At 71.7% G+C, this 55,709-nt stretch carries 54 protein-coding genes (1 of these 54 only partly in view); 28 read left to right on the forward strand and 26 right to left on the reverse strand.

Features of this window, described 5'->3' with window-relative positions; translation table 11 throughout:
* A protein-coding gene (glnA2, locus tag Mam01_RS00930; protein WP_150933360.1) for a gamma-glutamylpolyamine synthetase GlnA2 crosses the window boundary here: on the forward strand, nt 1-908 show its 3' portion. It extends 454 nt beyond the left edge of the window; the window shows 908 of its 1,362 coding nt (coding positions 455-1,362); its start codon lies beyond the left edge, outside the window; the stop codon is at nt 906-908.
* A 157-nt stretch (nt 909-1,065) separates the two neighbouring features.
* Nucleotides 1,066-1,821 carry a hotdog fold domain-containing protein gene (locus Mam01_RS00935; protein ID WP_150932925.1) on the forward strand — a complete coding sequence of 252 codons (756 nt, stop codon included), beginning with the start codon at nt 1,066-1,068 and terminating at the stop codon, nt 1,819-1,821.
* Nucleotides 1,822-1,849: 28 nt separating this feature from the next.
* On the opposite strand, the gene Mam01_RS00940 is transcribed toward Mam01_RS00935, so the two are convergent.
* On the reverse strand, nt 1,850-2,728 hold the full coding sequence (locus Mam01_RS00940; RefSeq protein ID WP_204283398.1) for an alpha/beta hydrolase: 879 nt from the start codon (nt 2,726-2,728) through the stop codon (nt 1,850-1,852).
* A gap of 68 nt (nt 2,729-2,796) precedes the next feature.
* Between Mam01_RS00940 and Mam01_RS00945 the strand changes: the two genes are divergently transcribed.
* The 5 genes from Mam01_RS00945 (at nt 2,797) to Mam01_RS00965 (ending at nt 12,077) form a co-directional block, all read left to right on the forward strand.
* Nucleotides 2,797-3,546 carry a type 1 glutamine amidotransferase gene (locus Mam01_RS00945; RefSeq protein WP_204283400.1) on the forward strand — a complete coding sequence of 250 codons (750 nt, stop codon included), beginning with the start codon at nt 2,797-2,799 and terminating at the stop codon, nt 3,544-3,546.
* 256 nt (nt 3,547-3,802) lie between these two features.
* Complete coding sequence (locus Mam01_RS00950; protein ID WP_204283402.1) at nt 3,803-6,856, forward strand: bifunctional [glutamine synthetase] adenylyltransferase/[glutamine synthetase]-adenylyl-L-tyrosine phosphorylase; 3,054 nt, start codon at nt 3,803-3,805, stop codon at nt 6,854-6,856.
* A 578-nt stretch (nt 6,857-7,434) separates the two neighbouring features.
* On the forward strand, nt 7,435-9,876 hold the full coding sequence (locus Mam01_RS36225) for a cellulose-binding domain-containing protein (RefSeq protein ID WP_239100924.1): 2,442 nt from the start codon (nt 7,435-7,437) through the stop codon (nt 9,874-9,876).
* 330 nt (nt 9,877-10,206) lie between these two features.
* Complete coding sequence (locus Mam01_RS00960) at nt 10,207-11,691, forward strand: hypothetical protein (RefSeq protein ID WP_373868670.1); 1,485 nt, start codon at nt 10,207-10,209, stop codon at nt 11,689-11,691.
* A gap of 32 nt (nt 11,692-11,723) precedes the next feature.
* Entirely contained in the window at nt 11,724-12,077 is a 354-nt protein-coding gene (locus tag Mam01_RS00965; RefSeq protein WP_204283405.1) for an ester cyclase, read from the forward strand.
* A gap of 74 nt (nt 12,078-12,151) precedes the next feature.
* Here Mam01_RS00965 and Mam01_RS00970 read toward each other — a convergent pair whose 3' ends face one another.
* Entirely contained in the window at nt 12,152-12,625 is a 474-nt protein-coding gene (locus Mam01_RS00970; RefSeq protein WP_204283407.1) for a hypothetical protein, read from the reverse strand.
* A 182-nt stretch (nt 12,626-12,807) separates the two neighbouring features.
* Here Mam01_RS00970 and Mam01_RS00975 point away from each other — a divergent pair, with 182 nt between their 5' ends.
* Nucleotides 12,808-13,557 carry a class I SAM-dependent methyltransferase gene (locus Mam01_RS00975; protein ID WP_239100925.1) on the forward strand — a complete coding sequence of 250 codons (750 nt, stop codon included), beginning with the start codon at nt 12,808-12,810 and terminating at the stop codon, nt 13,555-13,557.
* Here Mam01_RS00975 and Mam01_RS00980 read toward each other — a convergent pair.
* The 4 genes from Mam01_RS00980 to Mam01_RS00995 form a co-directional block, all read right to left on the reverse strand.
* Nucleotides 13,496-14,095 carry a VanZ family protein gene (locus Mam01_RS00980; protein ID WP_204283411.1) on the reverse strand — a complete coding sequence of 200 codons (600 nt, stop codon included), beginning with the start codon at nt 14,093-14,095 and terminating at the stop codon, nt 13,496-13,498. The two genes, Mam01_RS00975 and Mam01_RS00980, sit on opposite strands and share 62 nt — an antisense overlap.
* A 128-nt stretch (nt 14,096-14,223) precedes the next feature.
* Nucleotides 14,224-14,544, reverse strand: a complete 321-nt coding sequence (locus Mam01_RS00985; RefSeq protein ID WP_204283412.1) for a hypothetical protein — start codon at nt 14,542-14,544, stop codon at nt 14,224-14,226.
* A 279-nt stretch (nt 14,545-14,823) separates the two neighbouring features.
* Entirely contained in the window at nt 14,824-16,248 is a 1,425-nt protein-coding gene (glnA, locus tag Mam01_RS00990; protein ID WP_150932933.1) for a type I glutamate--ammonia ligase, read from the reverse strand.
* A 172-nt stretch (nt 16,249-16,420) separates the two neighbouring features.
* On the reverse strand, nt 16,421-17,452 hold the full coding sequence (locus tag Mam01_RS00995; RefSeq protein ID WP_204283414.1) for a hypothetical protein: 1,032 nt from the start codon (nt 17,450-17,452) through the stop codon (nt 16,421-16,423).
* A gap of 131 nt (nt 17,453-17,583) precedes the next feature.
* Between Mam01_RS00995 and Mam01_RS01000 the strand changes: the two genes are divergently transcribed.
* The gene (locus tag Mam01_RS01000) at nt 17,584-18,045 is read left to right on the forward strand and encodes an RDD family protein (RefSeq protein WP_150932935.1); all 462 of its coding nucleotides are present in this window, start codon (nt 17,584-17,586) and stop codon (nt 18,043-18,045) included.
* 40 nt (nt 18,046-18,085) lie between these two features.
* Here Mam01_RS01000 and Mam01_RS01005 read toward each other — a convergent pair whose 3' ends face one another.
* Nucleotides 18,086-18,742: a response regulator gene (locus Mam01_RS01005; RefSeq protein ID WP_204283416.1), complete on the reverse strand. Its 657-nt coding sequence runs from the start codon at nt 18,740-18,742 to the stop codon at nt 18,086-18,088.
* Between the two features lie 14 nt (nt 18,743-18,756).
* On the reverse strand, nt 18,757-19,830 hold the full coding sequence (locus Mam01_RS01010) for a HAMP domain-containing sensor histidine kinase (RefSeq protein ID WP_239100928.1): 1,074 nt from the start codon (nt 19,828-19,830) through the stop codon (nt 18,757-18,759).
* A 171-nt stretch (nt 19,831-20,001) separates the two neighbouring features.
* Between Mam01_RS01010 and Mam01_RS01015 the strand changes: the two genes are divergently transcribed.
* The 3 genes from Mam01_RS01015 to Mam01_RS01025 all read left to right on the forward strand — a co-directional run bounded on the left by Mam01_RS01015 (nt 20,002) and on the right by Mam01_RS01025 (nt 22,456).
* Nucleotides 20,002-20,289 carry a cation:proton antiporter regulatory subunit gene (locus Mam01_RS01015; RefSeq protein ID WP_204283420.1) on the forward strand — a complete coding sequence of 96 codons (288 nt, stop codon included), beginning with the start codon at nt 20,002-20,004 and terminating at the stop codon, nt 20,287-20,289.
* A 44-nt stretch (nt 20,290-20,333) separates the two neighbouring features.
* Entirely contained in the window at nt 20,334-20,792 is a 459-nt protein-coding gene (locus tag Mam01_RS01020) for a CBS domain-containing protein (RefSeq protein WP_204283422.1), read from the forward strand.
* A 377-nt stretch (nt 20,793-21,169) separates the two neighbouring features.
* Nucleotides 21,170-22,456, forward strand: a complete 1,287-nt coding sequence (locus Mam01_RS01025; protein ID WP_204283424.1) for an ArsB/NhaD family transporter — start codon at nt 21,170-21,172, stop codon at nt 22,454-22,456.
* A gap of 54 nt (nt 22,457-22,510) precedes the next feature.
* On the opposite strand, the gene Mam01_RS01030 is transcribed toward Mam01_RS01025, so the two are convergent.
* From Mam01_RS01030 to Mam01_RS01070, 9 genes are all read right to left on the reverse strand, one after another.
* Nucleotides 22,511-23,302, reverse strand: coding sequence for a class I SAM-dependent methyltransferase (locus Mam01_RS01030; protein WP_204283426.1), 792 nt, complete (start codon nt 23,300-23,302; stop codon nt 22,511-22,513).
* A 27-nt stretch (nt 23,303-23,329) separates the two neighbouring features.
* Nucleotides 23,330-24,001 (reverse strand): DUF4191 domain-containing protein, encoded by a 672-nt coding sequence (locus Mam01_RS01035; protein ID WP_204283428.1) that lies wholly within the window; start codon nt 23,999-24,001, stop codon nt 23,330-23,332.
* A 45-nt stretch (nt 24,002-24,046) separates the two neighbouring features.
* Nucleotides 24,047-24,970 (reverse strand): lipoyl synthase, encoded by a 924-nt coding sequence (gene lipA / locus Mam01_RS01040; RefSeq protein ID WP_204283430.1) that lies wholly within the window; start codon nt 24,968-24,970, stop codon nt 24,047-24,049.
* On the reverse strand, nt 24,967-25,671 hold the full coding sequence (lipB, locus tag Mam01_RS01045) for a lipoyl(octanoyl) transferase LipB (RefSeq protein WP_204283432.1): 705 nt from the start codon (nt 25,669-25,671) through the stop codon (nt 24,967-24,969). Before lipB ends, lipA begins: the two co-directional genes overlap by 4 nt.
* Nucleotides 25,668-26,417 (reverse strand): Type 1 glutamine amidotransferase-like domain-containing protein, encoded by a 750-nt coding sequence (locus tag Mam01_RS01050; protein ID WP_204283433.1) that lies wholly within the window; start codon nt 26,415-26,417, stop codon nt 25,668-25,670. Before Mam01_RS01050 ends, lipB begins: the two co-directional genes overlap by 4 nt.
* A 35-nt stretch (nt 26,418-26,452) precedes the next feature.
* Nucleotides 26,453-27,346 (reverse strand): TIGR01777 family oxidoreductase, encoded by an 894-nt coding sequence (locus tag Mam01_RS01055; RefSeq protein ID WP_204283435.1) that lies wholly within the window; start codon nt 27,344-27,346, stop codon nt 26,453-26,455.
* 144 nt (nt 27,347-27,490) lie between these two features.
* On the reverse strand, nt 27,491-28,987 hold the full coding sequence (gene sucB, locus Mam01_RS01060) for a 2-oxoglutarate dehydrogenase, E2 component, dihydrolipoamide succinyltransferase (RefSeq protein WP_204283437.1): 1,497 nt from the start codon (nt 28,985-28,987) through the stop codon (nt 27,491-27,493).
* 31 nt (nt 28,988-29,018) lie between these two features.
* A complete protein-coding gene (lpdA, locus tag Mam01_RS01065) occupies nt 29,019-30,398 on the reverse strand; it encodes a dihydrolipoyl dehydrogenase (RefSeq protein ID WP_150932948.1) in 1,380 nt (459 codons plus the stop codon).
* A 142-nt stretch (nt 30,399-30,540) separates the two neighbouring features.
* On the reverse strand, nt 30,541-32,049 hold the full coding sequence (locus tag Mam01_RS01070) for a leucyl aminopeptidase (RefSeq protein WP_204283439.1): 1,509 nt from the start codon (nt 32,047-32,049) through the stop codon (nt 30,541-30,543).
* 114 nt (nt 32,050-32,163) lie between these two features.
* On the opposite strand from Mam01_RS01070, the gene Mam01_RS01075 reads away from it, so the two are divergent.
* The 3 genes from Mam01_RS01075 to Mam01_RS01085 all read left to right on the forward strand — a co-directional run bounded on the left by Mam01_RS01075 (nt 32,164) and on the right by Mam01_RS01085 (nt 34,853).
* Nucleotides 32,164-32,535, forward strand: a complete 372-nt coding sequence (locus Mam01_RS01075) for a GntR family transcriptional regulator (RefSeq protein ID WP_275408874.1) — start codon at nt 32,164-32,166, stop codon at nt 32,533-32,535.
* A complete protein-coding gene (locus Mam01_RS01080) occupies nt 32,532-33,536 on the forward strand; it encodes a DUF1648 domain-containing protein (RefSeq protein WP_204283441.1) in 1,005 nt (334 codons plus the stop codon). The genes Mam01_RS01075 and Mam01_RS01080 overlap by 4 nt, the downstream gene beginning before the upstream one ends.
* Nucleotides 33,537-33,707: 171 nt before the next feature.
* On the forward strand, nt 33,708-34,853 hold the full coding sequence (locus Mam01_RS01085; protein WP_239100930.1) for a CPBP family intramembrane glutamic endopeptidase: 1,146 nt from the start codon (nt 33,708-33,710) through the stop codon (nt 34,851-34,853).
* 107 nt (nt 34,854-34,960) lie between these two features.
* Here the strand turns inward: Mam01_RS01085 and Mam01_RS01090 are convergent, their stop codons facing one another.
* Both Mam01_RS01090 and Mam01_RS01095 read right to left on the reverse strand, forming a co-directional pair.
* Nucleotides 34,961-35,902 carry an adenosylcobinamide-GDP ribazoletransferase gene (locus Mam01_RS01090; protein WP_204283443.1) on the reverse strand — a complete coding sequence of 314 codons (942 nt, stop codon included), beginning with the start codon at nt 35,900-35,902 and terminating at the stop codon, nt 34,961-34,963.
* Nucleotides 35,903-36,351: 449 nt separating this feature from the next.
* Nucleotides 36,352-37,554 carry a bifunctional adenosylcobinamide kinase/adenosylcobinamide-phosphate guanylyltransferase gene (locus tag Mam01_RS01095; protein ID WP_204283444.1) on the reverse strand — a complete coding sequence of 401 codons (1,203 nt, stop codon included), beginning with the start codon at nt 37,552-37,554 and terminating at the stop codon, nt 36,352-36,354.
* A gap of 166 nt (nt 37,555-37,720) precedes the next feature.
* On the opposite strand from Mam01_RS01095, the gene Mam01_RS01100 reads away from it, so the two are divergent.
* Complete coding sequence (locus tag Mam01_RS01100; RefSeq protein ID WP_117409166.1) at nt 37,721-37,927, forward strand: hypothetical protein; 207 nt, start codon at nt 37,721-37,723, stop codon at nt 37,925-37,927.
* 74 nt (nt 37,928-38,001) lie between these two features.
* Here the strand turns inward: Mam01_RS01100 and Mam01_RS01105 are convergent, their stop codons facing one another.
* Nucleotides 38,002-39,000 carry an aldo/keto reductase family protein gene (locus tag Mam01_RS01105; protein WP_204283446.1) on the reverse strand — a complete coding sequence of 333 codons (999 nt, stop codon included), beginning with the start codon at nt 38,998-39,000 and terminating at the stop codon, nt 38,002-38,004.
* 63 nt (nt 39,001-39,063) lie between these two features.
* Between Mam01_RS01105 and Mam01_RS01110 the strand changes: the two genes are divergently transcribed.
* A complete protein-coding gene (locus Mam01_RS01110) occupies nt 39,064-40,254 on the forward strand; it encodes an SMI1/KNR4 family protein (protein ID WP_204283448.1) in 1,191 nt (396 codons plus the stop codon).
* Nucleotides 40,255-40,394: 140 nt separating this feature from the next.
* Here Mam01_RS01110 and Mam01_RS01115 read toward each other — a convergent pair whose 3' ends face one another.
* Nucleotides 40,395-41,012: a DUF3043 domain-containing protein gene (locus Mam01_RS01115; protein ID WP_204283450.1), complete on the reverse strand. Its 618-nt coding sequence runs from the start codon at nt 41,010-41,012 to the stop codon at nt 40,395-40,397.
* Between the two features lie 148 nt (nt 41,013-41,160).
* Here Mam01_RS01115 and Mam01_RS01120 point away from each other — a divergent pair, with 148 nt between their 5' ends.
* The 5 genes from Mam01_RS01120 to Mam01_RS01140 are packed head-to-tail and all read left to right on the forward strand — an operon-like array spanning nt 41,161 to nt 44,468.
* Nucleotides 41,161-41,961: a PspA/IM30 family protein gene (locus Mam01_RS01120; protein ID WP_150932957.1), complete on the forward strand. Its 801-nt coding sequence runs from the start codon at nt 41,161-41,163 to the stop codon at nt 41,959-41,961.
* Nucleotides 41,958-42,236: a PspA-associated protein PspAA gene (pspAA, locus tag Mam01_RS01125; RefSeq protein ID WP_117409171.1), complete on the forward strand. Its 279-nt coding sequence runs from the start codon at nt 41,958-41,960 to the stop codon at nt 42,234-42,236. Before Mam01_RS01120 ends, pspAA begins: the two co-directional genes overlap by 4 nt.
* Complete coding sequence (gene htpX, locus Mam01_RS01130; protein WP_204283452.1) at nt 42,236-43,126, forward strand: zinc metalloprotease HtpX; 891 nt, start codon at nt 42,236-42,238, stop codon at nt 43,124-43,126. The genes pspAA and htpX overlap by 1 nt, the downstream gene beginning before the upstream one ends.
* Before the next feature lie 31 nt (nt 43,127-43,157).
* The gene (gene pspAB / locus Mam01_RS01135) at nt 43,158-43,706 is read left to right on the forward strand and encodes a PspA-associated protein PspAB (RefSeq protein WP_204283454.1); all 549 of its coding nucleotides are present in this window, start codon (nt 43,158-43,160) and stop codon (nt 43,704-43,706) included.
* A 15-nt stretch (nt 43,707-43,721) separates the two neighbouring features.
* The gene (locus tag Mam01_RS01140; RefSeq protein WP_204283456.1) at nt 43,722-44,468 is read left to right on the forward strand and encodes a maleylpyruvate isomerase family mycothiol-dependent enzyme; all 747 of its coding nucleotides are present in this window, start codon (nt 43,722-43,724) and stop codon (nt 44,466-44,468) included.
* 137 nt (nt 44,469-44,605) lie between these two features.
* Here Mam01_RS01140 and nadA read toward each other — a convergent pair whose 3' ends face one another.
* The gene (nadA, locus tag Mam01_RS01145) at nt 44,606-45,760 is read right to left on the reverse strand and encodes a quinolinate synthase NadA (protein ID WP_150932961.1); all 1,155 of its coding nucleotides are present in this window, start codon (nt 45,758-45,760) and stop codon (nt 44,606-44,608) included.
* Nucleotides 45,761-45,956: 196 nt separating this feature from the next.
* Here nadA and Mam01_RS01150 point away from each other — a divergent pair, with 196 nt between their 5' ends.
* The gene (locus tag Mam01_RS01150) at nt 45,957-46,310 is read left to right on the forward strand and encodes a HesB/IscA family protein (protein WP_150932962.1); all 354 of its coding nucleotides are present in this window, start codon (nt 45,957-45,959) and stop codon (nt 46,308-46,310) included.
* 177 nt (nt 46,311-46,487) lie between these two features.
* Nucleotides 46,488-47,474: a carbohydrate kinase family protein gene (locus Mam01_RS01155; RefSeq protein WP_204283458.1), complete on the forward strand. Its 987-nt coding sequence runs from the start codon at nt 46,488-46,490 to the stop codon at nt 47,472-47,474.
* Between the two features lie 85 nt (nt 47,475-47,559).
* On the opposite strand, the gene Mam01_RS01160 is transcribed toward Mam01_RS01155, so the two are convergent.
* Together Mam01_RS01160 and Mam01_RS01165 are read right to left on the reverse strand one after the other, a co-directional pair.
* Nucleotides 47,560-47,880 carry a sulfurtransferase TusA family protein gene (locus Mam01_RS01160; protein WP_150932964.1) on the reverse strand — a complete coding sequence of 107 codons (321 nt, stop codon included), beginning with the start codon at nt 47,878-47,880 and terminating at the stop codon, nt 47,560-47,562.
* Nucleotides 47,880-49,013 (reverse strand): cysteine desulfurase family protein, encoded by a 1,134-nt coding sequence (locus tag Mam01_RS01165; protein ID WP_204283460.1) that lies wholly within the window; start codon nt 49,011-49,013, stop codon nt 47,880-47,882. Before Mam01_RS01165 ends, Mam01_RS01160 begins: the two co-directional genes overlap by 1 nt.
* 188 nt (nt 49,014-49,201) lie before the next feature.
* On the opposite strand from Mam01_RS01165, the gene ctaC reads away from it, so the two are divergent.
* The 4 genes from ctaC to Mam01_RS01185 all read left to right on the forward strand — a co-directional run bounded on the left by ctaC (nt 49,202) and on the right by Mam01_RS01185 (nt 53,417).
* Entirely contained in the window at nt 49,202-50,032 is an 831-nt protein-coding gene (gene ctaC, locus Mam01_RS01170) for an aa3-type cytochrome oxidase subunit II (RefSeq protein WP_204283462.1), read from the forward strand.
* Nucleotides 50,029-51,693, forward strand: coding sequence for an aa3-type cytochrome oxidase subunit I (ctaD, locus tag Mam01_RS01175; RefSeq protein ID WP_239100936.1), 1,665 nt, complete (start codon nt 50,029-50,031; stop codon nt 51,691-51,693). Before ctaC ends, ctaD begins: the two co-directional genes overlap by 4 nt.
* Nucleotides 51,690-52,085 carry a cytochrome c oxidase subunit 4 gene (locus Mam01_RS01180; protein ID WP_182875790.1) on the forward strand — a complete coding sequence of 132 codons (396 nt, stop codon included), beginning with the start codon at nt 51,690-51,692 and terminating at the stop codon, nt 52,083-52,085. Before ctaD ends, Mam01_RS01180 begins: the two co-directional genes overlap by 4 nt.
* Before the next feature lie 162 nt (nt 52,086-52,247).
* Nucleotides 52,248-53,417 carry a L,D-transpeptidase gene (locus Mam01_RS01185; protein ID WP_239100937.1) on the forward strand — a complete coding sequence of 390 codons (1,170 nt, stop codon included), beginning with the start codon at nt 52,248-52,250 and terminating at the stop codon, nt 53,415-53,417.
* Between the two features lie 10 nt (nt 53,418-53,427).
* Here the strand turns inward: Mam01_RS01185 and Mam01_RS01190 are convergent, their stop codons facing one another.
* Together Mam01_RS01190 and Mam01_RS01195 are read right to left on the reverse strand one after the other, a co-directional pair.
* A complete protein-coding gene (locus Mam01_RS01190) occupies nt 53,428-54,645 on the reverse strand; it encodes an acyltransferase family protein (protein WP_239100938.1) in 1,218 nt (405 codons plus the stop codon).
* The coding region (locus tag Mam01_RS01195) for an alpha/beta hydrolase (RefSeq protein WP_307819752.1) at nt 54,642-55,709 on the reverse strand (1,068 nt) is incomplete at its 5' end. The genes Mam01_RS01190 and Mam01_RS01195, both read right to left, overlap by 4 nt.

Here is a 55,709-nt window from a genome sequence, read left to right on the forward strand (position 1 = left end):
GCGGCTACTTCGACCACACCCCGCACAGCGCGGGCCACGACTTCCGCCGCAACGCGATCATGATGCTCGAGTCGATGGGCATCTCGGTGGAGTTCAGCCACCACGAGGGCGCCCCGGGCCAGCAGGAGATCGACCTGCGGTACGCCGACGCGCTCACCACCGCCGACAACATCATGACGTTCCGGCTGGTCATGAAGGAGGTGGCGCTGGAGCAGGGGGTGTGGGCCTCGTTCATGCCCAAGCCGTTCACCGACTATCCCGGCTCCGGCATGCACACGCACATGTCGCTGTTCGAGGGCGACCGCAACGCCTTCTACGAGCCCGGCTCCGACTATCAGCTCTCCAAGATCGGCCGGTCGTTCATCGGCGGCCTGCTGAAGCACGCCGCGGAGATCACCGCCGTGTGCAACCAGTGGGTGAACTCCTACAAGCGGCTGTGGGGCGGCGCCGAGGCGATCGCCGGAGCCGGCGGCGAGGCCCCCGCGTACATCTGCTGGGGCCACAACAACCGCTCCGCGCTCGTGCGGGTGCCGATGTACAAGCCGCACAAGGGCGGCTCCACCCGCATCGAGTTCCGGTCGCTCGACTCCTCCTGCAACCCCTACCTCGCCTTCGCCGTCATCCTGGCGGCCGGGCTCAAGGGCATCGAGGAGGGGTACGAGATGCCGCCGGGGGCCGAGGACGACGTGTGGGCGCTGACCAGCGCGGAGCGGCGGGCGCTCGGCATCCAGCCGCTGCCCCAGTCGCTCGACGAGGCCATCGCGGCGATGGAGCACAGCGAGCTCGTCGCCGAGACGCTCGGGGAGCACGTCTTCGACTACTTCCTGCGCAACAAGCGCTCGGAGTGGCAGGAGTACCGCCGCCAGGTGACCGAGTACGAGCTCGGCCGCTACCTGCCGGTGCTCTGATCCGCCGCCCGGCGTCACGGCGACGTTACAGGTTGCAAATCTTCCTGACACTCCCGTCTGTTTAACTGTTTCCTATGCCGGAACAGTAAAATCGGCACACTTGTTGCGACCCTTACGGGTGAGCCGTATCGACGTGACTCAGGGAGGGCGTGGCCATATGACGGCGGCTGCGGGGCTGCAGACCGTTCTGACCGTACCGAAGCGCTTCCGGGGACCCGAGGGCACCGCCAACGGCGGATGGATCGCGGGCACCCTCGCCGGCACGCTGACGGGGGCCGGTCATGAATCTCCGGTGGAGGTCACCCTCCGCAGACCGGTCCCGCTCGAAACCGGGCTGACACTCGAACAGGTCGGCAACGCCGTCGTCCTGAGCGGTGGCGAGAGCGGCGGCGAGAGCCATCTCGCCGAGGCCATCCCCGTCGCGGAGCCGCTGACGCCGCCGCCGTTCGTGTCGTTCACCGACGCGGCGCGGGCGGAGGCGGGCTTCCCCGGGCGGGACGGCCACGCCATCGCGGGCTGCTTCGCCTGCGGACTGCGCGAGCCGGGCGACGGCCTGCGGATCTTCCCGGGCCCGGTGGACGGCACCGACCTGGTGGCCGCCGGGTGGCGGGTGCCGTTCAACGTCACCGACGAGCAGGGCGTGGTCCCCGGCTCGATCGTCTGGGCGGCGCTCGACTGCGCCACCGGGTGGGCGCACCACCGCGCGTTCACCGGCGCGGAACCCGCCCGGCCGCCGCTCCTCGGGCGGCTGACCGGGCAGGTGTTCCGCCGGGTCTACCCGATGGGCAGGTATTCCGTCGTCGCCCGCGCGACCGGCCGCGAGGGCCGCAAGATCTTCGGCACGAGCGCGGTCTACGAGGTGGACGGCACGCTGGTGGCCGCCGCCCAGGCGACCTGGATCACCCCCAAGTGACCAAGTGACCCAAGTGATCAGTCGGTGATCAGTCGGCGGTGAGGCGGGCGGCCACGAGCGCGGCGCAGCGGGGATCGAACAGGATCGTGTAGTGGTTGCAGTCCGGCACGACCTCGTCGCGCAGCCCCGGCAGTTCCGCCTTCCACCGCGCGGTGAGGTCGTCGGGCAGCAGCCCGACGTCCTGGTTCAGCAACCCCCTCGGCGCGCGGAGCAGGAGCGGCGCGGGCTCGATCGCCTTCAGCGCCGCGCCGATCTCCGCGTGTCTCGTCAGCGGCCAGCGGCCGTCCTGCCGTACGGCCTCCTCACGGACGCGTGACCGCACGGCGCCGTCCGGCCCGGTGGCGTCGTAGCGGACGTACTCCTCGACGACCGGGGACCAGTTCTCCGCCAGCGCGGGATGGGCGCGGAACAGGTCGAGATACGCCTCCACGTCCGGGAAGGTCTGGGAGAGCCGGGCGATGGCGGGGCCGAGCGTCGCCGCCATCACCGCGTCGGGGTCCGCGCCCGGCGGCAGCGGCAGCGGGAGGCCGCCGTCCACCAGCACGACCCGGGCGTAGCGCCACCCCCCGGCCCCTGTTCGAGCGGCGGCGTGCAGGGCGGCCACATAGGCGCCCATCGAGTGCCCGGTGAGCACGCTGGTGCCGTCCGCGCCCACGTGCTCGGCCACCAGTTCCAGGTCGCCGGCGTGCCGGTCCAGGCCGTACGGGCCGGGCAGGCCGGCGCTGTGGCCGCGGCCGCGCAGGTCGGCGGCGACCAGCGACCAGCCGGGCGGCAGCGCGTCGCCCACCGCGCGCCAGGACATGAGGGAGGCGCTGATGCCGTGCGCCGCGATGATCAGGCGTGGGCCGTCGCCGAACCGGGCGATCCGCAGCCGCCCGCCGGGGACGGCGACTTCGTCGAACTTCATGTGCGGACTGTACGGTACGACCCGCTCAGGTATCGCCTGTCCTGTTGTGTGTCTTTAAGCTGCGCGCTATGGGTGAACGTCTGCTCGTCATCGAGCACGAGGCCGAGGCGGGCCTGGGCTACTTCGCCGGCTGGCTGGAGGCCGCCGGCGTCGGCGTCGAGGTCGTCCGGCCGTACAAGGGAGAGGCGGTGCCCGCGACCGCCGGTGGCGGGCTGCTCGTCCTCGGCGGCGCCGCGGCGGCGTGGGACGACGAGGGATATCCGTGGCTGCCCGCGACCAGGGACCTGCTCGCCCGCGCGGTGGACGGCGTCGTGCCGGTTCTCGGCATCTGCCTCGGCGCCCAGCTCATGACCATGGCCTGCGGCGGGACCGTCGAGCGCGGCGACGCGGGCCCGGAGATCGGCCTGTGCGAGATCGAGCGCCTGCCCGAGGCGGCGGACGACCCGCTCCTGTCCGCACCGCCCGGCCTGACGGTGCTTCCTGAGCCGGCGCCTTCCCGGACGGCGCCGCTGCGGGCGGTGCAGTACCACTACGACGCGATGACCACGCTGCCGTCCGGCGCGGTGCGGCTCGCGACCGGCGCGCGGTACGCCAACCAGGCCTACCGGCTCGGCGACCGCGCCTGGGCGGTGCAGTTCCACCCCGAGGCCACGCCCGCGATCTTCACCTCCTGGGCCGAGAGCGGCGATCTTCCGCCCGGGACGGCGGCGGAGCTGAACGCGCGGGTCACGGCGGCCGGGCTGGAGCTCGAACAGGCCTGGAGGCCGCTGGCCGAGGCGTTCGCGGCCCAGGTGACGACCCAGATGACGCGGCCGTGACGCGGCTCTGACCTGCCGTCCCGCCGCGCCGGAGAGGCGGGGAAGGGGCGCGGCCAAACCGCGTGATGCGCCGATTACGCAGAGAAACCGCTAAGGACGCCGCACAACCCACCGGGTTACCGTGTGCGCGAGCCCGGCACGTGCCGAGCTGCGACATCCATGGACGCCGGGAGGCGTCCGGTCGAGAATCGGGTCCCGAGGGGGGACCGATCTCTGCGAGGAGGCGTCCATCCCTGTGTACGGTTACTGGGAAGGCATGTCTCGGGGGACCGACGTGATCGACGTCGGGGTGGAGGAAGGAACGGTGAACGCGGCGCCGCGGATACAGACGACGGCCGGGCGCCTGGCCGCACTGGGATTCGCCGACGGCGCGCGGGCCGAACGGTTGCTCGACGACCTCGGCCCCGAGGCGGTCGGCGATTTCGCGCTGCTCGACGACCTGGTCAGGGCGGCCGACCCCGATCTCGCGCTCACCACGCTGAGCCGCCTGGTCGAGCGGGACCCGAGCGTGCTCGGAACGTTCCGCGACGATCCCGCCCTGCGCCACAGGCTGCTCGGCGTGTTCGGGATCAGCGCGGCGCTCGGCGAGCACGTCGTACGGCACCCGGAGTGCCTGGCGGTGGCCGGGTCGCCGCAGTGGCCGGTCGCCCGTGAGCTGTGCGAGGAGATGCTGCTGGCGGTCGGCGCGGACCCGGACGACGCCGAGCCGGTGGCCGGCGGGGCCACAGTGGGCGCGGCCGAGCCGGGGGCGACGGCCCAGGCGATGGACGCGCTGCGCGTCGCCCACCGGACCAGGCTGCTGGACCTGGCCGCCCGGGACGTGACCGGCGAGTGCACGCTCGCGGAGACCGCGGCCGCGCTGGCCGACCTGGCCGCCGCGTCGCTCGACGCCGCCCTCGCCATCGCCAGGGCGGAGGTGGCCGACGCCGGTGACGTGCGGCTGGCCGTCATCGGCATGGGCAAGTGCGGGGCGCGCGAGCTGAACTACATCTCCGACGTCGACGTCGTCTTCGTGGCCGAGCCCAGGGAGGGCGTCGACGAGACGAAGGCGCTGCAGATCGCGACGCGGCTCGCGCAGGGCATGATGCGGGCCTGCTCGTCGAGCACCCGTGAGGGCGCGCTGTGGGAGGTGGACGCCAACCTGCGTCCCGAGGGCAAGATGGGCCCGCTCGTCCGCAGCATGGAGAGCCACCTGGCCTACTATCGCCGCTGGGCCAAGACCTGGGAGTTCCAGGCTCTGCTGAAGGCCCGGCCCGTCGCCGGCGACCTGGAGCTCGGCCAGCAGTACGTCGCCGCGGTCAACGACCTGGTGTGGCAGGCCGCGGCGCGGCCCAACTTCGTCGAGGACGTGCAGTCCATGCGCCGCCGGGTGGAGGCGCACGTGCCGGTGGACGAGGCCGACCGGCAGATCAAGCTGGGCCCCGGCGGCCTGCGGGACATCGAGTTCGCCGTCCAGCTCCTGCAACTCGTGCACGGCCGCTCCGACCCGCTGCTGCGCCGCAGGGCGACGCTGTCGGCCCTCGCCGCCCTGTCGCGGGGCGGTTACGTCGGGCGCGACGACGCCAAGGCCCTCGCCGAGGCGTACACCTTCCTGCGGCAGGTCGAGCACATGCTCCAGTTGCACCGGCTGCGCCGCACGCATGTGGTGCCGTCCGACACCGCCGACCTGCGGCGCATCGGCCGCGGGCTCGGCATGACGACCGACCCGGTCGGCGAGTTCACCACCACCTGGAAGCGGCACGCGCTGGAGGTGCGGCGGCTGCACGAGAAGCTGTTCTACCGGCCGCTGCTGCAGGCCGTCGCCCGCCTGCCGGAGTCCGAGGCCCGCCTGTCCACGGCCGCCGCCACCGCGCGCCTCCAGGCGCTCGGGTACGCCGACCCCGAGGGCGCTTTACGGCACATCGCCGCGCTCACCAGCGGCGTCTCCCGCCGCGCGGCCATCCAGCGCACGCTGCTGCCGGTCATGCTCGGCTGGTTCGCCGACGCCCCCGACCCGGACGCCGGGCTGCTCGGGTTCCGCCAGGTGAGCGACAAGCTCGGCAGCACGCCGTGGTACCTGCGCCTGCTGCGGGACGAGACCGCCGTGGCCGAGCGCCTCGCCCACCTGCTCGGCACCAGCAAGTACGTCACCGGCCTGCTGCTGCACGCCCCGGACGCGGTCGGCATGCTGGGCTCGCCCGCCGAGCTCGCCGTACGGCCGGCCGCGACGCTGGCCGGCGAGGCCGCCGCCGCGGTGAGCCGCTACGCGGAGGACGCCGAGACCGCCGTCGCCGCCGCCCGCGCGCTGCGCCGCCGGGAACTGCTCCGTACGGCCTGCGCCGACCTGTCCGGCCTGATCGACATCGAGGAGGTCGGCCAGGCGCTCTCGTCGCTCAACGACGTGACGATCCAGGCGGCGCTGGGCGCGGCGATCAACAAGGTCACGCTGGAGCGGCGGGAGCCGTTCCCGACCCGCATCGCCGTGATCGCCATGGGCCGCCTCGGCGGCCTGGAGAGCTCCTACGCCAGCGACGCCGACGTGATGTTCGTGCACGCGCCGCTGCCCGGCGTCGCCGAGCGGGACGCGACCGACGCGGCCCACGCGGTGGCCGAGGAGACGCGCAGGCTGCTCGCGCGGCCCGCCCCCGACCCGCCGCTGCAGATCGACGCCGGGCTGCGGCCGGAGGGACGGCAGGGGCCGCTCGTCCGCACGATCGCCTCCTACAAGGCCTACTACGACCGCTGGGCCTCGCACTGGGAGGCGCAGGCGCTGTTGCGCGCCCGGTTCTGCGCGGGTGACGCCGACCTCGGCCGGGAGTTCACGGCCCTCGTCGATCCGCTGCGCTACCCGGAGGGCGGCATATCGGTCGACGCCGTACGGGAGATCCGCAAGCTCAAGGCCAGGATGGAGGCCGAACGGCTGCCGCGTGGCGCCGATCCGGCCCTGCACACCAAGCTCGGCAGGGGCGGGCTCACCGACGTGGAGTGGGTGGCCCAGCTCATCCAGCTGCGGCACGCGGGAGCCGTACCGGCGCTGCGCACCACGCGCACGCTGGACGCGCTGCGCGCGGCGGCGGCGGAGGACCTGCTCGACCCGGCCGACGAGGCGGTGCTCGCGGAGGCGTGGCTGTTCGCCTCACGCATCCGCGACGCCCTGATGCTGGTGCGCGGCCGGGCCGCCGACAGCATCCCCACGCTGGTCAAGGAGCGGATGCTGCTCGCCCGGGCCCTCGGCTACCCCCCGGAGGGCACCGAGGACTTCGTGGAGGACTACCGGCGCGCCACGCGGCGGGCCAGGACCGTCGTGGAGCGCGTCTTCTACGAGGGCTGACCCCCACCGCCCGGCGGGTCCCCGTCTCCCGGGACCCGCCGGGCGTGGCCGCCGTCTCCCTTGTCCAGATCCCTCGCGACTCTCCGGGTCCTTCTCGGCCCGCTGTCTCCCGACGGGCCGGCACGCGGCCTGGCTTCGGCGGTCCGGCATGCCGTGGCGCCGCACGACCGCGGCTTTGTTTCAGGTTCCATTCATCCTGGAACTCCCGGCTGGGGTCCTCATTGAGTACGACTCATCGCCTGCCAGTGGCGGATCGAGGGAGACGAACACTGAGGTAGATCGTGATATCGGGCGAGGTAGTGCGCTTCCGCAGCACGCTCCCCGACGCGCGTGGCCGGAAATAGGCATGCACAAGCGCCTTGACTGACTTCGCTGATCACCTCGTAATTAGTACTCAAGCCACTGGGCCCTCGGTGGCCCGGCCAGGACGGCGACCGCGGGCGGTAGCTCCGCGGGCACTCGCCTGGCCGGCCTGTCCGGCGTCCTCGGCCCACCACGAGACGCGTCGCGCACTCCCTGGAGAACACGTGAACCATCGTGACAAGCCGCGCCGGCACGGCCTTTTCCCTCGGGCGGCGGTGCTGAGACCGCTTGTGACCGGGATCGCCGCGGCCGTGGCGGCGGCGACGGCGGTCGCCGCCGCCCCGGCGATTCCGGCTCTCGCCGCCACGACGACCCTGTACGTGTCGCCCTCCGGAACCGGCAGCGCCTGCTCCTCCGCGGAGCCGTGCTCCCTGGACGCGGCGCAGACGGCGGTCCGGTCGCAGAACGGCTCCATGTCCGGCGACATCGTCGTGCAGCTCGCCGACGGCGTGTACCGGCGCACCTCGCCGCTCAGGTTCACCGCCGCCGACTCCGGAAGCAACGGCTACCGGGTCGTCTGGCAGGCGGCGCCGGGGTCGCGCCCGGTCATCAGCGGCGCCAGGCAGGTCACCGGATGGACCGTCGCCGACTCCGGGAAGAACATCTGGAAGGCGAGTGTCGGCACCGGGATCGACACCCGGCAGCTGTACGTCGACGGCCGCATGGCCACCCGGGCCCGTACCACGGTGAACCGGGCCGACTTCACCGCCACCGGCACCGGCCTGCGGTTCGGCAACAGCGCGCTGAGCTACCTGAACAACCTGGCCGGCCAGAGCCGGATCGAGCTGGAGGGCATCGGCTCGTTCACCGACCGGTACGTGCCCGTGCAGAGCATCTCCGGCAACTTCATCACGATGAAGCAGCCGGCCTGGAACAACAACACCTTCGGGTACGACACCATCGTCAACCCCTACCGTAAGGGACCGATGTACCTGGAGAACGCGTACGAGTTCCTGGACTCGCCCGGCGAGTGGTACCTCAACACCGGCACGGGGGTGCTGTACTACATCCCGCCGTCCGGGAAGAACATGAGCACCGCGGACGTGGAGCTTCCCCTCCTGCAGTCGCTGGTGCAGCTCGGTGGCACCTACGCCGCGCCCGCGCACCACATCACCTTCTCCGGCATCACGTTCGCCGGGACGAGCTGGCTGGGGCCCAGCAGCAACCAGGGGTACGCCGACCAGCAGACGGGGGCGTACATCTCGGGCGACTGGAACTGGCCGAGCAACGCGCTGTCGTCCTGCCAGTACGGGTGCACCCAGTTCGAGTCGGTGCGTCCGCACTGGAACCAGATGCCCGCGGCCGTCCAGGTGTCGGCGGCCAACACGATCAGCTTCGTCCGCGACCGGTTCCTGAACCTGGGCCAGACGGCGCTGGGCATCGGCAACGACGCCAACGCCCACGCGTCCGGCGTGGGGCTGGGGGCGAGCTCGATCACGGTGACGGGCAACGTGTTCGCGTACAGCGCGGCGGGCGCGGTGGTCGCGGGCGGCGTGCAGGCCGACGCGCACCATCCGAGCGACTCCCGGATGGTCAACCGCGACCTCACCTTCACCGACAACCTGGTGCACGACATCGGCGTGGACTACCGGGGCATCACCTCGTTCCTGCCCACCTATGTCACCAACGCCACGATCTCGCACAACGAGATCTACAACATGCCGTACCTGGGGGTCGCCTTCGGGTACGGATGGGGCTCCAACGATGCGGGCGGCAGCCCCGACTACACCAACCGGGGCCTGTACAACTACCAGCCGCGGTACTCGACGGCGACCACCGCGTCGAACAACAAGATCACGCAGAACTACGTGCACGACGTCATGCAGCAGATGAACGATGGGGCGTGCGTCTACACACTGTCGGCCAACCCCGGCGGGCAGATCAGCGGCAACTACTGCCTGAGGGCGGGCACGGGCCAGTTCGGCCTGTACTTCGACGAGGGATCCCGCTCCATCACGGCGACGAACAACGTCTTCGACGGCAGCTGGTGGATGTTCGCCCACGGCAACTACCAGGGCGGCAACAACACCGGAGCCCTGACGGTCACCAACAACTGGGCGTCCAGCAGCTCCACCGACGTGACGAACGGCGACCGCGGCAACACCGTCTACGGCAACACCACGGTCACCAACGGCAACTGGCCGACCGGCGCGCGGTCCGTCATGTCCGCCGCCGGGCTTGAGGCGGCCTACCAGGACATCAAGAACGAGACCGTTCCGTCGCCGTCGCCGTCGCCGTCGCCGTCGCCGTCGGCCTCTCCCTCGTCCTCGCCGAGCCCGTCTCCGAGTCAGTCTCCGAGCCCGTCTCCAAGCCCGTCTCCGAGTCAGTCTCCGAGCCAGTCGCCTGGCGGCGGGGGGTGCGCCGCCACCTACCGGGTCGTCAACGAGTGGCCCGGCGGGTTCCAGGGCGAGGTGACGGTGCGGAACGCCGGTGTCACCGCCACCACCTCATGGTCGGTGAGCTGGATGTTCCCCAGCGGCCAGACCGTCACCCAGGTCTGGAACGGCACCCTGTCCCAGAGCGGGTCCGCGGTCTCGGTGAGCAACGTCTCCTACAACGGCGCCCTCGGGGCCGGAGCCTCGACCACGTTCGGCTTCACCGGCTCCTCCAGCGGAAGCAACGGCGCTCCGGCATCCCTGACCTGCACCGCCTCCTGATCTCATGATCCGCGCCGGCGCCTGGGCGATCCGCCCCGGCGCCGGCACGGCCCGTTTTGGGGCGCGCATCTGGGCGTACGGCCGCAGGCGTGTGTCCTGACGACGGATCATGGCGGGTGTGTGCGGTCCGACCTGGATGGCGGCGGGCATGTGCGGTCCGCGGGGGTCACAGGGCGCGCGGGTACCGCCACGACTACGGGGCACCTCGACGGCTACGAGCCTGCGGTAGGGGATTACCGCCCTCCGGCGATGCTTGCGGCGATATGACCCATATGTGTGCGGATCGGAGCGTTGCCATCGCAGCCCGTGACGGTGTATCAACGGGGACGGGTGATCTCTTTGATCTCGTATTACGCCGATCTCGCCATCGGGCTGATCCTGGCCTTCCTGCTGCTGTCGCTTCTCGTCAGCGGCATCAACGAGGGCATCGTCAGGCTGCTCGGCATCCGCAGCAAGTTCCTGTGGGCCTATCTCCGCGACACGCTCGACGGCGCGGAGACGGCCGACGGCACCTCGCGGCTCGACCGGATCGTGGACGTGCTGAAGAGGCTCGTACGCCGGATCAGCACGCCGCTCACGGCGGCGCCGTCGCCGGGGGAGGGGCGCTCGCGCCTGCCGGCGACCGTGCTGGGGGTGTTCGCGCGGCTGCCGTTCGGCCGGGACCCGCGGCCCGCCTTCAGCCAGGAGCCGCCGCCCGCGCAGAGCCCGCCGCTCGCGCCCGCCACCGGGACGGTCGCGGCCGAGCAGATGATGGCCGCCGAACAGGCGACCGCCGACCAGGCGGTCGTACGGCAGGACACCACCGCGTCGCCGGACGGCGGCCCGGCGGCCGGCACGGTGGGCGGCACTGTAAGCGGCTCTGTAGGCGGCTCGGTGGGTGCGTCGGTGGACCCCGCGCACTCCGCCGATCAGGCCGACCCCCTGGAGCAGACCGTACTCACCCTGGACGCGAGCACCCGTGACGCGGGCGGGAAGGAAGAGACCGCCGTCGGCGGGGTGGCGAATGCGGTAACAATCGATGCTGCGGCGGACGGCGCGGCGGTGGGCGGGGTGGCGTTGCCCGGCGAGGGCAAGTCGATGGCCGAACTGCTCCACGAGCGCCTGCAGGAGATCGACCACTCCAAGCGCGGCCGGACGAGCATCGCCGACATCCCTCCGGCGCGCTTCGCCGTCGCCGTCCTGGAGATCGCCACCGAGCACGGCGGCGTCGAGGCCCTGATGCGCGACCTCGACGCGCTCAACAGCCCGCTCTCCCGGCCGCTCAAGGCCGTGTGGAACAGGGCCAGCCACGACCTGGAGGCGTTCCGGCGCGGAGTGGAGGACTGGTTCGACGGGGAGATGGAGCGGCTCACCCTGCTCTACCGCCGTTACGTGCGCTGGGTCATCGCCGCGCTCGGCCTCGTCGTCACACTCGTGTTCGGCCTGGACTCCCTGGAGTACGGCAAGACGTTGCTGCAGGACAACGCCTACCGCAGCGAGGTGACCGCCTTCGCCCAGTCGGGCCCCCAGGCGCTGGAGCCGCTGCGCGAGCGGTGCGCGCCCGCCCAGGACACCTACGCGTGCGTAACCGACGTGCTGAGCACCCCGGCGTTCGTCAAGATCTTCACCCACGCCCCCGTCAGCGTCAGCATGGACGCCGGCGGCCCGGTCTGGGAGTGGCACGCCGAGGACTGGTGGCGGCGTCTCACGACCCCGGGCCACTGGCCGGGGCTGCTGCTCACCCTGGTCGCCGTGCTGTTCGGCGCGCCGTTCTGGTGGGACATCCTGCGCCGCGTCAGCGGCATGCGCAGCCGATCCCAGGGCTCGTCCGGCTGACCTTCCCCGACTCGAAGGAGGACGAAGCGCCGATGGACGCCGACGTCACCCGCACTGCCCGATGGCTCGTGACGCGTTACTTCGAGATGTGGAACACGGGGGACGCGTCGGCGGCCGAGGAGATCCTGAGCCCCGCCTGGGTCGATCACGCCCATCCCGAAGTGGCCGGGCCCGACGGCGTCCGGCAGGCCGTCGGGCGAATCCGCCAGGCGCGGCCCGATCTCCGGTTCACGATCGACGCCGTTCTCGGAGACGGCGATCTGGTGGCCGTTGCCGGAACCGCCGGCCAGGGGACGGCGAGCACCCGGCTCGTCTGGCTCGTCCGCGTCGAGGACGGCCTGCTCGCTGAGATGTGGACCTACCGCGACATGAGCGTCGCTTCATGAGGAGTTGACCTGGAGCGGGCTCTGATGAAGGAATCCCATCGGCCAGCCCGTCCGACTCCCATCGCGGCGCCGGGTCAGTCGTAGTCGATGCACACGGCGTACCACCTGTCGGTCAGGCGGTCGACGCTGGAGAAGTCGAGAAGCCCGGCGCCTCCGTGCGGGCTGTAGGCGAATCCGCAGTCCTCTAGAAAGCCGCCGGAATCGGCCATCACCAGCTCGGTCACGCCGTCCCGTCGGAGAACCTGGCCCACCGTGAACAGCCCGACGTGATCGCGCGTGTTGCTCTCCCCCCAGCGCTTCTCGCCGGGCACGGACTCGACGTATCTCGTGAGAGCGGGTTCGGAGACCAGGAAAGCCGCCTTCATCGGCACGTCCAGGGCCGCCAGCGCGAAGGTCACAAGCGCGGCGAGGGGCGGCGCCAGGACCCAGAGGCTCCGCCGGTAGCCGCGGAGCAGGAGAGCCCCGAGCCATACCAGCCCGGACACCAGCCAGGCGGGTACTGCGGCGAGGACCAGCGGAAAGTGGCCGCCGGGGGGCATCACGGCCATCAAGGTCACAATCGCGGTCGTGATCACCGGAATGGTGAGCGCCGCGTGCCGCCAACGGCTCCAGCGCGTACGGTCGCCGTCCGTTTTTGTCTCCTGCCGCGCCGTCGCCCGCACATCGTTCCTTTTTCGAGGACCGGAAAACCATTGGACGGTACGAATATCTCAGGGCAATGGTGGTGTGCATGCGCCAAGAGGAGATCTGGGATACCGAGGCCGCCGGACGCTATGACACGCCGGGCCGGGGGATGTTCGCGCCCGAGGTCCTGGGGCCGATGGTGGACCGTCTCGCGGAGCTCGCGGGGGACGGGCGGGCCCTTGAGTTCGCGATCGGGACCGGACGCGTGGCCGTCCCGCTCGCCGAGCGAGGAGTGCCCGTCACCGGCATAGAACTGTCCCCTCCGATGATCGAGCAACTGCGGACGAAGGTGGACGAGGCGGCCATCCCGGTGATCGTCGGTGACATGGCGACGGCCGTCGCGCCGGGGGAGTACACGCTCGTCTACCTCGTCTACAACACCATCTCGAACCTGCTCACCCAGGCCGAGCAGGTCGCCTGCTTCCGCAACGCCGCGCGTCACCTCGTGCCCGGCGGCCGGTTCGTGATCGAGCTCTGGGTGCCTGAGCTGCGGGCGCTCCCACCGGGACGGGAGGCCGTGGTGTGGCACTCGGAGCCCGGTTACATCGGGCTGGACACCTACGACCCGCTGCGCCAGCACCTCGTGTCGCACCATTTCACGTTCGACGAGAGCAGGCAGGCCACCCTGTTCCGCAGCCCCCACCGCTACATCTGGCCGTCCGAGCTCGACCTCATGGGCCAATTGGCCGGCTTCGAGCTGGAGTCGAGGCACGCGGACTGGGCCGGCGCCGAGTTCACCGCGGAGTCGCCCTCGCACGTCTCCGTCTACCGCCTCCCGCCGGACCGGACGGCGTAACCGCTCTTTCATCCGCTTTGTGCTTCGGCATCCACCATCGGCGGGTGGCGAGTGCCGCGAGCACCGCCCCGGCCGTGTTCAGGATGACGTCGTCCACGGAGCTCACCCGCCCGAGCCGCAGGACGTACTGAAGGATCTCGACGGTGAGCGAGGAGGTGGCCGCCACGGCGGCGACAGCCCTGAGCGACGCGAAGCGCGCCGAGCGAACCGGGAGCATCGCACCGAGTGCCGCGAACACCAGGAGATTGCCCCCGATCTGTACGAACGCCGCCCCCGGCGGCATCCGCGTGATCTGGTTCGCCAGATCGAGCAGGGGGATGAGCTGCACGCCCTGCCCCGTCCCGGGCGTGAGGATCATCCAGATCCACGGAGCGGTTCCGGCGACCATGGCGACATCGGCGACGGCCGTGCGGCGGGGGAATGGATGCCCCCTTCGCCCCCGATGGCGCGCGAGCACGAACACGAGCACAGCCGCGACAGGCAGGGCCGCGACAGCCCCCACGACGACATGCCCCCACGCGTCCCATGCCTCATGCACCCGATCATGATGACACCGACAGGCATGCGAAAGGCCATCGGCCAGCGCCCCAATAAGGCGCCGGCCGATGCGCCCCGACTCCTTCATTCGTGGGCGATCGCCTGAGGAATCATCACTGACGGAACGACTCACCGCCGGCTTGCCGGACCGAGATCACGTCCGTCGAGAACCTCGATGGCCGTGATCGTCGTCCCGGTGGGGGCCAAGCTCAGCCAGATGACGTCCTCACCGTCGCGTTCCAATCGCACAATCCAGGAACCCGAGGAACCCGGCGGAGCCGTCAACAAATTGGTGCACGTGAGGCTACAGGTACACACGCCGTAGAACGGCAGATCCTCAATTACGTCTACAAGAGAGTCGTTCTCGTTCTGCTCCCGCAGTAGAGCGATGACTTCAGCGGTCAGCCCGGAAAACACATCCGCCATGCGGGGATACTGCCCGGCAGTCATGGACGGCACCTCACACAAGGTTCACCAGGGCCACCTGCTCGGCGCAGGAGGCTCGGACGACCGCCCGCGAGACAGTACCGCGCGATATCGGTACAGACAATAGACAGCGCGCCGGGCTTGGACAGCATCGCAGCTCCCTTGCTTTTGCGCATGCGAAAGGCCATCGGCCGGCGCCGTGGTGGGGCGCCGGCCGATGGCCTTTCTGCGGACGCGAAGTGCGCCGGTCGTGACCCTGGTGGAGGCAGGAGACCTGCCCGCCCGGGTCGGCGGCTCAGCGGATCACACGTCGTAGTAGAGCTCGAACTCGTGCGGGTGCGGACGGAGGCGGATCGGGTCGACCTCGTTCTCGCGCTTGTAGGAGATCCAGGTCTCGATGAGGTCCGGCGTGAACACGCCGCCCTCAAGCAGATAGTCGTGGTCGGCCTCGAGGGCGTCGAGCACCTTCTCCAGCGAGCCCGGCACCTGCGGGATGTTGCGGGCCTCCTCGGGCGGAAGCTCGTACAGGTCCTTGTCGACCGGCTCCGGCGGCTCGATCTTGTTGCGGATGCCGTCGATGCCGGCCATCAGCATGGCGGCGAAGGCGAAGTACGGGTTGCAGGACGGGTCCGGCACGCGGAACTCGATGCGCTTGGCCTTCGGGTTCGACCCGGTGATCGGGATGCGGACGCAGGCCGAGCGGTTGCGCTGGGAGTAGACCAGGTTGACCGGGGCCTCGTAGCCGGGCACCAGGCGGTGGTAGGAGTTCACCGTCGGGTTGGTGAAGGCCAGCAGCGACGGGGCGTGCTTGAGCAGGCCGCCGATGTAGTAGCGCGCGGTGTCCGACAGACCGGCGTAGCCGACCTCGTCGTAGAACAGCGGCTCGCCGTCCTTCCACAGCGACTGGTGGCAGTGCATGCCGGAGCCGTTGTCACCGAAGATCGGCTTGGGCATGAACGTGACCGTGCGGCCCGCCTGGATGGCCGTGCTCTTGATGATGTACTTGTACAGCATCAGCTTGTCGGCCGTCTGGAGCAGCGTGCCGAACCGGAAGTCGATCTCGGCCTGGCCGGCGGTGCCCACCTCGTGGTGCTGCATCTCGGTCTCGATGCCGGCCTCGATGAGGTTGCGGACCATCTCCGAGCGCAGGTCGGTGAAGTGGTCCATCGGCGGGACCGGGAAGTAGCCGCCCTTGTAGCGGGGCTTGTAACCCAGGTTGCCGCCCTCGGAGGCCTTGCCGGTGTTCCAGGCGCCCTCGATGGAGTCGATGTAGTAGTAACCGGCGTTCTGGCGTGTCTCGAAGCGGACGTCGTCGAAGATGTAGAACTCGGCCTCGGGGCCGAAGTAGACGGTGTCCGCGATGCCCGTGCCCTTGAGGTACTCCTCGGCCTTGCGCGCGACGTTGCGCGGGTCACGGCTGTAGGCCTCGCCGGTCAGCGGGTCGTGCACGAAGAAGTTGATGTTCAGCGTCTTGTGCTGACGGAACGGGTCGATCACGGCCGTCGTGGGGTCGGGCAGCAGCAGCATGTCCGACTCGTGGATGGCCTGGAAACCACGGATCGACGATCCGTCGAACATCAGGCCGTCGGTGAAGACATTGGAACCGAAGTTCTCGGACGGGAAGGTGAAGTGGTGCGTCGTCCCCGGCAGGTCCGTGAACCTGACGTCAACGAACTGCACACCCTCGTCCCGAATGTAATTGAGGACGTCATCGGCGGAGTTGAACACTCTCGAACCTCCCAGGGGCATGGGCTAGCGCAACCCGAAAATAGGCCGATGCCGTTTCCGCCCCATGTCTCGATTGTTTCGCGCGTGTTAAGGGAAAGCGCTACCCGGGCGGCCGCCGCGTTAACACCGGCCTCGCTCGTCCCCGGCCTCCATCGTACGGCCTTCTCGCAGGTCAGGTGGCATACGCGGCCGGACATGCCGGTCGCCGCGCGACCGCGGAGGCGCGGTCGTACGGGTTGACGGGCTCGCCGGAGGGCCGCGCCTCGCGCGGGTCGCCGGGGAAGTACGGATGGACGAACCCGTCGCCCGTGTCGCAGCTCGCGCCGAACAGCGCCGACCGGTCGCCGTCCAGCCAGACGACCAGCTTCCCGCCCTCCCGGTAGGCGGCGAACTCGCTCCTGTGGTGCTCGACCACCCTCGTCACGGTCAGGGAGTCACCGGGCCGGGTGACCGGATGGACGAACAGGTAGTCGGCCTCGATCCTGACGCCTCCGCCGGTCCGCGCGCCGACCGTCGTCGCCCCGGAGACCTTCACGACGTTCCCGGCCGGCTCGGCGGCGCCGGGCGCGAGGCTGAACACCCACGAGCGGGTGCCGGACGGGCCGCTCTCGTCCAGGCCGCTCAGGAACGTCTCGCGCTGCCGGGGGTGCAGCAGGCCGGCGAACCGGTCCGGCCGTCCGCCGCGGACCGTCGCGGGGTCGAGGTGCGCGGCCGACAGCAGCCGCCGCACCCGCAGCAGCGCGCGGCCGACCTCGTCCTCCGTGAGCCCGCCCAGCTTCCGCGCCGGCGGCATGACCAGCCCCTCCTCGCCGTCGGCGAACCCGGCGGCCGGGGTGCCCGTGAACGGACCGGCGGGCGCCGGGTCGAGGTCGGCGAGGCCCTCCTCGCCGTCGGGGATCGGCGTCAGCACCGGGCCGGGCCGGGCGACCACCGCGCCGGTGACGAACCGGTCGTCGTCGCCGGGCGCCGTGCCGCCGACGCCCAGCCGCTCCAGGGCGTCGGGCCGTACGGTGACGACGAGCCCCACGACCAGGACGGCGGCGGCGATCGCCACCAGCACGGCCGGCAGGCGGCGCCGCCGCACCCGGCGGGTGAGCGGGTCCCGCTCCGCCGCCGTGATCATGCTACGGATCTCGTCCTCGTCGAACTGCGCGACCAGCGCCTCGAAACGCGCGTCGATGTCATCGGGGTCCGCCGGCCGCACGGTTCCCTCCAAACGCCTAAGTCGTAAACGGCCCACCATACAGGGCATTTGATGGGACCGACCTGCCCCATCATGGACGGCTTCGCGGCCGCACGCCAGGGCGGTGACCCTCCCCGATACGCTGGTGAACCATGAGTGACCGGCAGCCGCGTTGGACGCAGACCTGGCTCGGCGGCACCCGCGCCGCCGGCATCGACCTCGGCTACCCCGGTGAGCGGCTCGGCCTGCCCGAGCACGGCCCCGGCGCGGTCGCGGGCTGGGGGCGCAGGCTCGGCGCGGTCGTCGTCGACTGGCTCCTGTGCACCTGGGCCATCGCCGGTGGTCTGCTGCGCGCCCGCGGCGCCGACGTCGGCGCGGTCGGCCTCGGCGTGTTCGCCGCGGAGTACGTCCTGCTGGTCGGCACGATCGGGATGACCCTGGGAATGCGGCTGTTCGGCATCCGCGTGGCCGGGCTCGACGGCGGGCGGCCGCGCTTCCTCGGCGTGCTGATCCGCACGTTCCTGCTGTGCCTCGCCGTACCTGCCCTGATCTGGGACCGCGACCGGCGCGGCCTGCACGACCGCGCGTCCGGCACGGTGGTCGTCAACCTCTGACGGTCTGTACGGGAACAACGCGGCCTGTGGTCACGGTTGGTCACGGTTCGACGAGGCCGGCCCGGATGGCGTAGCGGGTCAGGTCGAGCCGGTCGCGCATGCCGAGCTTCTGCAGGATGTTCGCGCGGTGCCGGTCGACGGTCTTCGCGCTGATGTAGAGCGTCTCCGCGATCTCCTTGGCGGAGTTGCCCTCGGCGATGAGCTTGACGATCTCCTCCTCGCGGGGCGTCAGGATGCTGTCCGGCACCCGCTCGCCCTGCCGGGCGCGCTGGAGGTAGTCGCGGATGAGGGCGGTGACCGCGCCGGGGTAGAGGAAGGGCTCTCCGCGCATCGCCGCCCGGCAGGCCTCCAGCAGGTCCTGGTCGGCGACCGACTTGAGCACGTAGCCCGACGCACCGGCCTTGAGCGCCTCGAAGAGGTACTGCTCGTTGTCGTACATCGACAGGATCAGGATGCGGATGCCGGGGGTGCGCCGGGAGATCTCGCGTGCGGCCTGGATCCCGGTCATGCGGGGCATCGCGATGTCCAGGATGGCGAGGTCGACCGCCTCCGAGCGGGCGGCCTCGACCGCCTCGGCGCCGTCGGAGGCCTCCGCGACCACCGTGAGGTCGGGCTCGGCGTCGAGGATCAGCCGCAGTCCGCGCCGGACCAGCGCGTGGTCGTCCGCCAGCAGGATGCGGGTCCTGGTGCTCTCCACCGCTCAGCTCTCCTTCACCACGTGTGGGGGGACGACGACACCGGACGGGACGACGAGACGGGAGGGGACGTCGAGCCCGGGGGGACGACGAGACGCACGTCCGTGCCGCCGCCGGGCGGGGAGTCGACGGTCAGCCGGGCGCCGATGAGCAGGGCGCGCTCGCGCATCCCGCGGATGCCGGCGCCCTCGGTCTGGGCGCCCCCGCACCCGTCGTCGGCGATGCGCAGGATGAGCCGCCCGTCCTCCTCGGTCAGCGACAGCTCGACCTGCCGGGCGCGGGAGTGCCTGGCCACGTTCGTCAGCCCTTCCTGCGCGATCCGGTAGAGGACGAGCTCGACCTCCTCGCTGAGCGCGGGCAGCCGCGGGTCGACGTCGCGGGTGATCCGGATCCCGCTCGCCTGGGAGAAGTCGCTGCCGAGCGCGCTCAGCGCGCTGTGCAGGCCGAGGTCGTCGAGGACACCCGGCCGCAGCCGCCTGGCGACCTGCCGCACCTCGTCCAGGCTGGCCCGCACCGTCTCCTGCGCGGAGCACAGCTCCCCCCGGAGCTCCTCGGGCGCGCGGTCCACGACGCGCTTGAGCTCCAGAAGCGCCACGGTGAGGCTCTGGCCGATCTCGTCGTGCAGTTCCCGCGCGATCCGCCGCCGTTCGCCCTCCTGCGCGGCCAGCGCGTGCGCGCTGCTCGCGCTGCGCTCGGCTTCGAGCCGTTCGAGCATCTCGTTGAACGTGCCGATGAGCTGGGCGAGGTCGCCGTTTCCGCTGTCGGTCAGCCGGTCGCCCGCCCGCAGCAGGTCGACCCGCCGCATGAGGGTGGTGAGCGCGTCGAGCGGGGCGAGGCTCCTGCGGATCAGCAACGCGTTGGCCGTGATGATCAGGGCCAGCCCCACGGTCAGGACCGGTAGCTCGGTGAGCAGGACCGGTGAGGACACCGTGGCGGGGGAGAGCGCGAGCACCAGCGTCCCGGCGGTGAAGACCAGTCCGTTGATCACGAACAGCCGCCAGAACAGGGCCCGGGCCGGGTGCCGCGGCCGCGGCGCCGCCGGCGGACGGCCGGTGCGCCGGTCGTCGTGCCGGTCTGTGCGCTCGTTCACGTCTCCCAGCCTGCTCGTCGTCGTACGCGGGTGTCCATGCGGGGTGCGCCCCATCTCGTGGGGGTCCCTACATGTCATACCTCTCCTGATATGGGTGCCGGACCCGATGGTCCTCGGCGGTGCCGTTCCGAAGACTGGAACAGCAGGAACGACGGACGGGAGGTATCCGAGATGGACGTGACCAGCGCCACCCTGCCCGGCGTCGCCACCGTGCACCAGTGCGTCACCCGCGACGGCCGGCGCTTCGGGGTGCTCGTCGAGAAGTCCGGCCGCCGGCGACTCCTCTTCTACGACCCCGCGGAGCCCGACACGGTGCTGCAGGCGATCAGCCTGGAGCAGTGCGAGGCCGACCAGCTCGCGGACATCCTGCACAGCAGGCCCGTCCTCGACCGGCTCGCCCATCTCGAACGCCGATTCACCGAGTTCACCAAGGCGGCGTGCACCAAGGCGGCCCGATGACCATGGCAAGGAACCTCCGTCTCCCCGATCGATGTGATGACCTGATGCAAGCGCGCGAAGTCGTCGTGAACCTGCCGACGGTGACCGTCCACGACCCCGTCTCCCGGGCCGTACGGATCATGGTGCTGAACCGGATGCCGGGCCTGATCGTGGTGGACGACCGGAGACGGCCGAGCTGGGTGCTGCCCGGCACGCAGGTGCTGCGTCTCACGGTGCCCGGGGCCTACCAGGAGGACGCGGTGCTCGCCCGGGCGATCGACGAGGCCCACGCCGACCGCTTCTGGCACGAACTGGCCGGCATCACGGTGGGAGACTGCCTGCCGCCCCAGCCGCCCAGGCCGGTGACGGTGCCCCTCGACGCGACCCTGCTCGAAGTGGCCGCCCTCATGACCCGGCTGCGCAGCCCCATCGTCGCGGTCGTCGAGCGCGACGGCGCACTGGCCGGGGCGATCACGCTGGAGCGGCTGCTCACCAGCCTGGCCCTCGTCCCGCCGGGCGACTGACCGCCACGAGCGGGCCGCCGCGACCGCCGGAGCCCCGGTCCGCCGGAGTCCCGGTCCGCCGGCGCCCCCAGGCCCCCGCGGCCGCCGGTGCCCCCGGGCCGCGGGGGCCGCCCCCGCCTTTCCCGGCTGTCACGTCGCCCAGCCGCGTCGCCATCCCGCCTTCCGCGCGCTTTCCCGTCACCTTGCTTCCTGCCGTCACGTCCCTTCCCGCTTTCGTGGTCGTGCCGTGCGGCACGTCCCTGTTCCGGAGGTTCCGTCATCCACCGCTTCGCCCTGCCGTCGCCGTCCTCGTCGCGCCCTCCCGCCGGGACACCGTGCCGGACCTCCGCCGACCACGCACGCCGCGCCCGCCTCGCCGGACCCCCGGGGCGCCGTACGTGAGCGCCGTCGCCTCTTTCTCGATCTTCCTGGCGGCGTTCGCCCTCATCGCGTCGGAGAAGGTGCACAAGGTCAAGGTGGTCCTCGTCGCCGCCGGCGCGATGGCCGTCCTGGGGCTGATCCCCGGCGACGACGTGTTCTTCTCCGAGACCGCCGGCATCGACTGGAACGTCATCTTCCTGCTGCTCGGCATGATGATCATCGTTGGCGTCGTCAAGCAGACGGGCGTCTTCGACTACCTCGCCATCTGGGCGGCGAAGAGATCCCAGGGCAGGCCCTACCGGCTGATGGTCATGCTGATGATCATCACTGCCGTCGCCTCGCCGTTCCTGGACAACGTCACCACGATCATGCTCGTCGCGCCGGTCACCGTGGTCGTCTGCGACCGGCTCCGCATCCCGGCCCAGCCGTACCTGATCGCCGAGGTCCTGGCGTCCAACATCGGCGGCGCGGCGACGCTCATCGGCGATCCCCCCAACATCATCATCGGCAGCCGCGCCGGGCTGACCTTCAACGACTTCCTCGCCCACATGGCGCCGATCGTGGTCGTCGTCTTCGTGGTGTTCGTGCTGCTCACCCGCGTGCTCTTCCGCAGGTCGTTCCACTACGACCCCGAGCGGGTGGCCGCGGTGATGGCGCTGCAGGAACGGCGGGCCATCACCGACCCCCGCCTGCTCGTACGGTGCCTGATCGTGCTCGCCGGGGTCGTCGCCGGGTTCTGCCTGCACGCCGTGGTGCACGTGGAACCGTCGATCGTCGCCCTGGTGGGCGCCGGGGTGATGCTGCTGGTGTCCCGCGCCGACGTGCCGGAGGTCCTGCGCGAGGTCGAGTGGACCACGCTGGTCTTCTTCATGGGCCTGTTCGTCATGGTCGCCGGGCTCGTGCACACCGGCGTCATCGCGACGATCGGCGGCTGGGCGGTCGGCGCGCTCGGCGACGACTACTTCCTCGCGGCCACGGCGCTGCTGTTCGGCTCCGGGGTGCTGGGCGCGTTCTTCGACAACATCCCCTACGTCGCCACGATGGTGCCGGTCGTGGAGGAGATGGTCGCCCAGGCGCCGGACGCGCAGACGGGCCAGGCGCTGTGGTGGTCCTTCGCTCTGGGGGCCGACTTCAGCGGCAACGGCACCGCGGTGGCGGCGAGCGCCAACGTCGTGGCCGTCGGCATCGCCGCCCGGACCGGCCACCGCATCGGCTTCTGGCAGTTCACCAGGTACGGCATCCTGGTCACCCTGCTGAGCATCACGATGGCCTGGGGCTACGTCTGGCTGCGGTACTTCCTCTGACCAGCCGCGCTCACGGCGCGGGGCTCTAGAGGGGCCCGGTGCTCTACCCGGTGCTTAGAAGGGGGCGGTGCAGTGGAAGATCGCCGTGCCGGGCAGCAGGCGTCCGCGCAGCGGGCTCCAGCCGCCCCAGGCGCGGTCGTGGCCGGGCGGCCACTCCGGCTCGGTCAGGCCGGTCAGGGTCAGGCCGGCGCCGGTGATCAGGCCGACCCAGTCGCCCAGCGTCCGGTGGTGCTCCACGTACGACGGCTCGCCCTCGTCGGAGTACTCGACGTACGGCGACCGGTCGAAGTAGGGGCGGTCGGCGGTCAGGCCGCGCGGCCCGGGATCGTCGGGAAACGCCCACCGGACGGGGTGGCTGACGGAGAACACGAACCGGCCGCCGGGACGCAGCACCCGGCGCACCTCGGCCAGCACCGCCGCGGCGTCCGCGACGAACGGCAGCGCGCCGTAGGCGGAGCACGCGAGGTCGAACGAGCGGTCCGCGAACGGCAGTGTCTCGGCGTCGGCCTGCACGACGGGCAGCCGCACCCCGGCCGCCATGTCGATGCGCCGGGAGTGCTGCAACTGCCGGTGGGACAGGTCGGCGCCGACGACCGTCGCGCCCTGCCCGAGCAGCCACCGGCCGCACTGCCCGGCCCCGCACCCGATCTCCAGGATCCGGCGGCCGGTGACCTCGCCCAGCAGGCGCGCGCCGGCCTCGTCGAGCCCCTCGGGGCACCAGACGAAGCCGTCGTCGCGCAGGAACCCGCCGTGCTCGGCCTGGTAGTCGTCGGCCGCGCCGTCCCACCAGCCCCGGTTGGCCCGGGAGGTCTGCGACCGGGAGACCGGCCGCCGTCCGACGTCCACGTGTCGTCGTCTTCCGGACGGTTCTCGTCAGCGCATCTTCGGGCCGCGCGGCATGCGCATGCCCTTGGGAATCGGCCCCTTGGGCATCGGCACGGCGGGGGTGAGCGCGCGCATCCGGTTGTTGACCTCAGACACCGCGCCCTTCTTCAGGTTGCGGGGCAGCTTCATCATGTGCCGCTGGAGCTTGGCCAGGGGGACCTGGCCGTCGGCGTCACCGCACTGGATGTCGTAGACCGGCACGTCGATCGCGACCCGCTGCACGCGCTTCTTCTCCGCGACGAGCATCCGCTGGACCCGGTTCGGCGGGCCCTCGGAGACCAGGATGACCCCCGGGAAGCCGACCACCCGGAAGACCATGTCCTGGTCGCGGTTGACCGCGACCGGCTTCTCCTCGACGTACCACGTGCCGCGCAGGCTCTGCAGGATCGCGTACGACGCGCCCGGCTGGCCGTGCAGCATGGAGTACTGCGACTTCTGCGCGTAGCGGCTGAAGACGAACATGCCCACGAGGATGGCGGCGAAGACGCCGAAGACGATCCACGTCCAGCCGAAGATCACGCCGATGACGACGAACAGGGCGAGTGTCCCGGCTGCCGACGCGTAGACGATCGGCATGCCCTTCGGATTCGCCTGTTGAATGATCTGTGCGACCATCCGGATCTGCTTGAGGCGTCCCGGAGCCGCTGCGTCTTTGGCCATGTCCTGAAGGATACAAACGCCGAGCTGACTTAATGAAAACGAGACTCACGCACGGGCGGCGATCGCCTGCTGGTAGAGCCGCCCGGCCCGGTAGGACGAGCGGACCAGCGGGCCGGACATGACGCCGGCGAAGCCGATCTCCTCGGCCACGTGCTGCAGCTCGACGAACTCCTCGGGCTTGACCCAGCGGTCCACGGGGTGGTGGCGCGGGGTGGGCCGCAGGTACTGCGTGATCGTCACCAGGTCGCATCCGGCCTCGTGGAGGTCGCGCAGCGCCTGGACGATCTCCTCGCGCTCCTCTCCCATGCCGAGGATGAGGTTCGACTTGGTGACCAGCCCCGCCTCGCGGGCCATGGTGATCACCGCGAGCGACCGCTCGTAGCGGAACGCCGGGCGGATCCGCTTGAAGATCCGCGGCACGGTCTCGATGTTGTGCGCGAAGACCTCGGGCCGGGCGGAGAAGACCTCCTCCAGCTGGTCGCGGTCGCCGTTGAAGTCGGGCGCCAGCAGTTCGACGCCGCAGCCCGGGACCATCTCGTGGATCTGCCGGGCGGTCTCGGCGTACAGCCAGGAGCCGCCGTCGGGCAGGTCGTCGCGGGCGACGCCGGTCACCGTGGCGTAGCGCAGGCCCATCTGGAGGACCGACTCGGCGACGCGGCGCGGCTCGTCCCTGTCGTACTCCGCGGGCTTGCCGGTGTCGATCTGGCAGAAGTCGCAGCGCCGGGTGCACTGGTCACCCCCGATGAGGAAGGTGGCCTCGCGGTCCTCCCAGCACTCGGAGATGTTGGGGCAGCCCGCCTCCTGGCACACGGTGTGCAGCCCCGCGCCCTTCACCAGCGATTTGATCTCGGTGAAGTTCGGGCCGTTGCGCAGCCGCGTCTTGATCCACGGCGGCTTCTTCTCGATGGGGACCTGACTGTTGCGCACCTCCAGGCGGAGGAGCTTTCGACCTTCCGGAGCGACCGTCACCAGTCCAGCTTATTACCCGGCCCGACCTCGCCCGCCTCGCCCAGGTCCTCCTCGTACAGGTCGTACGGCTCCTCGCCGAGCGCCTCGGCGAGGCGCTTGCCGGCGAAGGGGATGACCTCGTCGACCGTGATGCGCCTGCCGGTCTCCGCCGACAGCGAGGTGACCCCCGCGTCGTCGCCGGTGAGGTCACCGGTGATGCGGTTGTACCAGCTCAGGTCGTTGACGCAGTTGAGCGCGAAGCCGTGCATGGTCACCCCGCCGGCGACCCGGATCCCGATCGTGCCGAGCCTGCGGTCGGGCAGCCCGTGGGACGGGTCGCCGGGCACCCACAACCCGCCGCGCCCCTCGACCCGCCGCGCGGCCAGCCCGAAGTCGGCGCAGACCTGCATCAGGACCTCCTCCAGCAGCCGCAGGTAGGAGACGACGTCGGTGATCCGGATGATCGGATAGCAGACGAGCTGGCCCGGGCCGTGCCAGGCGAGCTTCCCGCCCCGGTCCACGTCGATGACGGGGGTGCCGTCGGCCGGCCGCTCGTGCGGCAGGGTCCGCTTGCCCGCGGTGTAGACGGGGGCGTGCTCCAGCATCAGGCACAGGTCGGAGATCTCGCCGGCCGCGCGACGGGCGTGCAACCGCCGCTGCAGGGCCCAGACCTGCTCGTACGGAACGTCCACTCCAAGGCGGACGATGGCCAAGCCCTTCACGAGGACAGGGTAGTGGAGGTCAGCAGCCGGGGCTCGACCCGCAGCTCCTTGACGGCGGGCCCGTCGCGCTCGATCCGGTAGGCGTACCCCCGGGGATCGATGGTCACGGCCTGGATGAACTCGGTGCCGACGTAGTGCAGCGCCACGCCCTCGTCGGCGGCGTACCCCTCCGGCAGCTCGCCGGAGGCGACCGACTCGTGCAGCAGCGCCCGGCGCTGCGGGTCGGAGTTGTAGTGGACGCCGCAGGAGTACGGCAGCAGGGCCAGGCCCTCGGACCAGGGCCGCAGCCTCGGCCCGAACGAGTCGGTGTTGCCCCCGACGTGCCAGCACAGCGCCCCGGCGCTCTGCCCGGACAGCACCACGCCCGCGCGCCAGGCCTCGGCGAACGCCTCGTCGAGGCCGTGCAACCGCCACAGCGCGGCGAGGTTGGCGACGCTGCCGCCGCTCACGTAGATCGCGTCCTGCTCCAGGATCCACTCGCGGGGGTCGGCGACGTTGGGCATCGGGAACACCGTCAGGTGGCTGACCTCGACGTCCCAGCGGGCGAACGCGCCGTACATCTTCAGCAGCCAGTCGGCGTCGTCGCCCGTGGCGGTGGCGAGCAGCCCGAGCTTGGGCCGGTCCTGCCCGGTCAGGTCGAGGACGTAACGCAGCAGCGCGGTCGGCTCGATGAACCCGTACCGCTCCGACTGCCGGAACGAGCCGCCCCCGATGGCGACGATGTGCGACTGCCCGATGCGGCTCATGCCCCACCACTTCCGTGTCCGGATCGACTGACTCTTCAGAGTACGGCGGCCAGGGCGTCGCCGATGGCGGGATGGGCGAACCGGTGACCTGCGTCGAGGAGCCGCCGGGGGAGCACCCGCTGGCCCGCGAGCAGGGCCTCGTCGGCGAACTCGCCGAGCGCCAGGCGCAGCGCGAGGCGCGGGGCCGGGACCGGCATCACCGGGCGCTTCAGCGCCTTCGCGAGGGCGGCGGTGTAGTCGGCGTTCGTCACCGGTTCGGGCGCGGTCAGGTTGACCGGCCCGGACAGGTCCTCGCGGGAGAGCAGGAAGCGGACCGCGTCCACCCAGTCGGGCAGCGAGATCCACGACACGTACTGCCTGCCGCTGCCGAGGACGGCCCCCGCGCCCATCTTGAAGATCGGCAGCATCCGGGCGAGCGCGCCGCCCCGGCCGCTGAGCACCACGCCGGTGCGCATCCGCGCCACCCGGAGGCCCGCCTCCGCGGCGGGGACCGTGGCGTCCTCCCAGGCACGCACAAGGTCGGCCAGGAAGCCCTTCCCCGGCGGGGCGGACTCGTCCACCGCCCGGTCACCCGTGTCGCCGTAGAAGCCGATCGCCGAGGAGGACAGCAGGACACGCGGCCCGCCGTCCGCGCGGGCCAGCGCCTCGGAGAGCGTCCGCGTGCCGGAGACCCGGCTCTCCACCAGCTCCCGCTTGTACGCGTCCGACCACCGGCGGTCGCCGATCCCCGCCCCGGCGAGGTGGACGACGGTGTCGGCGCCCTCCAGGGCCGCCGGGTCGAGCACCCCGCCCGCAGGGTCCCAGAAGCGCTCGTCGGGCGCAGCGGGCTCGCGCCGTACCAGGCGGCGCACCTCGTGCCCGTCGTCCCGCAGCGAGCTCACCAGGGCCGAGCCGAGCAGACCGGACGCACCGGTCACCACAGTCGTCATCGTCTCCACAGCCCCTTATACGCCGGAAGCCGCCCCGCGGGATGCGGAGCGGCTTCACGGTCACGCCAGGATCGGTACGGCCCGGCGCGGTGCGGCTACGCGCCGGCTCCGCGCCCGGCGACAGTCCCGGGCCTGGCTTCCCGACTAGGCCAGGCCGAGCTGGGCCTCGAAGCGGCCCTCCTCCAGACGACGCTTGATCGTCGTGAGGAAGCGGGCGGCGTCGGCGCCGTCGACCAGGCGGTGGTCGTAGCTCAGCGCGAGGTACACCATCGAGCGGACCGCGATGACCTCGCCCTCCGGGGTGTCCACGACGACCGGGCGCTTGACGACCGCGCCGGTGCCCAGCATGCCGACCTGCGGCTGGTTGAGAATCGGCGTGTCGAACAGCGCGCCCCGGCTGCCGGTGTTGGTCAGCGTGAACGTGCCGCCGGTGATCTCGTCCGGGCTCACCTTGTTGGTGCGGGTGCGCTCGGCGAGGTCGGCGATCTTACGGGCGAGCCCGGCGATGTTGAGGTCGCCGGCGTTCTTGATCACCGGGACGAGCAGGCCGCGCTCGGTGTCGGTCGCGAAGCCGAGGTGCTCGACGTCGAAGTAGGTGACCTCGTTGGTCTCGCTGTTGATCGTGGCGTTCAGCTTCGGGTGCTGCTTGAGCGCCTCGATCGCGGCGATCGCGAAGAACGGCATGAACGACAGCTTGACGCCCTCGCGCCGCAGGAACTCGCCCTTGGCCTGGTCGCGCAGGCGGGCGATGCGGGTGACGTCGACCTCGACCACGGTGGTGAGCTGGGCCGAGACCTGCAGCGACTCCACCATGCGCTTGGCGATGGTCTGCCGCAGGCGCGACATCTTCTCGGTGCGGCCGCGCAGGGTGGTGTCCACCCGCACCTCCGACGCGGCGGGCGCGGCGGCCGGAGCGGCGGGGGCCTCGGCGGGCGCCGCCTGCGGGGCGGCGGGGGCTGCCGGGGCGGCGGCGGCCTGCTCGCGCTGGACGCGGGCGGCCTCGATCACGTCCTGCTTGCGGATCCGGCCGCCGACGCCGGTGCCGGTCAGCGCGTCGAGGTCGACGCCGTGCTCGGCGGCGAGCTTGCGGACCAGCGGCGTGACGTACGGGCTCTCACCGGACGACGGCAGCGGGGTCGGCTCGGCCGCCGGAGCGGGCTGCTCCGGCTGGGCCTGCGGCTGCGGAGCCGGCTGGGCCTGCTGCTGCGGGGCGGGCTGGGCCTGCGGGGCCGGCTGCGGCGTGACCACGGCGGGCGCGGGCTGCGGGATCGAGGAGATCGGCGCGGGAGCGGGCTCGGGCGCGGCGGCCTGCGGCGCGGGCTGCGGCTCAGGCTCGGGTTCGGGCTGCGGGGCCGGCTCGGGCGCGGCCGGCGCGGCCTCGGCGGCGGCCGGAGCGGCGCCCGCCTCCGAGTCGATCAGCGCGAGCTCGGCGCCGACCTCGACGGTCTCGTCCTCGGCCACGATGATCTTGGTCAGGTAACCGGCGGACGGCGAAGGGATCTCGGTGTCGACCTTGTCCGTCGACACCTCGAGCAGCGGCTCGTCGGCCTCGACGCGCTCGCCTTCCTTCTTCAGCCAGCGGGTGACGGTGCCCTCGGTAACGCTCTCGCCGAGCTGGGGCATGGTTACGGAGACCGGCATGGTTTCTTCTCTCGCGTTCGCTAGGAGGGCTTCAGTTGTGGACGTGCAGCGGCTTGCCGGCCAGGGCCAGCATCGCCTCGCCGAGGGCCTCGGACTGGGTCGGGTGCGGGTGGATCAGCTGGGCGACGTCGGTGGCCGTGGCCTCCCAGTTGAAGATCAGCTGGGCTTCCGCGATCAGCTCGCCCACCCGGCTGCCGACCATGTGGACACCGAGCACCCGGCCGTCGCGCTCGGCGACGACCTTGACCTCGCCCTGGGTCTGCAGGATCTTGCTCCGGCCGTTCCCCGCGAGGTTGTAGCTCAGCTCGACGACGTCGTGGCCGCGCTCACGGGCGACCGACGTGCCGATGCCGACCGACGCGACCTCGGGCTCGGAGTAGGTGATGCGCGGGACGCCGTCGTAGTCGATCGGGACCGGGCCCAGCCCGGCGATGTGCTCGGCGACCAGGATGCCCTCGGCGAAGCCGACGTGGGCGAGTTGCAGCGTGGGGATCAGGTCGCCCACGGCGTACACGCCCGGCACGCTGGTCTGGCAGAACTCGTTGACGAGCACATAGCCGCGCTCCATCGAGACGCCGTTCTCCTCGTAGCCGAGGCCGGCCGAGACCGGGCCGCGGCCGACCGCGACGAGCATGATCTCGGCGTCGAGGGTCTTGCCGTTCTCCAGGGAGACGACGACCCCGGTGCCGGTGGTCTTGACGCTCTCGAACCGGGCGCCCAGCTCGTACTTGATGCCCCGGCGGCGGAAGGCGCGCTCCAGCAGCTTGGAGCTCGACTCGTCCTCCAGCGGCAGCAGGTGCGGCAGCGCCTCGACGATCGTGACCTCGGCCCCGAACGAACGCCACACGCTGGCGAACTCGACGCCGATGACGCCGCCGCCCAGGATGACCACCGAGGACGGCACCCGGTCCAGGACCAGCGCGTGGTCGCTGCTGATCACCTTCTCGCCGTCGATGTCGAGGCCGGGCAGCGACTTCGGCACCGAGCCGGTCGCCAGCACGACGTTGCGGCCCTCGTACACCTGGTCGCCGACCGCCACGCGGCCCGGACCGGCCAGGCGGCCCTCGCCCTCGACCACGGTGATCTTCTTGCTCTTGATGAGCCCGGCGAGGCCCTTGTAGAGGCCCCCGATCACCTTGTCCTTGTACGCGTGGACGCCGGGGACGTCGATGCCCTCCAGCCGGGTGCGCACGCCGAACGACTCGCCCTCGCGGGCCTGGTCGGCCAGCTCGGCCGCGTGCAGCAGCGCCTTCGTGGGAATGCAGCCGCGGTGCAGGCAGGTGCCCCCGACCTTGTCCTTCTCGATGAGGACGACGTTCATGCCGAGCTCGGCCGCCCGCAGGGCACAGGCGTATCCACCGCTACCGCCACCTAGGACGACGATGTCGTAGGGGCCGCTGCCATCAGCCACTGAATGCTCCTTGATCGTATTGACTCCGCCGGATAAGGCGGCATCTTCTCACTTGTCCCGGACGATCATGGCCCCGGCCCGCGGGCACGCCGCCACACGCCGTCTTCCTGTCGATCCGGCCTGGTGTCAAGCCGTCTTCCTGTTAAACAGCCCGCGCGGACGTGCCGTTCCCGGCGTACCGCTCCGCGATCGCGACGAGCGTGCGGGTCAGCGCGCCGGTGCCGCCCTTGGGCGTGTAGCCGTGCGGCTCGCCCTTGTTGAACGCGGGCCCGGCCATGTCCACGTGCGCCCACCGGACGCCCTGCGGCACGAACTCCCGCAGGAAGATGCCCGCGGCGAGCATGCTGCCCCAGCGCTCGGGCTGGAGGTTCGCGATGTCGGCGACCGCGGAGTCGAGCCCCTTGCGCAGCTCGGCGGGCAACGGCATGCCCCAGGCGCCCTCGCCCTGCTCGCCGGCGATGCGGACGACCTCCTCGCGCAGCGCGTCGTCGTTGGCCATCACCCCGGCCGTACGCCAGCCCAGCGCGACGATCTGGGCGCCGGTGAGGGTGGCGACGTCGATGATCACGTCGGGCGCGTCCTCGGTGGCGCGGGCGATGCCGTCGATCAGCACCAGGCGGCCCTCGGCGTCGGTGTCGAGCACCTCGACGGTCTTGCCGCTGTAGGTGTGCAGCACGTCGGAGGGGCGCTGGGCGCTGCCGGAGGGCATGTTCTCGGCCAGGCAGAGGTAGCCGACCGCGTTGACGGGCAGGCCCAGCCGGGCGATCGCGAGAAGCGCGCCGAACACGGCGCCCGCGCCGCCCATGTCGGACTTCATCCAGTCCATCGCGGCGCTGGGCTTGAGGGACAGGCCGCCGGAGTCGAACGTGATGCCCTTGCCGACGAAGGCCACCTTGCGGGTGGCCTCGGGGTGGCTGTAGGCGAGACGGACCAGGCGGGGCGGGTTGACCGACCCCTGGCCGACGCCGACGATGCCGCCGAACCCCTCTTCCTTGAGCCGCACCTCGTCCCAGACCTCCACCGAGAGGCCGGCCTCGCCGCCCTTCTCCTGCGCGATCTCGGCGAAGCGCGCGGGCCACAGGTCGGACGGCGGCGTGTTCACCAGATCGCGGACGAGGGTGACCGACTCGGCGACCGTCGCCGAGCGCGCGGCGGCCTCCTCGGCCCCATATGCGCCCGACAGGACGACGATCTCGCCGACGGGCGGCCTGCGGTCGCCGCCGGTGCGGTATCGCGTGAAGTCGTAGGCCCCCAGCAGGCCGCCCAGCGCCACGGCCGCCGCCTCCGCGGCCGTACGGGCGGGCAGGGCCAGCGCCGCGGACGGCGTGCCGGCGAGCGACCGTACGGCCGCTCCGGCCGCCCGGCGCAGGGTTTCCTGGTCGTAGTCGCCCTCGGGCGCCTCACCCAGACCGACGGCGACGGCGACGGGAGCGGGCAGCGCGCCGAAGGTCGGAATCTTCACGACCTCCTCGGCCTTGCCCGTGAACCCCATCGTCGTGAGGATCTCGGCCAGCCGGCCGTCCAGGGCCTGGTCGAGGCCTTCGCCGCCCGGGGCCGTGCGTGGGCCGTCCGGGGTCGTGTGGATGCCGACTATGAGGGCGCCGGTCTCGATGGAGACCGCGTCAGACGCGTTGATACGCACTGTGGTCACGTGAGCCGATGCTAGCTGGGCTTACTCGGCTACGCATAAACGAGGGGTCATCCCATCTATTGGTCCGATAGATGGTGCTGATGGAAATAGCACCAACCGGCAGATAATGCTAATGTGGCTAGTACCATGTTGCTCACGCTCGATCTCAACGACCCACGTCCCCTGCACGAGCAGGTGAGCGCGGCCATCAAGCGCGCGATCACCACCGGGGACGTCACGCCCGGTGACCGGCTGCCGCCGGCCCGGGATCTGGCCGCAGCACTGGGGGTCAACGCCAACACGGTCCTGCGGTCGCTGCGCGAACTGCGGGACGAGGGCCTGCTGGAGTTCCGCCGGGGGCGCGGCGTGTCCGTGCTCCGGCGGCCCGACGGGCGTGCGGCGCTCCGGACCCGTGTGCGCGACCTGCTCGACGAGGCCGCCCAATACGGGGTCGGTCCCGAAGACGTCCTCGCCATCGTGAAGGAACTCATGGAGGAATCGCCATGACCCACCCGCACCGGACCATCTCCGACCGGGGCGTCCGCGCCCGCTTCCTCCTGGCCGCCGCGGTCTGGACCGTCCTGGTCGCCGCCGTGCTCGTGGCGGTGCCGCTGGCGTTCGCCGGCCGGCTCCCCGATCCCCTCGCCGGACATTGGGGGCCGTCCGGGCGGCCAGACAGGTCGATGCCGTCGTCCGCGCTGGCACTTGCCGCCCTGGTGTGGGTCGTGGTCGTGGGGGTCTGCCTCGTCGGGATGGCGCGGGTGCGGGGGGAGATCCGCAGGGCGGCGCGCACCTGGTACGCCGCCGGGCTGGGCTGGCTCGGCGGCTTCCTGATCGGCACCCAGGCGGTCACGGTCGCCGCCAACCTCGACCGGGACGACTGGACCCGGGCGGCCTCGCTGAACTGGCAGTTCGCGGCGGTGGTCGCGGGTGCGTTCGCGCTCGGGGCGCTGGGCTGGCTCGCCGGGCGGCTCGGCCCGGACGACGCGCCGCGGGAGGAGGGACCGCCCGGTCCGCTGATCGACCTCGACCCGCGGAAGCGGCCGGTCTGGGTGTCCACCGCCACGGCGCCCTGGGCGGTGGCGCTGGGGGTCGTGGCGTTCGCGGTGGCGCTGTCGTTCGCGGTCGCCGCGTTGTGGGGCCTCGTCCCCGCGGGCTGGGCCACCGCCCTTCCGCTCGCTCTGGCGGGCGTGATCGGCCTGGCGGTGTCGTCGGTCTCCGTGCGGATCGCATCCGAGGGGCTGACCATGGCGTTCGGCCCGCTGCGGTGGCCCTCCCGCACCGTGGGGCTGGACCGGATCGAGCGGGCCTGGATGGAGCGGAGGTCTCCTCTGCAGGTGGGCGGATGGGGCATCCGCGGCCTGCCGGGCATGGCCACGATCATGATCCGTGGAGGCGAGTGCCTGGTCGTGCGCTACACCTCCGGCGGGCAGCTCGCCATCAGCGTGGACGACGCCGAGACCGGCGCCGCCCTGCTCAACGCCCTCGCCGCCCGCAAGGCCGCCTGACCCGTCGGCCCGGCGCCGCGACACCACCCTCCGTGCCGCTCCGCCCGGCGACCGGCGGCGCCCATCGCCTGATCGCCGCCGCCCGATGTACCGCTTTGCGCCTTCGTGCGCTCCGCGGGGATCGGCGTCCGCCAGCCCACCCGCCCGTCTTCGTTCTGAAAGGCGATGACCGTGATCCGCCGTAACGCCGATGTCTGGCTCTTCCTCCTCGTCGCGTTCGGGGCCTCGTGGCTGATCGCGCTACCCGTCTGGCTGGGTGCCGTACGGCTCGGCACGCCGGCCTTCGCGCTGGTCGGGGGGTTGATGATGCTGACGCCCTCCCTCGGCGTGCTGGCCGTGTGGGTCCTCCGGCGCGACATGCCGCTGAAGCAGTGGGCGCGGGTGACCGGGCTCACGCTCGGACCGGACCGGGGAAGGACCGCCGCGCTCCTGGTGACGGCCCTGCTCGGCGTGCCGCTTCTCGTGGCCGTCGCCCTCCTGATCAGCGCTGCAGCCGGCATGGCGAGCCTCGATTTCGCGGGGCTGAGCCTCTTCCGCGCGCAACTCGGGGCGGCCCTGGGGCAGGTTCCCATGGACCCCCGGATCCTGTACATCGTGCAGGCCGTGCAGGCGGTGCTGATCGCCCCGTTCCTGAACGCGATCCCCGCGCTGGGGGAGGAGTGGGGCTGGCGGGGCTGGCTGCTGCCGCGCCTGCTCGGCGGCCCCGCCGTCACGCCCCCACCTGCCCCTGGGAACGTCGGCGCCGGGAACGCGAACGCCGAAATCACAGGCACCGAGGTCACAGGCACCGAGGTCACAGGTACCGAGGTCACAGGCACCGAGGCCGCGAACGCCGGGAACGACGACATCGGGACCGTGCGGGCCGGGGTTGCGAACGCCGGGGGCGTGAACACCGGGGTCGCGAGGGCCGGGGACGAGGCTGGGGGAGACGTGGCCGCGGGGGAGCGCCGCGGGCGCCGGGTGTGGCCCGCACTGGTGCTGTCCGGGGTGATCTGGGGTCTCTGGCACGCTCCCCTCACGCTGAAGGGATACAACTACCCGGCACTCGGCGCCTGGGCGGCGGTGCTGTTCGTCGGCTTCTGCGTCATCTTCGGGGCGCTGCTGGGCTGGATGCGGCTGCGCTCGCGCAGCGTGTGGCCCCCGGTCATCGCGCATGCCTCGCTGAACGCGGTGGCAGGCCTGGCGCTGCTGCTCGGCGACGCGGCCGCCCCGCCGAACCCGGCGCTCGCCGGGATCACCGGAATCGTCGGCTGGGTGCTGCTGGCGGTCGTCGTCTTCGTCGCCTTCCGCCTGCGCCCGGTCAGCGCGCCACGCTGACCCGCCCACCCGTCAGCCCCGCCCGGCGGCCTGGCGGCCCGGTCACCGAGCCCGCGGGCCCAGGCCTGCCCTTTCCCCGAACCCGCCCCCGGCGGCCGGGCGAGACGTCAGACGAGTACGGCGGCGGCCAGCAGCGTCGCCGTCGTGGCCGTCTCCACCAGGGCGCCGAGCACGTCGCCCGTGATGCCGCCCAGCCGCCGTACGGCCCGGCGGCGCAGCAGGGCGGCGGACACCAGCCCGGCGGCCATCGCCAGGAGCAGGCCGGTCGGAACGCTGAAATACGGATCGCCCGAGAGGCGGTACAGCAGACCGGCGGGCTGCACGCCCGCGTCGGCGACCGCCACCGCGACGCTCCCGGCGACGTCGGACAAGTCGGAGTGGTCGCCGGGCGGACCCTGGCTGAGGCCGATGAGGGTCCACAGTCCGTCAAGACGCGGCCCGCCGTACGCCGCGATCAGGGCGGCGAGAGCCACGACGGCAGCGGTGACGACGGTCGCCGCGACCGCCGCGCTCCGTCGTACGGTGCCCGCGACCAGAGCGCCGAGGCCGCCCGGCCGGGCGGCGGGCACCCCCGTGCGGCAGGCCCAGGTGACGGCCAGCCTGCCGGTCGCGGTGGCCGCCACCAGTACGGCCCAGGCGAACGGGCCGGCCCGCTGGAGCGTCGCGACCTGGAGGAACAGGGTGATCAGGAGGGTGACGACCCCGAACGGCCCGATGTCGGAGCGCTTCATCACGTCGAGCGCGCCCTGGGCCGCCTTTCCACTGCCCAGCCCGTCGGCCAGGTCCGCGAGGCCGTCCAGATGCAGGGCCCGGGTCAGCCAGGCGAGCGTCCCGACCGCGAGGACGGCGCCGATCAACGGCGAGTCGGACGCCGCGTGGGCGACCACGAATACGGCGGAGCCCACCAGGCCGAGGGCCACCCCGACGAACGGTGCCAGGGACATGGCACGCCCCGCCACCGAACGGTCGACCGGCACGGGCGGCACCGGAAAGATCGTGAGGGTTCCCACGGCGAACCACCAGGCCGCGCCGGGGCTCGGACGCCTCACGCGGGGATCATCAGGCACGAAGGCCGATCGTAGCGGCCCCCTCGCACATGGCCCCCTCGCACATGGCCCCCTGGCTCACGGCCCTGTGGCTCACGGCCCCCTCGCACACGGCCCCCTGGCTCACGGCCCTGTGGCTCACGGCCCCCTCGCACACCGCTCCCAGCTCGTTGCTCACGGCCGTGGGCCCCTGCGACTCCTCACTCCCGGCTCTCGGGCTCACAGCGCATGACTCCGGCCCTCGGGCTCACAGCGTATGACTCCGGGTCCCCAGCTTCCGGCCCCCGGCTTCTGGTCCCCGGCCCTCGGCTTCCGGCCCCCGGCTTCTGGTCCCCGGCCCTCGGCTCCTGGCTCCCGGCTTACGGACGGCTCCCGGCTTACGGACGGCTCCCGGCTTACGGACCTCCTGGCTCGCGGCTCGCCGGAGGTGAGGGGCGTCGGGGCGGTAGCGATCAGATCGGCAGGGGGACGACCCGGCCCGCGACCACGAGGGCGACCTCCTCGGACTCCCGGGCGAGTGCCTGGTTGATGCGGCCGAGCGCGTCGCGGAACAGCCTGCCGGCGGCGGTGGCCGGGATCACCCCCAGGCCGGTTTCGTCGCTCACCGCCAGCACGCGGGCGTGTGTGCCTCGCCAGGCGGCCACCAGCGCCTCGCACCGCGCCTCCACCCGGTCAAGGGCGAGGCGGCGAAGGCCCTCCGGGCGAGTGCCGTCAGGCCAGGCGCCGGACTCGTCGAACACGGCGGCGAGCCAGGTGCCGATCCCGTCGACCAGGAACGTCCCCCGTCCGCCTGCCAGCACCGCCGCGAGATCGGTGGTCTCCACGGTCCGCCAGTGCGCGGGGCGTCGTTCCCGGTGAGTCCGTACGCGGGCCAGCCAGTCCGGGTCGTCGCCCCCGGAGGGCCCGGTCGCGACATAGGTCACCTCGGGCTCGGCGGCGAGGCGCAGCTCGGCCTCCTCGGACTTGCCCGACCGTGACCCGCCGAGCAGCAGGGTGCGGCGGGGCCGCCCGACGCGTTCCCGCCCGTGGACGCCGATCGTCGCCGTGCCGATGACGGTGCCGTCGGGGACGGCCTCCGCTCCCCAGAAGCCGAGCCTGCGGGCGAGTTCGCCCTCCGAGGGGACGCGGTGGCAAAGGTTCACCGCGACGATCCGGGTCCTCGGCGTCACGCGCCCCCGCCTGCGTAGGTCGCCCAGCCGTTCCGGACGGTCCGGCAGGTCGATGAGCACCACGTCGAAGGGCGCGTCGGCAGGCGATCCGTTGTCCGGCTCGTCGCGGCCGGACGGCGGGCCCACGGCATACAGCAGCCGGCCGCCGTCAGGCGCGGTGACCTCGCAGCCGTCCGAGGTGTGGAGCAGCCGGTATCCCTCGGGCAGGCGCCCCTCGGCCGCCGCACGGGATCCGCCCACGGCGTCCGGTCCCGTCGCCGTATCCGGCCCGGTCGTGGTGCCTGGCAGGGTCGTGGTGTCCGGCAGGGCCGGGGCGGCCGCCTCCGGGGCCTGGCGTGGTTTGAAGAGAGCGAGCCGTACGCGGCCGTCGAGCACGATGGAGGCCGGACGACGGTGGCCGGGGGCGAGCCGTCCGCAGGACGCGCAGGGACAGCCGGGGGCGGGCCAGCCCTCCGGGCCGCCGGTTCCCTCCAGGCGAATCTCCATGCGCCGCCGCCTTTCCGCGTCCTTGCCGCCGGGTGGTTCCCGCACCGGCGGGGGAGTGGACGCCGGGCAGAGAGAGGATAGGGTCCGGCTGCACGGGCGTCGCGTCGCGGCGGCCGGCGTGAGTCCCGGGCGCGGGGACGGCGAGGAAGCGAAGGAGCGGGTGCGGATGATTTGGCGGTGGCGTTACGAGGACGCGAACGGCGGCGAGGTCACGGACCGCCCGCTGCCCCGGGAGATCTTCTCCAGCCAGTCGGACGCGGAGTCGTGGCTGGGGGAGAGCTGGCGCGAGCTGCTGGAGGCCGGTGTCGAGCAGGTGTCGCTGCTGGAGGACGAGCGGGTCGAATACTCGGGGATGTCCCTGCGCGCCGAGTGAGACGTGCGGCGCTCGCCGCCCGGGCCCCGTGAGCGCGGGAGCCGGGCGGCGCGCCTACCTGAGCGGGTGAGACGTCAGGGACGGCTGGACGGGCTGACCGTCTTCGCCGGGTCACGCTCGACGACCGGCTCCAGCACGTCGTCGATCTTCTTGAGCACCTCGGCGTCGAGCTTCACACCGGCGGCCTTGACGTTGTCGCGCACCTGCTCCGGCTTGGTCGCCCCGACGATGGCCGACGACACGTTGGGGTTCTGCAGCACCCACGCCACGGCGAGCTGGGCCATCGACAGGCCGAGATCGGCCGCGATCGGCTTGAGGTCCTGCACCCGCCGCAGCACGTCGTCGCGCATCAGCCGGTTGATGAAGCCCGAGCCGGTGGAGTCGGTGGCGCGCGACCCGGCCGGCGGCGGCTGGCCGGGCAGGTACTTGCCGGTGAGCACGCCCTGCGCGATGGGCGACCAGACGATCTGGCCGAGGCCCTCCTTCTCGCACAGCGGCACGACCTCGGACTCGATGACCCGCCACAGCATCGAGTACTGCGGCTGGTTCGACACGAGCCGGTCGAACCCCATCTCGTCGGCGATCTTCAGCGCCCGCGCGATCTGGTCGGCCGTCCACTCGCTGACGCCGACGTAGAGGACCTTGCCCTGCCGTACGAGGTCGTCGAACGCGCGCAGGGTCTCCTCCAGCGGCGTCTCGACGTCGTAGCGGTGCGCCTGGTAGAGGTCGACGTAGTCGGTCTGCAGGCGGCGGAGCGAGCCGTTGATCGACTCGGTGATGTGCTTGCGGGACAGGCCCCGGTCGTTCTTGCCCTCACCCGTCGGCCAGTAGACCTTCGTGAAGATCTCCAGCGACTCGCGGCGCACGCCCTTCAGCGCGCGGCCGAGCACCTCCTCCGCCCGGGTCCCGGCGTAGACGTCGGCGGTGTCGAAGGTGGTGATCCCCTCGTCGAGGGCCGCGCGGACGCACTCGACGGCGGCGTCCTCCTCCACCTGGGAACCGTGGGTGATCCAGTTTCCGTAGCTGATCTCACTGACCATGAGGCCGCTGCGGCCAAGATGACGGTATTCCATGTGCCTGACATTAGGTCATGAGTCACGGCACCCCGGTGATCGGATCGCGGTAAGGTGCCCGGCGTGCGCCGGTTGATCTCTTCTCGTCCCGTACGGCTGGCACTGCTGGCCGCGCTGGTCGCCGGGGCCGCCGCCGGTCTGGTCCTGGCCGCGCGGCGGCGCCGGGCCGCCACTTCCGTACGGCCGTCCCGCGTCACCGCGTCGCCGCCCCAGGGGGAGAGCGGGGAAGCGGAGGACCGGCACGGCCCGGAACCGGTGCTGGGACGGGCCACCGAGGAGGATCTGGAGCGGTACCGGCGGCCGGAGGGCGGCGCTCCCGTCTTCCGCCTCTTGAGCGGCCTCCCGCCGGTCAGGGGGCTCGTGCCGCCGCGCGGGACGAGGGCCCGCCGCTGGACGGCCGCGGCGGTCGTTTCGCTCGGCGTGCTGGCCCTCGGCGGGCAGGTGCTGGAGAACGCCGTGTTCGGTCCGGACGCGTGGACGTCGTACGGCTGGACGTCCTACGAGCCGTGCCCGGCGGACGTCTGCGAGCCGGGGCTGGGCAATGAGTTCCTCTTCCCCGGATACGGTGACGGAGCCTGCCCGGCGGCCGGGTGTGAGGCGCCGGGCGCGGTGTACGCGGAGGACGGGGAGCCCGTGACAGCGGACGGCGGGGACCCCATGACGGCGGAGCCGGAGACGTCGCCCGACCCCCGTTGCGTGCTCCATCCGGCGCGCCGGGGAGCGCCGGCCGTCCGGCCGGTCTCCCGCCGCGTGACCTCCGGGGTGAACCGGCAGTGGCGGCGCATCGAGCGATGGCTCAAGGCGCACGCACCGCGGACGTACGCCTCACTGAACGGCCCGGCGGCCCCGCGGCTGGTGGCCAGGGCGGAGGCACGGATCGGGACCCGGCTGCCCGACTCCCTGCGGGCGTCGCTGCTGCGCCACGACGGCTCACATGGCGGCGCGAGCTTCCGGCTCCCGCCGTACTTCCTGATGATGGGCACGCGCGAGACGGTCGCCGCCTGGCCCGAGGCGTGCGGAATGGGCGGCGGCGTGCCCGTCGCCTACGCCGACGACTTCGGCGACTACCTGGTGACCGACGCCGCCACCGGCGGGGTTGGCGAGGCGTCGCCGGAGCAGTCGTACTACCAGGCCGACTGGTCGTCCTACTACGCGCTGCTGAAGGCCACGGCCGACGCGCTCACCCGTGGCGCCACGGCCGACGGTTTCCGGCCGGTGGTGCATGGAGGGGTGCTGGACTGGACGTCCGCCTGATCCGTGGCTGATCCGTGGCTGAGCTGATCCGGCGAGCGGGCGGCACCGCGCCGGCGTCACCGTACGGGGATCACCATGCGGCGATCACCATGCGGCGATCACCATGCGGCGATCACCGTGCGGCGATCACTGTGCGGGCGTCACTTCTTGAGTTCGACCGGGATGCCGCCGGGCAGGACGGTGGGCTTGGGGAAGCGCAGGCGCCGCATCTGCGACGAGCGCATTGCCGCGTAGAAGCCGATGCCCTTGAGGTTCTCACCCGGGAACTTCTCCGCCGCCTCCTTCTTCACGCGCCCGGCGACGTAGAACGAGCCGGCCAGCACCAGCACCATCACGACCGGCAGGGAGAGCGTGTAGACCAGCAGGACCGCCGAGCGGATCTGGATCGGGAACGGCACCATCGACAGCAGCATGATGACGAAGACGACGGGCAGGAAGTACTGCCCCGGCAGGCGCCGCGAGTCGACCCAGTCACGGGCGAACTTGCGGACCGGGCCGCGGTCGCGTACGGGGAGCGCCCGGTCGTCACCGCGCAGCATGGCCTCACGCTGCCGGGACCGTAGCGCCTTGTCGCGCTCGCGGGCCAGACGGTAGGCCTCTTTGCGGTTCGAGGGCGCGGTCACCGGGGAGCGGCGGCGGCCCTGCGCCTCGCTCCGTTTGGGAGTGGGACGGCCCTTGCCCGGGGTGCTGTGGGGCTTAGGATCCTCTACAGGGACGGGGGAGTCCTCCGCAGAGGTCTGGGTGCGACGTCGGAACACGTCGCCCAGCCTACCGGGAGTGCAACTTAGTGACGCCCTCGCGCGTTATGCGTAGGGTGAACCCAGGCGGTTCCGCCGCCTGGGCAAGGGGCTTTAGACGGCTGGGGTCACCCACGCAGGACCTTGGAGAAGGGGACGGCCGACGCGCATGAGCGTGATGAAGAGACTTTCCATGATCTTCAAGTCCAAGGCCAACAAGGCCTTGGACAAGATGGAGGATCCGCGGGAGACGCTGGACTATTCCTATCAGCGTCAGCTTGAGCTGCTGCAGAAGGTCCGCCGTGGCGTGGCCGACGTGGCCACCAGCCGCAAGCGGGTGGAGCTGCAGATCAACCAGCTCGAGAGCCAGACCGCGAAGCTGGAGAACCAGAGCAGGCAGGCGCTGTCGGCCGGGCGCGAGGACCTCGCTCGCGAGGCGCTGACCCGCCGCAACGGACTGAACGCGCAGATCGCCGACCTGCGGCTCCAGTACAGCAACCTCCAGGGCGAGGAGGAGAAGCTCACCCTCGCCAGCCAGCGGCTGCAGGCCAAGGTCGACTCCTTCCGTACGAAGAAGGAGACCATCAAGGCCACCTACACGGCGGCCGAGGCCCAGACGCGCATCAACGAGGCGTTCTCCGGCATCTCGGAGGAGATGGGCGACGTCGGCCTGGCCATCCAGCGGGCCGAGGACAAGACCGCGCAGATGCAGGCCCGTGCCGGTGCGATCGACGAGCTGCTGGCCAGCGGCGCGCTGGACGACTTCACCGGGCAGCGCGACGACATCCAGGCGGAGCTCGACCGGATGGGCGGCGGCACGGACGTGGAGCTCGAACTGGCCAGGATGAAGGCCGAGCTCGGTCAGGGGCCGGCGCCGCAGAGCGCCATCGAGGCGGGGCAGCAGGGCCAGGCGGCCCCGGCCGCCCAGCAGCACACGCAGCAGCTCCGTAAGCCGGGGGAGGGATTGTGATAGTCCGGATCATGGGCGAGGGGCAGGTGGAGATCGCCCCCGCCGACATCGACGTGCTGAACGAGCTCGACGGCGAGCTTGAGGCCGCCATCGAGACGGACGACGAGACGCAGTTCCGTGCCAAGCTGCACGCGCTGCTCGACAAGGTCCGCGACGTGGGCAGGCCGCTGGCGGACGACTCCCTCGAGCCGTCCGAGCTGATCCTGCCGCCGGCCGACGCCTCGATCGAGGAGGTGCGGGAGATGCTCGGGGACACCGGGCTCATCCCCGGCTGATGGCCTCCACGCGGTTCGCCCCTGATCGCGGCCTCAGCGTGCGGATGACCGTGACGATGTTCCTGCTCGGGCTGCTCTACGTGGCGTTCATGGCCGTCCTGGTCGCGGTGGGCGTCCGGGCGGTCATGGTCCTCGTGATCGCCGCGGGCCTCCTGCTGGTGCAGTACTTCCTGTCCGACAAGATCGCGCTGTTCGCGATGAACGGACGGGAGGTCTCCCCGCAGGAGGCTCCCGAGCTGCACGGGATCATCGACCGGCTGAGCGCGATGGCGGGGATGCCCAAGCCGCGGGTGGCGATCGCCGACTCCGACATGCCGAACGCGTTCGCCACCGGGCGCGACCGGAAGCACGCGGTGGTCTGCGTGACCACTGGCATCCTCCGCCGGCTCGACGCGCAGGAGCTCGAAGGGGTGCTGGCGCACGAGCTGTCGCACGTCGCCCACCGGGACGTCGCCGTGATGACGATCGCCTCCTTCCTCGGGATCGTCGCCGGGCTGATGACCCGTTTCTCGCTGTACGCCGGGCTGGGCAACCGCAGGAATGACAACGGCCCGCCGATCGGGCTGATCATCTTCGCGGTCTCCGGCCTGGTCTACGCCGTCAGCTTCCTGCTGACGCGGGCGCTGTCGCGGTACCGGGAGCTCGCCGCCGACCGCGCGGGCGCGCTGCTCACGCAGCGGCCGAGCGCCCTGGCCAGCGCCCTCACCAAGATCAGCGGGGACATCGCCCGGATCCCGACCCGGGACCTGCGCGAGGCGCAGCCGTTCAACGCCTTCTACTTCGCGCCCGCCCTGTCGGGCCAGAGCGTCGCCGCGCTGCTGTCGACCCATCCGCCGCTGGAGCGCCGGCTGGAGCAGCTCGCCAAGATCTCCGCGGCTCTGGGCCGCTGATGACCGGCCGGTCGACGGGTTGGGAGCGCTGATGGGCTGGTTCGACGCCCTGCTCGGCCGGTCCAAGGCCGCGAAACCGGACCTGGACGCGTTGTTCGCCCTGCCGTCCGCCGCCGTCACGCTGCGGGCCGCCACCGGGTTCGCCCCGGCGGGCACCGGGTCGGTCTGCTTCCGGGCGGCCGAGGGAGGCGCGTTCGCCCGGCTCCAGCAGGAAGTCGAGGCCCTGATGGGCGAGACGCGGGTGTCGCAGGACGCGTACGGCTACACCTGGCTGTCGGTGCGCAACCCCGACGTGGCCGGGCTCGTGACCGACCTGCACGCCGCGAACTCGTCGCTGGAGTCGGCCGGGTTCGGGCCCTCGCTGCTGTGCACGCTGGTGACGTTCGCCGACTCCGCGCAGCGGAAGCTGGTGATCGTCTATCTCTACAAGCGCGGCACGTTCTACCCTTTCGCTCCCGCCGGGGAGCCCCGCCGCGACAACGCCCTGGAACTGCAGGCGCGAGGGGTCCTGGAGCAGGAACTCAAGATCGAGCCCGATCTCGCGAGCTGGTTTCCCGTCTGGGGCGCCCCCGGCCTCTGACCTACAGGAGCCCTCATGACCGAGTGGACCCACCTGCGGCACACCGAGGCCGCGGCCGCGGAGATCGGCCGGATGGCCGAGGTCGTGCGGGGACAGGACGGCGCGACGCCCGTGCCGACCTGCCCGGGATGGGACCTCAGGGAGCTGGTCGAGCACACCGGCGCCGTGCACCGGTGGGCCGCCGCGATGGTGCGGGACGCCGCCGACCGCCGATACGACCGCGCCGCGATGGACCACGGGTTCCCCGAGGGCTTCGCCGAGGCCGCCGACTGGCTCGATGCGGGAGCCGTACAGCTGACCGAGGCCCTGAAGAGCCGCGAGCCGGACACCGAGGTGTGGGGCTGGGCGGGGGACCGGAGCGCGGCGTTCTGGTCGCGCCGGCAGTTGCACGAGACCGTCGTCCACCGCGCCGACGCGGAGATCGCCCTCGGCCTCGTCCCCTCGATCGACGAGGACGTCGCGATCGACGGCATCGAGGAGTTCTTCGACCTGCTCCCGTACGCCCGTTGGCGGCCCCTGCTCGCGGAGCTGAAGGGCGACGGGGAGACGATCTCCTGGCGGGCGGAGACCGGCGGGTCCTGGCTCGTGCGACTCACCCCCGAGGGCTTCGCGTACGAGCGGTCGGACGCGCCGGGCGACGTGACCGTGCGCGCGGAGACGACCGGAGACCTCATGCTGACCCTGTGGGGGCGGCGCGAGCCCGCCGCGGTCGAGGGCGACGCCGCCCTCCTGCGCTGGTGGCGCGAACGCGCCCAGATCTGAGCGCAGACGTCCCGGCATGGGCCGGGACGCCGGAGTACGCGCCGCGAGAACGGCTGGAGGCCGAGCGGAGACGCCGAGGGCCCTCAACGGAGAGGCGCCCCCGAAGCCACTTCGGGGGCGCCTCTCACTACTTCTGGTTACGGCAGGGCGAGCATGCGGTCGAGGGCGACCTTGGCCCAGTGGGTGGTGTCGGCGTCGACCGTGATCTGGTTGACGACCTGGCCCGCGGCCAGCGACTCCAGCGCCCAGACCAGGTGCGGCAGGTCGATGCGGTTCATCGTCGAGCAGTAGCACACGGTCTTGTCGAGGAACGTGATGGTCTTGTCGGGGAACCGGTTCGCCAGGCGGCGCACCAGGTTCAGCTCCGTGCCGACGGCCCAGGAGGACCCGGCGGGAGCCTCTTCCAGCTTCTTGATGATGTACTCGGTCGAGCCGACGAAGTCCGCCTTGGTGACGACCTCGTGGCGGCACTCGGGGTGGACGAGCACGTTCACGCCCGGGATGCGGGCCCGCACCTCGTCCACGCACGCCTCGGAGAAGCGGCCGTGGACCGAGCAGTGGCCCTTCCACAGGATCATCTTCGCGTTCTCAAGCTGCTCCTGGGTGAGGCCGCCGTTCGGGCGGTGCGGGTTGTAGACCACGCAGTCGTCGAGCGACAGGCCCATCTCCAGCACGGCCGTGTTGCGCCCGAGGTGCTGGTCGGGCAGGAACAGGACCTTCTCGCCCTGCTCGAAGGCCCAGTCGAGGGCGCGCCGGGCGTTGGAGGAGGTGCACACGGCGCCGCCGTTGCGCCCGCAGAACGCCTTGATGTCCGCGCTGGAGTTCATGTACGTGATCGGCACGACGCGGTCGGCGATCCCGGCGTCCTCCAGGGCGTCCCAGCAGTCCTCGACCTGGGAGAAGGTGGCCATGTCGGCCATCGAGCAGCCGGCGGCCAGGTCGGGGAGGACGACCTTCTGCGTGTCGCCGGTCAGGATGTCGGCCGATTCGGCCATGAAGTGGACGCCGCAGAAGACGACGTACTCGGCCTCCGGCCGGGCCGCGGCCTCACGGGCGAGCTTGAACGAGTCGCCCGTCACGTCGGCGAACTGGATGACCTCGTCACGCTGGTAGTGGTGACCGAGCACGAACAGCCGGTCGCCCAGCCGCTCCTTGGCCGCGCGGGCTCGCTCCACCAGCGCCGGGTCGGACGCGGGAGGCAGCTCGCCCGGGCAGTCGACGCCGCGCTCACTGTGCGCGTCGGTGCCCTGGCCGAGGATGAAGAGCGGAAGGCCGGTCTCGGTGATCGTCACGACCACACCCCCTCGGGGACTTATCGTCTAACTGACGACTAATCATTACACATCGTTTCGCCCTGTTCGTCCGCAGGGTTGCGGGGACAGTCGTGGAATGTGTAGGGACCGGCGGGTGTTGGTAGCGTCTAGGTAGGACGTCAGAACCATTCGACCGCTCCGGGTGGGCGGTTGGCGCAGACGCGGGAGTCAGCACATGACGGTTGAGAGCAGCGAGACCACGCAGCAGGGCCTGATCCTGACTGACGCGGCCTCCGCGAAGGTCAAGAGCCTGCTCGAGCAGCAGGGCGAGGAAGGGCTGCAGCTCCGGGTGGCCGTCCAGCCGGGTGGCTGTTCCGGTCTGCGCTACCAGCTCTTCTTCGACGACCGTTCCATGGACGGCGACGTGGTCTCCACCTTCGGCGGCGTGAACGTCGTCACCGACCGGATGAGCGCGCCGTACCTCGTCGGCGCCACGGTCGACTTCGTGGACACGATCGAGAAGCAGGGCTTCACGATCGACAACCCCAACGCGACGGGCTCGTGCGCCTGCGGCGACTCGTTCAACTGACGGCGCCGCCGCGCCCGGCGGCCAGGATCCGAGCGCCCCGTACGGACACCGTCCGTGCGGGGCGTCGTCGTGCCCGAGACGGTACGCTCGACAGGTTCGGCGGGATGGCGGGACCACTGCCCCCGCCCCTGTCTTCCTGACTGTCTCCCTGATGCTGACAACGAGGAGAATGACCCCGTGCGCATCGCCGTCACCGGCTCCATCGCCACCGACAACCTGATGACGTTCCCCGGTCGCTTCGGCGACCAGCTGATCGCCGAGCAGCTCGACCGGGTGTCCCTGTCGTTCCTCGTCGACGACCTGCAGATCCGCCGCGGCGGCTGCGCGGGCAACATCGCCTTCGGGATGGGCTGCCTGGGGCTCACCCCGATCCTCGTCGGCGCGGTCGGCACCGACTTCGCCGACTACCGCTCCTGGCTGGAGCGGCACGGCGTGGACTGCGGCTCCCTCCACGTCTCCGAGCTGCGCCACACCGCGCGCTTCCTGTGCACCACGGACGAGGACCACAACCAGATCGCGTCGTTCTACACCGGCGCCATGGCGGAGGCCCGGGAGATCGAGCTGGCCCCGATCGCCGAGCGGGTGGGCGGCCTCGACCTGGTCCTGATCAGCCCCAACGACCCCGACGCGATGCTGCGGCACACCGACGAGGCGCGCACCCGCGGCATCCCGTTCGCCGCCGACGTGTCGCAGCAGCTCGCCCGGATGCCCGGCGAGGAGATCCGCAGGCTCGTCGACGGCGCGGCCTACCTGTTCAGCAACGACTACGAGCTCGGGCTCATCGCGCAGAAGACCGGATGGTCGGACGAGGAGATCCTCGACCGGGTCGGCGTACGGGTGACCACCCTCGGCCCCAAGGGCGCCAGGATCGACCGCAAGGGCGAGCCCTCGATCCACGTCCCGCCGGCTCCCGAGCTCGGCAAGGCCGACCCGACCGGGGTGGGCGACGCCTTCCGGGCCGGCTTCCTCGCGGGCCTCGCCTGGGGGCTGTCGCTCGAACGCTGCGGCCAGATCGGCAACCTCATCGCCACCCACGTGCTGGAGCGGGTCGGTGGCCAGGAGTACGAGCTGCGCCAGAGCGTGTTCGTCGAGCGCTTCGCCTCGGCGTACGGCCAGGAGGCCGCGGACGAGGTGGCCGCCCACGCCCGCTGCCACTACGCCTGACGCTCGGCTCCCCCTGCTGCCCTGACTCGTGGTCCGCCCCGGAGACCGCGGCGGATCACGAGGTCGCCGGTGATCGGGGCGGGACCTAGTAGTTGCGGCGGACGTGGATGGACCAGCCGCCCTGGGGGAGCTCGTAGCTGGCCACGTGCTCGTGCGACTTCAGCCGGCACCAGGCCGGGACGTCGGTGAAGGCGGCGGGGTCGTCGGCCAGCACGGCCACCACCCCGCGCACGGGCACCTGGTTGATCCGCTCGGCGAGCATGATGATCGGGATCGGGCACTTACGCCCCAGCGCGTCGATCGTCAGCGCGGGGGGCTCCGCGGGCTGGGGTGGCGCCTCCGGTTCCTCGGCCTCCCGATGCCGATCCGTCCGGGTGTCCCGGCCGTCCGGCCGTCTGCGCCACATCACCGCACCCCCAAGCTCGACCGGATCCGCCGTACGATCCCCGGCAGCACCGCGAGGAAACGATCGACGTCGTCCTCGGACACGCCACGGGGCAGCGATACCCGGACATTCCCATGCGTAAGCACGCCCATTGCTTCGAGGACGTGCGATGGACGAAGCGTACTCGCCGTGCAGGAACTTCCGGACGAGACGGCGAAACCGGCCTTGTCGAGCTCGGTCAGCAGCGCCTCGCCCTCGACGTACAGGCAGGAGAAGGTCACGATGTGCGGCAGGCGCAGGTCCGGGTCGCCGACGACCTCGACGTCGGGCACCAGCCGGGGCACCTCGGCGCGGATCCGGGCGGTGAGGGCCGACAGCCGCCGGCCCTCGGCCTCCGCCTCCGCCGACCTCGCGCGCAGCGCCGCGGCGGCGGCCACGATCGCGGGCACGTTCTCGAACCCCGGCACACGCCGCCGTTCCCGTTCGTCCTCCGGCAACGGCGAACGCCAGCGGACGCCCTTGCGGACCGCCAGCACGCCCACCCCCGCCGGGCCGCCCCACTTGTGGGCGCTCGCGGTGAGCACCGACCAGCCCCCGGGGACCGGCAGGCGGCCCGCCGACTGGGCGGCGTCGACCAGCAGCGGCACTCCGGCCTCCCGGCACGCCCGCGCCGCGTCCTCGACCGGCTGGAGGGTGCCAACCTCGTGGTTGGCCGTCTGCAGGCACGCGAGGGCCGCTCCGGGGCGTGCGACGGCCGCGGCGAACGCCTCCGCGTCCACCCGGCCCGTAAGGCCGACGCCCACGATCTCCACCTCGCCGCCGTCGCGCTCGTGGACCTGCCCGGCGTGCAGGACGCTGGAGTGCTCGACCGCGCTCGCCACCAGGAGGCGCCCCACCCGGCGGCGGCCCGCCAGCGTGCCGAGGACCCCGAGATGGACGGCCTGCGTCCCGGAGGAGGTGAACGACACCTCGTCGGCGCGGGCGCCGATCAGTTCGGCTACCTCTGCCCGCGCGCGCTCCAGTAACATCTGGGCGCGGCGCGCCGTGCCGTACAGGCGGGCGGGATCGGCCCATCCGGCGTCGATCGCCGTCAGCAGGGCGTCACGCGCCGCGGGATGGAGAGGTTCGGTCGACGCCGCGTCGAGGTAGGCCACAGTTAGGACATTAACGGGGGCTGCTCAGAGGGGCGGCGCCGGTCCGCGCTAATGTGTCCCCCAGCGTGAACTCAACCAAGTAAAGGGCAGACCGGCGGAAACACCGCAGCCGGTCGCACCTTTGGGTCAAATTGGAAAACCCGCCCAAGGGAGGAACTCTTGGGCTTCATCTGTGGGGTAGGCGATCCGTGAGTCCGACCCGCCGTACGACACGGCGACCGTGGGCACGCCGCCGGTTGCCCGGAGCCGCCGCCCTGGCGCTGCTGGTGGCGTCCGGGACGGCGTGTAGCAGCCAGGCGATCGATCAGTGGTCTCGTGGGGGCATGCCGGAAGGCGCCACCAAGCAGGCCGGCATCGTCCAGACGCTCTGGAACGGGAGCTGGATCGCGGCTCTCGCCACCGGCGTGGTCGTCTGGGGCCTGATCCTGTGGGCGTGCGTGTTCCACCGCAAGAAGAAGAACAGCCCTGACGAGCTGCCTCCGCAGGTGCGGTACAACCTGCCGATCGAGATCCTCTACACGGTGGTCCCGGTCATCATGGTGGCGGTCTTCTTCTACTTCACGGCCCGTGACGAGACCGAGCTCACGCGGATGACGAACGACGCCCCGGTCAAGGTGGCCGTCGAGGGCTACCAGTGGAGCTGGCGCTTCACGACCGACTACCAGGGTCAGAAGGCCGTGGTCGCGGGCGTGCCGGTGGACCTGAGCAAGCAGAGCGTCGAGAACCCCCAGGGTCCGCAGCTCGTGCTGCCGGTCAACACCCAGGTGCAGTTCGACCTGCACTCGCCCGACGTCATCCACTCGTTCTGGGTGCCGGCGTTCCTGTTCAAGCAGGACGTCTTCCCGGGCAACGTGCGGAACCACTTCCAGATCACGACGCTCGACAAGCCGGGCGTCTTCGTCGGCCGATGCGCCGAGCTCTGCGGCACCGACCACAGCAAGATGCTGTTCTCCGTGAAGCTCGTCCCCCAGGCCGAGTTCGACCAGTACATCAAGAGCCAGGCGGGGAGTGCGCAGTGACCGCCATCCAGGAACCGGCCGGCATCGCCGCACGGCCGTACACCAAGGGCACGGTCATCGCCAAGTGGCTGTCCTCGACCGACCACAAGGTGATCGGGCACCTCTACCTGATCACGTCGTTCGTGTTCTTCCTCATCGGCGGCGTCATGGCGCTGGTGATGCGGGCCGAGCTCGCCCAGCCCGGGCTGCAGTTCGTGTCGTCTGAGCAGTTCAACCAGCTGTTCACGATGCACGGCACGATCATGCTGCTGATGTTCGCGACGCCGCTGTTCGCGGGCTTCGCCAACGAGCTGATGCCGCTGCAGATCGGCGCCCCCGACGTGGCGTTCCCGCGGCTCAACATGGTGAGCTACTGGCTCTACCTGTTCGGCAGCACCATCGCCGTCCTCGGCTTCTTCACCCCGGGCGGGTCCGCCTCCTTCGGCTGGACGGCGTACGCGCCGCTGTCGAACGCGGTGACCTCGCCGGGCCTCGGCAGTGACCTGTGGGTGATGGGCCTGGCGATGTCCGGCCTCGGCACCATCCTCGGCGCGGTGAACTTCATCACCACGATCCTCACCATGCGGGCCCCCGGCATGACGATGTTCCGGATGCCGATCTTCACCTGGAACATCCTGCTGACCAGCATCCTGGTGCTGCTGGCCTTCCCGGTGCTGGCGGCGGCGCTGCTCGCCCTGGAGGCCGACCGCAAGCTCGGCGCGCACATCTTCGACTCGCCCACCGGCGGCGCGATGCTGTGGCAGCACCTGTTCTGGTTCTTCGGCCACCCCGAGGTCTACATCATCGCGCTGCCGTTCTTCGGCATCATCACCGAGATCCTGCCGGTCTTCAGCCGTAAGCCGATCTTCGGGTACATCGGCCTGGTCGGCGCGACCATCGCCATCGCGGGTCTGTCGGTCACGGTGTGGGCGCACCACATGTTCGTCACCGGACAGGTGCTGCTGCCGTTCTTCTCGTTCATGACGTTCCTCATCGCCGTACCGACCGGGGTGAAGTTCTTCAACTGGATCGGCACGATGTGGCGGGGACACCTGTCCTTCGAGTCGCCGATGCTGTTCGCCGTCGGCTTCCTGGTGACCTTCCTGTTCGGCGGCCTGACCGGCGTCATCCTGGCCTCGCCGCCGCTCGACTTCCACATCAGCGACACCTACTTCGTCGTCGCCCACTTCCACTACGTGGTCTTCGGCACCGTGGTGTTCGCGATGTTCGCGGGCTTCTACTTCTGGTGGCCCAAGTTCACCGGGAAGATGCTCAACGACAAGCTCGGCAAGGTCCACTTCTGGATGCTGTTCTTCGGCTTCCACCTGACCTTCCTGGTGCAGCACTGGCTGGGCGTCATCGGCTTCCCGCGGCGGTACGCCGACTACTCGCCGGTGGACGGCTTCACCGACCTGAACATGATCTCCTCGGCCGGAGCGCTCCTGCTGGGCGCGTCCACGCTGCCGTTCTTCTACAACGTGTGGCGGACCTGGCGCTTCGCGCCCAAGGTCACCGTGGACGACCCCTGGGGCTTCTGCGGCTCGCTCGAATGGGCGACCTCCTGCCCGCCGCCGCGGCACAACTTCCTGTCGCTGCCGCGGATCAGGTCCGAGCGCCCGGCGTTCGACCTCAAGTATCCGCACATCACGGCCAAGCCCGAGCTCGTGGAGGAGGCCCGATGAAGATCCAGGGCTGGATGTTCCTGCTCTGCGGCGTCTTCTTCGCCGCGGCCGACGTGGTCTACTGGTTCTGGTCCAAGGAGCCGACCGGTACGACCGCCATGGCGATCTCCGTCGGCCTGGCCCTGATGATCGGCTACTACCTGCTGTTCACCGCGCGGCGCATCGGCGACCAGCCGGAGGACAACAAGGAGGCCGAGATCAGCGACGGCGCGGGCGAGATCGGCTTCTACAGCCCGCACAGCTGGTGGCCGCTGTTCGTCTGCCTGTCGGCCGCGCTCACGTTCTTCGGCTTCGCCGTCGGAATGTGGCTGTTCTTCGTCGGCGTGTTCTGCACGCTCATGAGCATGATCGGGTTCGTGTTCCAGTACTACCGGGGCAACTTCTCGCACTGAGCCCCTGACCCGGCGACGGCCGGCCGGCGATCCCGCCGGCCGGCCGTTCGCGTTCCCCCAGCATGCGGTGCCGAGGTTCTTTGCCGACCTTCGGTACGGCGTCTGCGCGCTCGGGACGTGCCCCGGGAATACTTCCCGGAAAGCGACCTGAGGGAGACGGACGTGCGTGCTCGTGCGGGGGCGCTGGCCCTTCTCGTGGTGGTGGCCGGGTGTTCCCTCTCTGACCGAGGGGGCGAGGAACACCGGTCGGGAACGCCGATCAGCATCACCCCGCTGGACGGGGCCGGGGAACTGCCGCCGGAGCTGCCCATTCTCGTCGGCGCCGCGGGCGGCACCCTGACCCACGTGGCCGTGAAGGCCGCTGGACAGCCCGTGGAGGGCGTGTTCAGCGCCGACCGGTCCCAGTGGCGCAGCGCCCGTCCCATGACGCCTGGCACGTCCTACAGCGTCGAGGCGACGGCCACCGGCCCGGACGGCCCGGCGAGCCGGACCGCCCGCTTCTCCACCCGGCCGGCCGCCAAGACCTTCGCCGTCGCGACCCTGGTGCCGAACAAGGAGGACACCGGCCTCACAGTGGGCGTCGGGATGCCGATCATCCTGACCTTCGACAAGCCCGTGACCGACCGGGTGTCGGTGGAGCGCAACCTCTTCGTGCAGGCCTCCAAGCCCGTCGACGGCGCGTGGCACTGGCTCGACGCCAAGAACGTCGTCTTCCGGCCCCGGCACTACTGGCCGCCGTACACGAAGGTCCGGGTGACCGCCCGCCTCGCCGGGATCAGGGGCGGCGACGGCATGTACGGCAAGAAGGACTACGTCCGCGACTTCAAGATCGGCCGTTCGCAGATCAGCGTGGCCGACACCCAAACGCACCATATGAAGATCGAGCTGGACGGCCGGCAGATCAAGGACATGCCGATCAGCGCGGGAAGCGGCGACGTCTTCCGCCACCACACCACCAGCGGCATCCACGTGGCGATGTCCAGGGAGGACGTCACGGTCATGACCTCCCCGGACGCCGGTCCCGGCCAGGCGGGCTACTACGAGACGACCGTGTACAACAGCGTCCGGATCTCCAACACCGGCGAGTACGTCCACGGCGCTCCCTGGTCCGTCGGCGACCAGGGCAACTCCAACGTCAGCCACGGCTGCGTGAACGTCAGCCCGGAGAACGCCAAGTGGTTCAAGAACAACACCCTCATCGGCGACCCGATCGTCGTGACCGGAACCCCGCGCAGGCTGGACGCGGACAACGGGTGGAGCTACTGGCAGGACGACTGGCCGGCGTGGCTCAAGCGCAGCCGCCTGCGCGCCGCCCTCTCCGACCCTCTCTGACCGGCCCCTCTCACCGGCTCTCCCGGACGGCCTGAGACGGGCCCGGGGCCTCTCCGGGGGTCCGCTCACGCCGCCTCTCGTAGCCGTGGAAGGCGGCCCAGCAGACGGCCAGGGCCGCCGCGAACGCCGGCAGCCACGCCAGGCGGGCGGCCACCCAGCCGGGATCGCCGGGGACGGTGTGCAGGCCGGGCAGCGCCCGGCCGGCGAGCCGCAGGGCCGCCGCCGTGACCGCGATCATGGCGGTCTGGTGCCAGAGGAAGATCGTCATCGCGGAGAGGTTGGCCGCGGCCACGAGCGCCCAGGCGGCGGGGCGGCGCAGCACCCGTCGCAGCGGGCTGGACAGCACCAGGGCCGCCCCGCACTGGGCCAGCCCGAACGTGACGGCCGCCAGGGTGGGCGGAGCCTGGTTGGAGACCGGTGCGCCCGGCACGCCGACCATGGAGGCCGGATAGCCGGCCCACAGGACGAGGCCGCCGGTGGCGGCGGCGCCGCCGAGCAGCAGCGCCCATCCGGTCATGCGGCCGCCCAGGCGCCCGCGCGCCCACAGGGCGCCGAGGCAGTACGGCACCAGCCAGCCGGTCCCCACGTTGATCCAGCCGAGCCAGGAGGGCCCGCCGAGGCCGAACCGTACGAGGTCGACGGCCGCGACGGCGGCGAGCGGCCACGCGGGATGCAGCGGGCCGGGGTGCGGTCGAGCGGAGTGCGGGTGGGCGGAGTGCGGGTGGGCGGAGTGCGGTCGAGCGGTGAGCGGGGTCGCCGCCGTCAGCGCCGCGAAGACCACCAGGAACCACATCGGCGACCACACCAGCTTGACCAGCGCGTACACGGTCCCGGGGTCGGCGCCCGCGGCGAGCGTCGCGACCGCCACCGCGCTCCACACTCCCAGCACGGGCACGACCGGACGGAACAGGCGGGCGGTCCGGGCGGCGGCCCAGCGCATGTGGCCGGCGCCCCGGTCCCGGGCCCGGCCGTGGCTCTCCACGGCCACCCGCCCGCCCACGAAGAAGAACACCGCCATGGTCTGCAGCAGCCAGGAGACGGGCGCGAGCCCCGGCATGTACTTCAACGGGCTGGTGACGCGCAGAGCGCCGCTGTCGGCGACCGGCGCGGTCACCAGCCAGTGGCCGAGCACCACCCCGAGGATGGCGAGGGCACGCAACGCGTCGACGGCGCGGTCGCGCCCGGCGGGGGTCGCCTCCTCGACACGCCGGACGAGGTCACCGATCACGACCCCGCCTCGGCGGTCGCCTGGCCGGAGACGATGCGGGCGACGGCGGCCAGCGCGGGGGAGCCGTCCTTCAGGTAGTCGCTGTGGCCGCCGTCCCCGGCGGCGAAGATCCGTGCGCCGAACCGGGGATCCACGGGGTCCGCGCCGAGTCCGACCGTGCCGAAGGGCAGGCGCACCGCCGCGTGCGGCAGGCGGCCGACCCAGTCCCCGGTGCCTCGGGCGGCCCAGACGGCGGCCCGGGTGCCCATCGCCGCGGCGTCGTCCACCCCGGCGCCGGGGCTGCCGTAGAGGACGACGTCCGCGACGTCCAGGCCGTGCGCGGCCCGGCCGCACACCACGGCGCCGTACGAGTGACACAGCAGGCTGACGCGGGCGGCGGGCCTGAGCCCGGCCAGGTCCCGTACGAAGGCGCGCAGGGCGGGGGCGGCCTCGTCGGCGCGGCCGGGGGTCGCCGCCGCGAGGCTCACCGTGCTCGGGGTCCGGTACCCGAGCCAGGCGACGACGGCCCCCCGGCTCCCGAGCGTCCGCTGCAGCCGCATCGAGCCGCCCCGGAGCAGCCCGTACGTGTCGAGGCCGGTGCCGGATCCGGGGACGATCACCGCGATCCGGTCGGCCCGGGCCAGGTCGCCGAACACCTCGGCGGCCCGTCCGCCGTCCCGGCCGTCGAAGGACAGGAAGTGCCGCGCGGGATCGGCCATGGCCCGCAGCATGGCGGCCCGCCACCGGTGGCCCCGCGCCGCCGCGGCCCGCATGGCCGCCTCGACGGCGCCCCGGGTGGCGGCGTACCGGTCCGCCAGAGCGGTGGGGGTCACGGCCCACAGCGGGGGCAGGGGCGGCGGGACGGGCGCGGGGACCGCCTCGGGACGCGCCGCGCCGATCACCGGGACGGCCAGCGCCGCGGTGACGAGCGAGGCCAGCAGCCTCCGGCGTCGCCGGGCCGGGTGTGGACGGCGTCGGCCCAGACGGCCCCGGCCGAGGGTGCCCAGGGCCAGGGCGCTCCGGGCCAGGGCGCACCGGGCCAGGGCGCACCGGGCCAGGGCGCACCGGGCCAGTGGGCTCTGGGT

The organism is Microbispora amethystogenes, assembly GCF_016863015.1.
GTDB lineage: Bacteria > Actinomycetota > Actinomycetes > Streptosporangiales > Streptosporangiaceae > Microbispora > Microbispora amethystogenes.

What these genes read in the sequence shown, in the direction of transcription:
- Mam01_RS01095 (WP_204283444.1), bottom strand. Translation starts at nt 37,554, where the DNA reads ATGGAGATTCGCCTGGAGGGAACCGGCGGCCCGGAGGGCTGGCCCGCC.
- Mam01_RS01150 (WP_150932962.1), top strand. Translation starts at nt 45,957, where the DNA reads ATGACGGTTGAGAGCAGCGAGACCACGCAGCAGGGCCTGATCCTGACT.
- Mam01_RS00935 (WP_150932925.1), top strand. Translation starts at nt 1,066, where the DNA reads ATGACGGCGGCTGCGGGGCTGCAGACCGTTCTGACCGTACCGAAGCGC.
- Mam01_RS01055 (WP_204283435.1), bottom strand. Translation starts at nt 27,346, where the DNA reads ATGACGACTGTGGTGACCGGTGCGTCCGGTCTGCTCGGCTCGGCCCTG.
- Mam01_RS00950 (WP_204283402.1), top strand. Translation starts at nt 3,803, where the DNA reads ATGTCTCGGGGGACCGACGTGATCGACGTCGGGGTGGAGGAAGGAACG.
- pspAB (WP_204283454.1), top strand. Translation starts at nt 43,158, where the DNA reads ATGGGCTGGTTCGACGCCCTGCTCGGCCGGTCCAAGGCCGCGAAACCG.
- Mam01_RS00940 (WP_204283398.1), bottom strand. Translation starts at nt 2,728, where the DNA reads ATGAAGTTCGACGAAGTCGCCGTCCCCGGCGGGCGGCTGCGGATCGCC.
- Mam01_RS01080 (WP_204283441.1), top strand. Translation starts at nt 32,532, where the DNA reads ATGACCCACCCGCACCGGACCATCTCCGACCGGGGCGTCCGCGCCCGC.
- Mam01_RS01160 (WP_150932964.1), bottom strand. Translation starts at nt 47,880, where the DNA reads ATGTGGCGCAGACGGCCGGACGGCCGGGACACCCGGACGGATCGGCAT.
- Mam01_RS00975 (WP_239100925.1), top strand. Translation starts at nt 12,808, where the DNA reads ATGCGCCAAGAGGAGATCTGGGATACCGAGGCCGCCGGACGCTATGAC.
- Mam01_RS01140 (WP_204283456.1), top strand. Translation starts at nt 43,722, where the DNA reads ATGACCGAGTGGACCCACCTGCGGCACACCGAGGCCGCGGCCGCGGAG.
- htpX (WP_204283452.1), top strand. Translation starts at nt 42,236, where the DNA reads ATGGCCTCCACGCGGTTCGCCCCTGATCGCGGCCTCAGCGTGCGGATG.
- Mam01_RS00985 (WP_204283412.1), bottom strand. Translation starts at nt 14,544, where the DNA reads ATGACTGCCGGGCAGTATCCCCGCATGGCGGATGTGTTTTCCGGGCTG.
- Mam01_RS00970 (WP_204283407.1), bottom strand. Translation starts at nt 12,625, where the DNA reads ATGGCCGTGATGCCCCCCGGCGGCCACTTTCCGCTGGTCCTCGCCGCA.
- Mam01_RS01035 (WP_204283428.1), bottom strand. Translation starts at nt 24,001, where the DNA reads ATGGCCAAAGACGCAGCGGCTCCGGGACGCCTCAAGCAGATCCGGATG.
- Mam01_RS01105 (WP_204283446.1), bottom strand. Translation starts at nt 39,000, where the DNA reads ATGGAATACCGTCATCTTGGCCGCAGCGGCCTCATGGTCAGTGAGATC.
- Mam01_RS01180 (WP_182875790.1), top strand. Translation starts at nt 51,690, where the DNA reads ATGAAGATCCAGGGCTGGATGTTCCTGCTCTGCGGCGTCTTCTTCGCC.
- Mam01_RS00945 (WP_204283400.1), top strand. Translation starts at nt 2,797, where the DNA reads ATGGGTGAACGTCTGCTCGTCATCGAGCACGAGGCCGAGGCGGGCCTG.
- Mam01_RS01000 (WP_150932935.1), top strand. Translation starts at nt 17,584, where the DNA reads ATGAGTGACCGGCAGCCGCGTTGGACGCAGACCTGGCTCGGCGGCACC.
- Mam01_RS01100 (WP_117409166.1), top strand. Translation starts at nt 37,721, where the DNA reads ATGATTTGGCGGTGGCGTTACGAGGACGCGAACGGCGGCGAGGTCACG.
- Mam01_RS00965 (WP_204283405.1), top strand. Translation starts at nt 11,724, where the DNA reads ATGGACGCCGACGTCACCCGCACTGCCCGATGGCTCGTGACGCGTTAC.
- Mam01_RS01050 (WP_204283433.1), bottom strand. Translation starts at nt 26,417, where the DNA reads ATGAGCCGCATCGGGCAGTCGCACATCGTCGCCATCGGGGGCGGCTCG.
- Mam01_RS01120 (WP_150932957.1), top strand. Translation starts at nt 41,161, where the DNA reads ATGAGCGTGATGAAGAGACTTTCCATGATCTTCAAGTCCAAGGCCAAC.
- Mam01_RS01020 (WP_204283422.1), top strand. Translation starts at nt 20,334, where the DNA reads ATGCAAGCGCGCGAAGTCGTCGTGAACCTGCCGACGGTGACCGTCCAC.
- sucB (WP_204283437.1), bottom strand. Translation starts at nt 28,987, where the DNA reads ATGCCGGTCTCCGTAACCATGCCCCAGCTCGGCGAGAGCGTTACCGAG.
- Mam01_RS01015 (WP_204283420.1), top strand. Translation starts at nt 20,002, where the DNA reads ATGGACGTGACCAGCGCCACCCTGCCCGGCGTCGCCACCGTGCACCAG.